Here is a 44,212-nt window from a genome sequence, read left to right as displayed (position 1 = left end):
ATGGGGGAGAGGGGGGGTTATCCCTTCTTCTGCCGTTCCAGCAGGTCGGGGCGCAGACGGCGGGTGCGCTCATAGCTCTGCTCTATCTCCCAGTCCTTGATTTTGGCTTCGTTGCCGCTGAGCAGGATGTCGGGCACACGCCAGCCTTTGTATTCTGCCGGCCGTGTATAGATAGGCGCTGAGAGCATGTCGTCCTGGAAACAGTCCGACAGAGCGCTCTGCTCGTCGCCCACCACGCCCGGCACGATGCGTACCACGGCATCCGAGATGATGGCAGCAGCCAGTTCGCCACCGGTGAGCACGTAGTCGCCCACCGAGATTTCGCGGGTGATGAGGTGGTCGCGCACGCGCTGGTCTATACCCTTGTAGTGGCCACACAGGATGATGAGGTTCTGCTTGAGCGACAGGTCGTTGGCCACATGCTGGTCAAATTGCTCGCCGTCGGGGGTGGTAAAGATTACCTCGTCATAGTCTCTCTCGGCCTTGAGGGCGCTGATGCAGCGGTCTATGGGCTCTATCTGCATCACCATGCCGGCAAAACCGCCGTAGGGATAGTCGTCCACGCGGCGCCATTTGTCCTTGGTGTAGTCGCGCAGATTGTGCAGATGTATCTCAGCCAGTCCCTTCTTCTGGGCACGTGCCAGGATAGATTCGTGAACAAAGCCCTCGAGCATTTCGGGCAGAACGGTAATGATATCTATTCTCATAGTGTCTATTTCTCTGAATTTCATCTACAAAGTTACGACAATTTTGCCAACCATCTCTTATATTTATGCTCTTTTTCGTACCTTTGCACTATCTTTGGACTATTTTTATAAACATGTATCATATGAAACAGAGATTACTTATGCTTGCAGCCTTCACCGTGGCTGCCGTTTCTGGCTTCGCACAGAATGTCCAGTTGCATTATGATTTGGGTCGCTCGCTTTACAATGACCTTTCCGAGCGTCAGAGTGTAACCACCACTATCGAGTTGTTCAAGCCCGACCGTTGGGGTAGCACCTATTTCTTCACCGACCTCGATTATGAGAGCGACGGAGTGATGGGCGCTTATTGGGAGATTAGCCGCGAGTTCAACCTTTCTGCCAACAAGCAGTGGGCTGCCCATGTAGAGTACGACGGTGGTGTAAGCACCGGCCGTATGGACAACAGTTATTATGGCAACCGTTTCCAGCAGGCGGCTCTCCTTGGTGGTGCGTGGAACTGGCATAGTGCCGACTTCTCCCGCACATTCTCGCTGCAGGCTATGTATAAGTATTATTTCAAGAATGCTCACAAAGACATGCGTGCTTTCAACAGTTTCCAGGCTACAGCAGTTTGGGGCATCAATTTTGCCAAGGGTCTTTGCACCTTCAGCGGTTTTGCCGACCTCTGGTATGACCAGAGCGTGCGGGGTCACTACATTTTCCTGAGCGAACCCCAGTTCTGGGTTAACTTGGACAAGCTCAAGGGATGGGATGATGTCCATCTGAGTCTTGGTAGTGAGGTCGAGCTGTCCAACAACTTCGTGTGGAACAATCGGGGTGAGAACAATAAGTTCTATGCCATCCCCACGGTGGCAGCCAAGTGGACTTTCTAAACTTGGAGACCATATACAGAGAGCGGCTGACGGGTTATATGCCTGTCAGCCGCTCTCTTTTGCTTCATGCAGTGTCTATCCGAAACGCTCGACGAACTCGTCTTCACTGATAATGGGGATGCCCAGCTCCTGGGCTTTCTTGTTCTTGCCCGACTGAGAGGTTACATCGTTGTTGATGAGGTAGTGGGTCGAGCGACTTACGCTACCTGTAACCTTGCCGCCTTGACTCTCGATATAGGCCTTGAGCTCGTTGCGGTTTTTGTAGTGGTGCACATCGCCGGTCACTACGAATGTCATTCCCTCGCAACGGGCGCCGGCTGGCGCGGTGGCATCTGCCTCGATTTCTATCTCGGCGAGCAGACGGGTCACCATCCTGCTGTGCGTGGGATTGTGGAACCACTCCACTACAGCAGCCGATTTCTCGGGGCCTATGCCGTCGATGTGGGCAAAGTGTTCAGGGTTGTCGGTCTGAGAGGACTCGGCTACCAACTCTTCGAAGGTGTATGCGGCGAGTAGACGCTTGCACACGTCGGTGCCGCATAGAGGTATGCTCAGAGCGTATAGCAACTGGCGCGCCTTGATCGTGCGTGCTTTCTCTATGCTGCGCAACAGGTTGCTTACTGACTTGCGCCCGAAGCCTTCCATCATCGACAGCTCCAGCGCATGCTCGTCCATGTGGTAGAGGTCGGCATATTCGCTCACCCAACCCAGGTTGATGAACTTGGCGATGGTCTGTTCGCTCAGTCCGTCGATGTTGGCACCAGCCTTGGAGACAAACCGTGCAAACTTGCGCAGCTGTTTGGCGGCGCAGTCGGCATTGGTACAGTGCAGCGTGCGTGTGCCGCTTGCACTCTCGGTCACCTCGGTGGGTGCGCCGCATACGGGGCAGGTGGCGGGGATGTCGAGTGTGCCCACGGTCTGTATCACCTCTATCACCTTGGGGATAATCTTGTTGGCCTTGATTACCGATAGGGTAGTGCCGGGGCCGCCTATGCCCAGGCGTTCGCACTCGCTGATGTTGCAGAGCGAGGCGCGCTTCACGGTGGTGCCCTCGAGGCTTACGGGAGTGAAGACCGCCACGGGCGAGATGGTCGATGCCGCGCACGACCACTCGATGTGGTCCAGCTGGGCCTGCGCACTCTCGTCCTGCCACTTGAAGGCGTAGCCGGCGCGGGTGGCGTGGTGCCCCGTGACCGAACCGGTAGAGGCATAGACCGTGTCGTCATAGACGATTACCAGGCCGTCTACCGGGAAGGGGCATTCTCCGCTGGTGACCTTGTGGGTCCAGCCATCGATGCTGTGGTCTATGTTGTCGAGGGTGGGCGTGGCTATCAGCTCGCGCTCCACGGTGGTGAAGCCCAATCGGTCCAACAGCACCATGCGGTCGCCCCACGAACCGACAGCCTCGTCGGTATAGACCAGCGTAAAGGCTATCCACTGGATGTGGCGGCGGCTTACCTCGTTGATGTCTTTCAGCGTGAGCGAGCCCGAAGCCAGGTTGCGGGGGTTGGCATACTCTTCGTCGCTCTCCATATTGAATATCTCAAAGTCCTTGTAGGATATTACCGCCTCGCCACGTATCACGAGGTGGCCCTGATGGTCTATGTGCTGGGGGATGCCGCTGATGGCTGGCGCCAGGTGGGTGATGTTGGTGCCGGTATGACCGTTGCCGCGCGTCACGACCTTGCTGAGCAGTCCCTCGTCGTAGGTCACCACGAGGGTGAGGCCGTCGAGTTTCCACGACATCCAGATGGGGCGCTCCTCGGCCCACTTCACCAGGTCGGCAGGACTCTTGGTCTTGGCGAGCGACAGGGCGGCAAACTCATGGTCTTCCTTCTTGCCGGCGATGTTGTCTTCTGACACCTTGGCAGTGGGCGAGCCGTCGAGCGTGATGCCCGTGAGCGTCTCCATAGCCTTGAGCCGGTCGAAGAGAGCATCCCATTCGTAGTCGGTCATCAGCTCTTCCTTGCCATTATAGTAGGCTGCAGACGCCGCATTGAGCTGTTCTATCCACTGGCGCATCTGTGCCACGCGGCTGTCAGTATTCTGTTCCATAGTTTTACCTTATTTATATATATAGTAGCTTCCGTCGGTACCGTCGCAGTAGTCGCGCGCCAGCTGGAGAATGTACTCGGCATTGGCGCGCACGTCGGCCTCGCAACCGTCATACCCGTTGATGAGCACCACGAGGTGGGTGGTGTTGTCGTCTATCTTGGTGCGCTCGTTGTCGGAGGTGGGAGTGCCCACGCCACCCACGGCGTCGCGATAGACGGGCAGACCCTCGATGTTGATGGTGCCGCGGCCAATGCCCTCGTAAGGTTCGCCGGCACGGCCCACACCCAGGGTGAGCGTGTCGCCCTCAAACTTGTCGGCGTCGAAACCGCCAATGCTGTAGCCATAGCGTATGCTCGCCAGATTGACAAGGTCTACCAGCGTATTGATTTGGTAGAGCTGCTTGCCTTGGAGGATTCGGCGGATGAGGGCTTCGGCAGCAGGACGGTAGCGCGACGGGTCTTTGCCGCAGGCGCGGTAGACCTGTCGGGTGGCTGCTATGCCCGAAATGTCTTTGAGCGTCTCTGTCGTCAGGGTCTGCCTGAACTCCTGGCCCAGTCGGTCTATCTCGCCCCAGAGTCCTGCTGAGTATGGGCTGTTGTGTACGTATATCTCTACATGTGCTCCCACAAACTCGGGGCACACGCTTTCTATCTTGTCAGATACTATTATGCGCATGGTGATACTGTTGGTTACTATGTTGCGAAATTACGAAAAAAATAAGACATAGATGTAATTTGTCGGCAAAAACTTGGCGACATCCCTATGAAGCGGCGCTATCATGGCAGTTGTTGCCAAAGCGCAGGAGCATGAAACGATGTGGAGGACAGTGCCCCACGAAATCATCGGAATATCCCGATTTCTGCCCGAGATGCAGTGGAAACTGATTGCGAACTGCGAAACGGTAAAATCGAAGTGTGAAATGAAGAAATCATGGTTGGAAATCCTGAAATCAAACCACGCAATTATTTTTAAGTTCATCAGCATGGTTTTCATTCCGCCGACTATCGGTCAGAAGATGCCCCCACGGGAGACCACGTGGGTGAAAAAGGTGGCGTGAATGGCGGCCGATGCAGGCTCGATGTGCTTACAAATCGTAAGTGAAAGGATAAAGTTTGAAAAAAAACGAAGAAAAATGTTTGGAGAATGTGATTATTTATTATATTTGCAGCAATTAATCAATTAAAAACCAATATAATCATGAAAATCGGTATTCCAAAAGAAATCAAGAACAACGAGAACCGAGTGGGTATGACCCCCGACGGCGTGGCCGAACTGGTAAAACACGGGCACGAAGTGTTTGTACAACATACAGCCGGCGATGGCAGTGGCTTTGCCGATGCGGCGTACGAGAAGGTGGGTGCCAAGATACTGCCCACCATCGAAGCGGTGTATGATGTGGCTGAAATGATTATAAAAGTCAAAGAGCCCATCAAGCCCGAATATCCTCTGCTGAAGCATGGACAGTTGGTATTCACCTATTTCCACCTGGCTTGCGATTTGGAATTGACCGAGGCCATGGTCAAGAGCGGTGCGGTGTGTCTGGCCTACGAGACGGTGCAGACAGCAGACAAAAGGTTGCCTCTGCTGGTTCCGATGAGCGAGGTGGCAGGCCGCATGGCGTCAATCAACGGTGCCTACTATCTGCAGAAGACCAAGGGCGGAAAGGGCAAGCTGATGAGTGGTGTGCCCGGCGTGAAGCCCGCCAAGGTGCTGGTACTCGGCGGCGGCATCGTGGGTGAAGCGGCTGCGCGCATGGCTGCTGGAATGGGGGCAGAGGTGTATATCACAGACATCAGTCTGCCTCGTCTGCGCCAGTTGGATGCCGAACTGCCCGCCAATGTGCATACGCTATACTCGACCGAGCACAATATACGCAAGGAGTTGAAGGATGTAGATATCGTAGTAGGTTCGGTACTGGTGCCGGGCGACAAGGCTCCGCACCTCATCACCCGCGATATGCTGAAGGAGATGGAACCCGGAACGGTGCTGGTGGATGTGGCGATAGACCAGGGCGGCTGCTTTGAGACTTCGCATCCCACAACACACAGCGACCCCGTATATGAGGTGGATGGCATCGTACACTATGCCGTGGCAAATATTCCCGGTGCAGTGCCCAACACGTCGACCGCCGCTCTGACCAATGCTACGCTGAAGTATGCCTTGGCTCTGGCAGACAAGGGTTGGAAGAAAGCATGTCGTGAAGACGCGGCTCTGTATAAAGGCCTGAATGTGGTAGAGGGCAAGATAACCTTCAAGGCTGTGGCCGATGTATGGGGTATGCCTTATGAACCGGCTCAGGTAGATTAACTCCTAATGGGTGGCTTGCCACCAAGCAGTCATAGATTTCCGGCCCGCTACGTAACTGTTGGTAGTAGGGTCGGAAATTGTTATTCCGCAGAACGTGGTGACGGGGATGGTGCTTATGCCGCCATTGAACCCGCTCAGGTCGGTATACACGGCATTGGTGTGGGTGTGGTAGGGCACAAGTCGCTTGACCAGATAGTCAAACTGGCTGCGGTCATTGGCATCGCAGAGGTCATCGATGTAGCTCTTCATGTCAAAGAAAATGGTCTGTGCCATACCGTCGAGTTTCTGCAGACGGTCGATATGGGTGGCATCAAAGGTGTAACGGCCGTTGATGTCTTTCATCCACGCAGCCATAGCGTCCATCTGTCGGCAGTCTATCACCGAGAGCGTGCCGTAGGGATAGGTGTGCTGGGTGTAATAGGTATGAAACTCGTTGACAATGGACTGATAATCGGGGCTGGTGGCAGCCAGGTGGCGCCAGATGCGGTAGTAAGGCAGTCCGTCGGCCATAATCTCTGAGGTGGAGGCGATGATATGGTCGGTGGCGTCCTTTAGGTCGTATGCCACTTCGACTCCCGCCATGTAGCAGTCGTCGAAGGCGATGAACTGAAGGGGCATGGCTGCTCTCTTGATGCCTTCGGCAAGGTCGGAGAGCTCGGTCTGAAACTTGGCGTCGATTCCGCCAAACGAGCGGCTACGGTAATAGTCCTTGACACCGCTTGGAATCCATCCGTTGCCATGGCATCCGATGACCATGGCATATCGGGGAGCCGGGGCGGCGGTCTTGACATCGCCTAAGAGTGCAGCTATGCCCGAGGCACTGGTGTAGTCGTAGGCATTGTAACGCTTGAGCGTGTCGCGGACGCACTGGTTGCCCTGATACCTGATTTCTACCAATGCAGAGTAGGTAGGCGACTGCGAGATGAAAGTGAGCAGGCGCGTATTGCCCATCCCGCCCTGTTGGCGGATGGCCCTTTCTATATTCTCAATGTTGTTGATAAAGTACGAATATAGATTGCGCTGGTAGGGAGGTTGGCCAGTAGACGACCAAGGAAGGTAAAGAAAAAGCGTTTTCTGGGTCTCTGGCGGTGTCGGAGCATTGTCGTCGCTACAAGAGGTAAACAACAGGGTCACGAAACACACACACAAACCGAGAAAACGCTTCATAATGATTAAGTATTTAATGAGTTCTATTTCTTTCTGAGCTCAGCAATCGACTCCTGGAGTGCTGCAATCTTCTCGAGCGAGTCGCTCTCCTTCTTGCGCTCCATGGCTACGACAGCCTCGGGGGCATTGGCGACGAACTTCTCGTTGGCGAGCTTCTTGCGGATACCCATGAGGAAGCCTTCGAGGTGCTTGAGCTGTGCCTCGGCCTTGGCTATCTCGGCCTCGACGTCGATGAGGTCGCCCAGAGGTACGGCAAACTCGTGAGTGCCCACCATAAAGGCGCTGGCGCTGGCATCCTTGTCGCTCACTACGTCGATGCTGCTGAGGTTGGCCATCTTGGTGATGACGGCGTTGTAGGCAGCGAAGGCGTTGGTGCCGATGGCCTGCAGAGCCAACTGCTCCTTGGGCGCAATGTTCTTCTGGTTGCGTACCATGCGCACGCCGCTTACTATCTGCTTCACCTCCTCAATCTGCGAGATGAGGGTAAGTTCGGCCTCGGTGGGAGCGGAAACCTTCAGCGCGTCGCGCATGATGCTCTCGCCATCCTTGCGGTCGTAGATGTGCTGCCACAGCTCCTCGGTGATAAACGGCATGAAGGGGTGCAGCATCTTGAGCAGTGTCTCGAAGAAGCGCAGTGTCTTGTCGTAAGTGGCGCGGTCGATGGGCTGGGCTTCGCCATTGATGTAGGCGGGCTTGACCATCTCGAGGTACCAGCTGGAAAACTCATCCCAGAACAGGCGGTAGACAGCCATCAATGCCTCGGAGATGCGGTACTTGCGGAAGAGGTCGTCGACCTCCTCGTTGGTCTGCTTGAGCTTGGCGTCGAACCACTCGGTGGCTATGCGGCTTGCCTCGGGCTGCTCGCCGTCGGCAACGGTCCATCCCTGAACCAGACGGAAGGCATTCCAAATCTTGTTGTTGAAGTTGCGGCCCTGCTCGCACAGGCTCTCATCGAAGAGGATGTCGTTGCCGGCGGGGGCGGAGAGCATCATGCCCATGCGCACGCCATCGGCGCCGAACTTCTCGATAAGTTCGATGGGGTCGGGAGAGTTGCCGAGACTCTTGGACATCTTTCGGCCCAGCTTGTCGCGTACGATACCGGTGAAGTAGACGTTCTTGAACGGTATCTTGCCGGTGTACTCCTCGCCAGCCATAATCATGCGGGCTACCCAGAAGAAGATAATGTCTGGTCCGGTAACCAGGTCGCTGGTGGGGTAGTAATAATTGAGTTCCTCGTTGCCTGGGTTGTTGATGCCATCAAAGAGGGAGATGGGCCACAACCATGAGGAGAACCATGTATCGAGTGCATCTTCGTCCTGTTTGAGGTCATCAGCGGTCAGAGCGGCATTGCCGGTCTTTGCCTGAGCCATCTTCAGCGCCTCGTCGGCGGTCTCGGCTACCACGAAGTCTTCTTCGCCGTCGCCATAGAAGTAGGCGGGTATGCGGTGACCCCACCACAACTGGCGCGAAATGCACCAATCCTGGATGTTGTCGAGCCAGTTCTTGTATGTAGTCTTGTATTTGGCGGGGTAGAAGTTCATCTCGCCGTCCATAACGGGAGGTAGGGCGATGTCAGCGAAGTGCTGCATGCGAAGGAACCACTGTAAGGAGAGGCGTGGCTCTATCGCCGTGTCGGGGTTTCGCTCTGAATAGCCCACCTTATTATTATAGTCTTCGATGCGTTCCATAAGTCCGGCGGCCTGAAGGTCCTTTGTAATCTGGCGACGACAGTCAAAACGGTCCATGCCGACATACAGCGGAGACGCCGCGGAAATGGTGGCGTCGGCATTGAAGATATCGATGGTCTCGAGATGGTGTGTCTTGCCCAGCATATTGTCGTTGGTGTCGTGTGCAGGGGTAACCTTCAGACATCCTGTACCAAACTCTATGTCTACATAGCGGTCCTCGATGACGGGGATGACACGTCCCACGAGTGGTACGATAACCTTCTTGCCTCTAAGCCATTGGTTCTTGGGGTCTTTGGGGTTGATACACATCGCGGTGTCGCCCATGATGGTCTCAGGGCGCGTGGTGGCTACCACTGCATAGTAACCCTTCTCGTCCTTATGGATGACATTGCCTTCGGCTGCTTGGTCAATATCCGAGCAATCACAGTCAGGAGCAATGTAATATTTAAGATTATAGAGCTTGGACTGCTCATCCTTGTAGATAACCTCCTCATTGCTGAGTGCAGTCTGGGCCTTGGGGTCCCAGTTTACCATGCGCAGTCCGCGGTAGATAAGTCCCTTGTTGTAGAGGTCAACAAAAACTTTGATGACGCTTTGAGAGCGCTTCTCATCCATGGTGAATGCGGTGCGGTCCCAATCGCATGATGCACCCAAACGGCGTAGCTGCTTGAGGATAATGCCACCATGTTCGTTGGTCCAGTCCCAAGCATGCTTCAGGAATTCATCGCGGGTGAGGTCATGCTTCTTAATACCTTGTTCAGCAAGTCTCTTCACCACCTTGGCTTCAGTCGCTATCGAGGCGTGGTCGGTTCCGGGTACCCAACAAGCATTCTTGCCTTCCATGCGGGCGCGTCGCACCAGAATATCCTGGATGGTGTTGTTGAGCATGTGACCCATGTGTAACACGCCAGTTACATTGGGAGGTGGGATGACAATGGTGTATGGTTCTCTTCCGTCTGGCTTGCTGCTGAAGAGTTTGTTGTCAAGCCAGTACTTGTACCATTTCGACTCCACTTCACGTGGGTCGTACTTACTTGCTAATTCCATATTTTTCGGATTAATAATAACATGTTAAAAAAATCATTGCAAAGTTACAAGAATTTATTGAAATTTACTTACTTTTGCATAGAAAAAATATAACAATGAATACGAGAGAAGCTAAAATAGAAGCCTTTGGCCACCTGCTTGATGTCCAGGAGCGCCTTCGCAAAGAGTGTCCCTGGGACCGCAAGCAGACGTTTCAGAGTCTGCGTCCCAATACCATTGAAGAAACCTTCGAGCTTGCTGACGCATTGATGAACAATGATATGCATAATGTGAAAAAGGAGCTCGGTGATGTCATGGAGCATGTGCTGTTCTATGCCATTCTTGGAGACGAATCCGGCCAATTTGACATCGCTGATGTCTGCAACCAAGAGGCCCGCAAGCTGATGTTCCGTCATCCATTTATAGATTGGACGGGATGGCGGGATGATCCGAAGACGGACTCGGGCGACATGCCGCACAACAGCGAGGAGGTGGAGCAGACTTGGGAACAAATCAAACAAAAGGAAAAGGACGGCAACAAGACCGTGCTTTCCGGTGTGCCAGCCTCGCTGCCTTCGCTCATCAAAGCCTACCGCATCCAGGACAAGGCCCGCAATGTGGGCTTTGACTGGCAGAAACGTGAAGATGTTTGGGATAAGGTGCGGGAAGAACTCAACGAGCTTGAGGTTGAACTCGCCAAGGACGACGCTATCAACTCTGAAAAGGAACTTGGTGATTTCCTCTTCAGCGTCATCAATGCCGCTCGTCTCTATCATCTCAATCCCGACAACGCGCTCGAGCAGACCAACCAGAAGTTCATCCGCCGCTTTGGCTACGTAGAGCAGAAGGCCAAAGAGGCTGGAAAAGAGCTTAAAGATATGACTCTCGGGGAGATGGATGACCTCTGGAATGAAGCTAAGTGTCAGGAACGCAAGAATGATAACCAATACAATGAGAATGATAACCAATAAAAGATATACAATGAAGAAGGTATGTTTTATCTTGACCATTGGAGTCGTAATGATGATGATGGGATGCGGAGGACAGAAGAACGCGGACAATAATGCCGACGCGGATAGCGTGGAGGTTATGGAGACGCCGGATTCTACGGTCTATGGAGTGTGCGGAAGTGGCACGTCGATGCATTCTCTTGAATTGGTGACCGACGAGGGCGACACCATAACCTATATGTTGGATGCCGACGATGTGGAGATGACCGTCAAAGGCGGAATGTTGGTCGGCGACCGCATGGCAGTTGTCGGCTTCAAGAATAGTGATGGAGAGATGCAAGCCTCGCAGGCCATCAACATCACCACGTTGCTCGGCAGATGGACCAGCATTGACAAGAACTTTGAAATACAGGAAGGTGGAACAGTGGCATCGGCAGTCAAAGCCGAAAGCAACCCTTGGACGGCGTGGAAGATATGCAATTGCAAGCTCATTCTCAATCGTGACACCTTTGGCATTGACGTTCTGGGAGCCGACAGCCTATATCTCGAAAATCATCAGGGCATCTACGCCTTCAAGCGCCAACCTGTGAATAGTAACGATTAACGTTTTGGAATCATTCAAGGTACATATACTCGGGTGTGGCAGTGCGCTGCCCACGCTGCGCCACAATGCATCGGCGCAGGTGGTAGAGCTGCGCGACAAGATGTTCATGATAGACTGCGGAGAGGGCACCCAGATACAGCTCCGTCGTTCGCGCGTGAGTTTCTCGCGCATTGGCCACGTTTTTATTTCCCATCTGCATGGCGACCATTGCTTCGGGCTTATCGGGATGATATCCACATTCGGCATGTTGGGGCGTACAGCACCGCTGCATGTCCATGCTCCGGCGGAGTTGCAACCCATCCTGGAGGTGGAGATGCAAGCTTACTGTCAGGGACTTGAATATAAGGTCGAGTTCCATGCGATTGATACCGCGGCGACTACCGTTATCTATGAAGACCGTAGCCTCACGGTGACTACCATTCCCCTTGAGCATCGTATGCCTTGTTGCGGTTTCCTTTTTTGTGAGAAACCGACACTCCCGCACATACGTCGGGACATGATAGACTTCTATCATATCCCCGTATGTCATATCGCCAACATCAAGAACGGCGCAGACTGGACGACCGAGGATGGCTCTGTAGTCCCCAATTCGCGCCTTACTTTCCCTGCAGACCCACCTCGCAGCTATGCTTACTGTAGTGACACGCGCTATATGCCCAAGTTGCATAAGCTCGTGGAAGGCGCTACCGTGCTTTATCATGAGAGTACCTACGACAAAGCCTGCGCCGACCGCGCCAAGCTCTACTACCACAGCACATCGGAGCAAGCCGCAAAGGTAGCGCGGGCCGCCGGAGTCGGCAAGTTGGTCTTGGGACATTTCAGTGCCCGCTATGAGAACGAGCAGACTATCCTCGACGAGGCCGTTGCCATCTTCCCCAACACCGTCTTGGCCAATGAAGGCATGGTGATAGATGTTAAATAGTTTTAATGACGCTCATTTTGTTCGTGCAAATGATGGATAGTGTGCGATAAATTACCTATTTTTGCATTGAAATACAATATTGAAAGGCTTATGATAAAAAATATACTCGTATCTGTTTTTGCTTTGTTCGTCGCCTTTGCCATGCCGTCGTCGGCGATGGCCAACCCAGGCATAGAGATTGTGGAGACCGATTTCCAGCAGATTTCTATATCTTACGCCAACTCCATCCTGCGTGTTACCGGTGCTGAGGGAGAGGTCCTTCAAATCTACAACGTGGCTGGAGTAAGAGTGATGAACGTCAAAGTAGAAGGTGAAGACAAGCGCTTTGAACTCAGCTTGCCCAAGGGTTGCTATATCGTAAAGGTGGGCAAGTGTGTTCGCAAAATCTCTGTCAAGTAGTCCGTGTCGAGCCTCCTGAAACTATTCTTTATTGCGGTTGCCGCCTTTTCGCTTGTCACCTGTAGCGAAAAGGATGTCAATCCCAACCGCGACCTTACCTTGGATGATTTTTCCACGATGCGTGTGTCTGACTATGTGGTCAGCCTGTCGCGTCTCAAGCAGCATTTGGACCGCCAAGTGCGCGATGACCGAGATACGGTCGCTTCCGATTATTTTCTTCGCAATTATTACCAGCAGGGTGGACGCCTCCTTTGGGTAGACCGTCAGGGCGTCGACCGCCGGGCTGACACTCTCTTGGCCTATCTGCGTCATGTCGACAAGATTGGCTTCAGTCCCAATCGTTTTCGTGTGTCCCAGATAGAGGCCGACCTCCATCGTATGCGCCACCTGCAGTTTGACACGCTCCACACAGCCAGTCGTGTCGTGGCTCGGCTGGAGTACAATCTTACCAAGTCATATCTGCGCTATGTGACGGGCCAACGCTTCGGTTATGTCAACCCCCGCGTGCTTCTCAACCGCATTGACCTCGTCGACACGGCGCGTATAAGCCTCGGCTATCGCACCCTTTTTGATGTTGGGATGGACACCCCTAACCGTGCGTTCTACCAGCGCGCTCTCGCCAAGGTCGAGGCCGACAGCGTAGCCGTCTTCCTGCACGATGTCCAGCCCGTCGACTCTCTGTATCGGCGGTTTGCGCAGATGCTGCAGACCACTCCGCCGCAGACGCCAGCCTACTCGCGGATAATGGCCAATATGGAGCGCCGCCGCTGGCGCACCCACCGACATCCCCAGACTTGCCCCAAATATGTGATGGTCAATGTGCCGGCATTTATGCTGACCGCTGTCGACGGCGAGACCACCATGCAGATGCGTGTAGGACTGGGAGCCGTGTCTACCAAGACCCCTCTGCTCGTCAGCGATATTTCCCGTATGGACCTCAACCCTCAATGGATTATCCCGAGGAGCATTATCCGCAACAGCGTGGTACGCCACATCGGCGACAGTGCCTATTTCGCCCGCAACCATTACATTGTGCGCGAGCGCAGTACGGGTAAGACCGTCTCCTGGCCACATTTCACATCAGAAATGCTGCTTTCGTCCGCCTATTCGGTTGTGCAGAAAGGTGGCGAGGGCAATTCCTTGGGGCGTATAGTATTCCGTTTCCCCAATTCTTTCTCCGTTTATCTCCACGACACTTCATCCCGCGGATTTTTCAGACGTGCTGTGCGCGCAGTCTCTCATGGTTGCGTGCGAGTTGAGCGCCCCTACGACCTGGCTGTCTTCCTTCTCGCCGACAAAGCCCCGTCGGTCAAAGCCAAGATACAGTATTCGATGACAGCCATGCTGGCCCGCGACGGCGAAGCCCAAGCTGATACGCTCAAGCGCCGTATGGTTATCCGTTCCAAGAGCCTCGACCCGGTAGTGCCGTTGTTCATTACCTATTACACCCTCTATCCCGACCCCCAGGGTCATATGTGTGAGTATGCCGACATCTATGGTTATGATGCCGTAATCAACCGATATCTGAACAATTACCGATGACAGTCGACGACAACACACTTCTGAAGATGCTCGCGTCGCCCGAGACCAAGCGCAAGGCATTCGGGCTCATCGTCAGCCAGTATAGCGAGATGCTGTATTGGAAGATACGACACTTTGTGCTCTATCACGACGACGCCGACGATGTGATGCAGAATGTGCTGATGAAGGCGTGGATGAATATCGACAGGTTCAAGGCCGATTCCAAGATTTCCACATGGCTCTACAGTATTGCCGTCAACGAGTCGCTCGACTTTCTGCGCCGCAAGAAGAACGTGGCCGACGCCGATGCCGACCTCTACGCCGCCCGGCACCTGATGGCTGACGAGTATTTCGACGGCGACGCCACCGAGGCCCTCTTGCAGGAAGCCATTGCCCAACTTCCCGACATGCAGCGCACGGTTTTCCTGCTCCGCTATTACGATGAGATGAAATACTCAGAGATGAGCAAGATGCTCGAGCGTACCGAGGGCGCTCTAAAGGCCAATTACCACATTGCAGCCCAGAAAGTTTTGGATTATATTAAGCAGCGTGATTAAACTATTCGAAGATACAATCGTCAAACGTATAAAGTGAATGAATATGAGCGAAATCAATCTTAATGACATGCAGTCTGGTCACCACCGCAATCCTTTTACGGTGCCTGAAGGATATTTCGACCATTTTGCCGATGACTTTATGGCCCGTCTTGATGACCAGCCTGCCGTTGTCCATCATTCATGGTGGCACCGTTACCGTTATTATGTGGCTTCAGCAGCCTGTCTGGCAGGCCTGTTGCTTACATCTACTGTCTATCTGGCCCATACGCAGCATCAGCAGACCAAGGCTCTTGCCGAGCAGCATGCCATCGATGCTTCTATCGACGAGATGGCCGACTATGCCATGTACGACAAGGGCGATATGTATGCTTCGCTGTCTGAGTATTAATGTATATATAATAAGGTATAGCATGAAAAGAATACTGATAATGTCCATCACTCTGCTGCTCGTTGTCGTGGCGGCTGCCACAGAGCACGATTTCAACCCCCGACGATTTCAGGCGGATATGGAGACTTTCATTGTCAAGGAAGCAGATCTCACGCCTGCCCAGATAGATAAGTTCCTGCCTCTTTTCCGTGAGATGCAGACCAAGCAGCGTGCCCTCTTCGATGAGATGCGCCAGTATCGCCGCATGGCCGATTTCGGCGACGACAACGCCTGTGCCCGCGCCATCCATCGCATGGACAACATCGATGTGCAGATACGCCGCATCCAGCAGCAGTATCACCGCAAGTTTCTGGCTGTTCTGCCTGGCCGCGTGGTGATGAAGATTCTTCGTGCCGAAGACTGCTTCCATCGTCAGGCTTTCCGCCGTGCAGCCCGCTGTCCTCGTGCCCCGAGAGAGAAATAGCCCCATCCGTTTATAGAGAGACGGGAAGAATGTTGCAGATGATTGTTGCCGACATTCTTCCCGTCTTTTTTGTGTCTATTCTTCGCCCAGATAGTTTCTTAGGGCAGCCGTCATGTTGCGCAGTTGTGCCACTCGGGCTTTGTAGTCAGGGCTTCCCGCCCGTTCATAGTACGCCAGTGCGCTCTCAAGATAGTCCTTTGCCACCCGCATATCGTGCAGATTGATGTAGCAGAAGCCTAAGCGGTAGAGCGCGTCGGCCTTCTCGTTGCCGTGGCGCATCAGGGTGGTGGCTTCGTAGTAGGCTATGGCGCGCTGCCATTGCTCCTGCTTGAACAGACATTCGCCGCAGAGCCAGTTGTAGAGCCCCAACTCCTGGGGCGAGAAGGCTCTGAGCTGCGGGATGGTCGCCTCCAGATAGTCTGCTGCCTTGGTGTATTGGCCTTCGTAGTAATAGCACACGCCGAGAAATGCCCTAAAGCGCGGATTGATGGTATATACGCTGTCGAGCCGTGCCAGGATGAGCATGCACTCATGATACTTGGCCGTCTGAAAATACTCTATGGCTCGCCCCAGCTGCTCCTTGTCGGCCTGCTGGGCGTGCAGAGGCAGCGTGGCAGCCACGAGTATGGCTATCGTAGTCAGCGTATGGCGCAGCGGCATGGCTTATTCGGTGTAGAAATTGATGAGTCTGACGAGCGCCTGACGGCAAGCCTTGCAGAACTCGGGGTTCTCGTTGGTGCGCATGCGGCAGTCGGGATAGGCGCGATACACGCCCTTGAGGCTGTAGCCCGCTCCCTCGTAGAAACCGGCCTGGCTGTCGGTGCCTATCAGGTTCTCCCACTTGTTGCGGAAGTCCACCTTGGTCGTGATGTTAGGTTCCCATGGCTCCACATCGTGAGGATACATGGGGATGTCTTCAAAGTCGTAGGCGTATTCATCGGCAAGACCGGCAAAACTGTGGCCGAACTCATGGACCACCACTGGGCGGAACTTGGGATGGTGGGTCATGGCGAGGTTGTACGAGTTGAGTATGCCGCCGCCACCATACTGGTCGGTATTCACCAGCACGATGATGTGCTCATACGGAGTGCCAGCCAGCACGTCGTGCAGCGTCTTCAGCCTGAGTGTGGTCAGATAGCGCGAGCTGTAGAATGTGTCGAAGTGGGAGCCCAGCACCGTGTTCTTCCATTCGCCTGTTGCCGGCGACGATGTGCCGCTCTCTGCCGAGACGGCCTTCACTGCCACCACGTTGAACCTGTCGCGCATGCTCTTGAAGGGTTCGTGGGCAAAGATGGCATCCATCGCTGTGTGGGCGTCGGCTACGAACGTCTCCATCTCGCCCTCGGTGTAGCCCTCGGCCACGAAGGCTATGTGGATGCAGCGTGTGGTGTCGCGGGCTTGCCATAGGGTGGTGTAGGGCGTAGGCTTCTTGCCGATGCGACGTATCAGGATGTCGCTGGGCACCACCGTGTGGGTGTAGCTTGCGATGACCTCCTGGCGGTTGTTGCGCAGGTCTATTGTCACCTCTACCGTGTCTTTGGGCATGGGCATCAGAAACACGTTCTCAAACGAGCGTGCCGCGCCCTCTGCCTCGGGATAGCTGAGCCATTCCTGGAAGAGCGTGGAGAACGAGTTGCGATAGATGGCGGTGCGGGTCTTGTGGTCGCGCACGGTCAGTTGGCCGTTTCCTTGTACCGGCAGTTCGGCCAGTCGCTGTCGTTTGCCATACCATCGGGGGCTCACGTTGAGCTGGTCGAGAGCGATGTGTTGCTGCCGGGCGTTGCCCTCGAAGATGTAGTCGAGCCGCAGCGTGCTGTCGGTGAAATACTTGTCAAAGTCTTGTGCCGTGGCCGTCGCACACAGTGCCAGGGCGAGCAGAGTCGTCATTATATGCTTCATATCCATTGTCTTATTCGTGTTTCCAAGCCGTGATGTATAGCCCCACGCTTATCACTACCGCAGCCAGACCAGCCAGCAGCAGCGAGTTCTTGATCCAGGGGTTGGTTATGACATAGGCTGCCACAAAGCAGACCATGCCCGTCACGAGGGCGTAAGGCGCCCCTTTGCCTATTCGGGTGAAATCTATCTTTTTCATTATTGCAAAGGTAGTGCAAACCGATAGGAGAACAAAATAAAATCATTTATTTTTTATCATGATGGTCATCAAATTGATTGCAGAGTGGGAAATGGAGATTTCAAACTCGGAATTATCCAAATCGCGGCGTGCAACCACTATTTCCAACCACGAATTAATCTTGGCGGCCATCGATGGTACAATCGGCGTCGTCAGAAGAAATTTAGGTTAATGTGTGTTAAATCGGTTGATAAATCGCGTGTTTCCGCGTTTATAGAGTAGCATAGCGAAAATCATGATGAGCGAAAAGGAGTTTACCGATATGGCCGCAGAATTGCGCGTGTCAGCCGTCCGTTCGGCTGCCGCTGCCGGCATCGGTGTCGAGGGCGCAGAAGATGTGGCCCAAGACATAATGCTGAGGCTGTGGACGCTGCGCGACAATATCTCCTCCGCCCGTCATGCCCGTGGACTGGCTGTGGTGGCTGCCCGCAACAGGGCGCTCGACATGCTGCGCCAATCTCACACGGTATCGCTGACGACGGGAGTGGCTGTTGTCCAGCCCTCGGCGGCTGCCGATGTCGCTATCGAGGCCGAGGAGACCGATGCATGGCTGCAGCGCAGACTCCAGGCTCTGCCGCCCATGCAGCATCAGGTGTTGCGGCTGCGACAGATAGAACTGAAGAACAATGCAGAGATAGCTGCCATACTCGGCATCAAGCCGGCCTCGGTGGCCACGCTGCTCTCAAAGGCACGCAGACAGCTGCTCGCCGATATCAGAAAACGTAATCAACGTACATAAATATAACAATGTATAACGAAAAGCAAATCAGACAACTCCTCACGAGGTTTATGGAAGGCCAGACCACGGTGGAAGAGGAGCAGGAGATAGCCCGGTGGTTTGACGCCCGTCGCGAGGAGGCTCCCGACTTGGAAGACTATCGGCAGATGTTTGCCTACTTTGATGCCGGCATGCCCGAAGAGGATGTGGCTGTCACTCCCGTGGCAGCGGGCAGGTCGCCGTCTGTGGCCAGGAGCATCGCCCTCAGGGTGGCTATGATTGCCGCCGCCTGTGTGGCCGTGGCTGTGGTCATGACGCTCGCTCTCAGCCCGTCGTCGCCGTCGGCAGACAGTGTACAGATAGCAGCTGTTCCCGTAGACACGGTCTCGGGTGCCGCTGTCCCTGCACCCTCAGTCCCCAAGGCAGACAGTGTGAAGAGCGAGAAGCCCAAGGCGCGCCGTTATCATAAATATATGTACACGCCGGCGCCTCCGCACCCCCTGTATGCCGAGGCGCGCCGAAAGGAGTTCGTCGACTCTCTCTCCGACGCCATCGATGCTTTTGTGGCACAATGCGTGGAAGAGGCGCAGCGCGACGATGAGCAGCTCTACCAGCAGGCTATGATGGAGGGAGCTAACCGCGAAAACGCCATCGTCAATGAAGCCTTGGCTTTGCTCGAAGAAGAAGTTTATTAAAATATAAAGGAGAAAACTGAATATGAAGAAAATCAAGCGTTTTATCTTGTTGGCAGTGCTCGCAGCCATGGCGGCTGTCGCCTCTACTGCCTCGCCCAAGCAGCCTATTGATGTAGCATTTGCGCAGCTGGCTCAGACCCTCATAGACATGGGTGCCATCACCAATAGCGAGGCCCAGGAGTATGAAGGCGGTTATCACAAGTTCTACAACTTTGTCATCGACAAGGAGCAAAGAAAGCTGGTCGATGACTTCGAGGCCAAGACTATGCGGCCCAATGTGGCTCTGGCTTACATGTCTAATTTCCGCAAGGCCGGTACGATAGCCAAGTCCAATAATATAGGTTATGGCAAGGACAACGCCCTGAGCTATAGGCTGGGCGTGTATATCGACCGCAACTACGATGTCCTCTACCTGCGCGACCCGCTGAACAAGGAAAAACGTTATGTCTATGCTTTGGTGTGGTGGATGTCTGGGAAAAAGATGAATGGTTCGCTGCTGAAGTTCTATAACATTGACCCGGTGGTGCAGCGAGAGAAGGCATCGAAGCAGACCGAAGGCCGCAGAGTGCTACGCACCGAGAGCGACAGCATCTTGATGGTAGATGGTAGCGGAAAGCGGGTCTACTCCAATCTGGATATCGCCAACAAGGCCACCAAGTTTACCTCTTCCAGTCTGTTGACGGCTGTAACATCGGTATGTTCGGCCTATACGTCGCTCGCCTTTTCAGATGGCGCAGCAAAGGATGTGGAATACCGCCAGATACTGGCCAACCGACTGGTAACCCTGTGCAATCTGGGTCGCAAGACGTTTGATGCCAACGACAAGAAGGCTTGCATCAAGCTGGTAGAAGGCGTGCGTCGTTGCGAGTCGGATGTGGTCAACAGCACGCTGCTCGACGCTGCGCTCACGCTGCTCAAAAACTGATTATAGAAATCTCTCTCAACTCAGAAAGTCCTCCGGCAACTGTCAACGATGGTTGCCAGGAGGACTTGTCTGATTAAAAAAATAATGAAATAATCCTCGAAATGTTTGTCAGTCAGGAAAAAAAGCAGTACCTTTGCACCGCATTTTGAGGCAGTGGGTTTCGGCTCGGCTGTCGATAGTGCGCAAATATTAATCATTTATTAATTTATAAACAGTATGAATCAATACGAAACCGTTTTCATTTTGACTCCCGTTTTGTCTGATGAACAGATGAAGGAAACGGTCGCTAAATTCAAGAAACTGCTCACTGATAAAGGCGCAGAGATTCTGAACGAGGAGACCTGGGGACTGAAGAAAATGGCTTATGCTATTCAGAAGAAATCTACAGGCTTCTACTGCCTGTTGGAATTCAAGGCTGAGCCAACTATCGTTAACTCTCTCGAGACTGGCTATCGCCGCGACGAGAAGGTTATCCGTTACATGACCGTTAAACTTGACAAGTATGCTGCTCAGTACGCCGAAAAGCGTCGCGCAAAACTTGGTAAAAAAGAGGAGGCTTAATCATGGCAGAGCAGAACAATTCAGAAGTACGTTACTTGACAGCTCCTTCTATCGATGTAAAGAAGAAGAAGTATTGCCGCTTCAAGAAGAGCGGTATTAAGTATATCGACTACAAAGATCCTGAGTTCCTGAAGAAGTTCCTGAACGAACAGGGTAAGATTCTTCCCCGTCGTATTACTGGCACATCTCTGAAGTATCAGCGTCGTGTGGCCCAGGCTGTAAAGCGTGCGCGCCAGATAGCATTACTTCCTTATGTAACTGACTTGATGAAATAAAAAGGAGGAAGCACAATGGAGATTATTTTGAAAGAAGATATCATCGGTCTTGGATACAAGAACGATATTGTGAACGTTAAGAGTGGTTACGGTCGTAACTATCTTATCCCCACAGGCAAGGGTGTTATCGCTTCGCCCAGCGCCAAGAAGGTACTCGCTGAGAACCTTAAGCAGCAGGCTCACAAGCTGGCTGCCCTCAAGGCTGAGGCTGAGAAGAAGGCTGAGGCTCTCAATGGTGTAGAGCTGGTAATCGAAGCTAAGGTTTCTGCAACTGGTGTAACTTACGGTTCGGTAGGCGCTGCTGCTGTAGTAGAGGCTCTCGCTAAGAAGGGTTTCGACATCGACCGCAAGATTGTTACCATGCACGATGCCAAGAAGGTTGGCGACTACGAGGCTACCGTTCACTTCCACAAGGAGGTAGAGGTAAAGGTTCCTGTTAAGGTCGTTGCCGAGAACGCTCCCGTGGAGGCCGTTGAGGCTCCCGTTGAGGAGGCTCCTGTTGCTGAGGCTGCTGCCGAGGCTCCCGCAGCTGAATAAGTTTGCGCTGTAAAGCAAATCTCAATAGAAATCCTAACTGCAATTGCGTGGTTAGGATTTTTTTTGTGCCATAATGTATGGCGGTGCCTCGCGCGTACATAAAAATAAATGTGATTTATTTTGTATTGCGCTCGGTTTTCACTAACTTTGCACTAAAGTAATAAGTATTAAGTAATAAGATAATAATGAAAGCATTTGTATTCCCCGGACAGGGTTCACAGTTTGTCGGCATGGGCAAGGAGCTCTACGACAATAATCCATTGGCAAAAGAATTGTTTGACAAGGCCGACGAAATCCTCGGCTTCAAAATCACTGATATCATGTTTGCAGGCACCGACGAGCAGTTGAAGCAGACTAATGTTACCCAGCCTGCTGTATTCCTGCACAGTGTAATCTCTGCTCTCTGCCTGGGCGACGAGTTCGCTCCAGCAATGGTTGGCGGTCACTCACTCGGTGAGTTCTCTGCTCTTGTAGCAGTAGGTGCGCTCAGCTTTGAGGATGGTCTGAAACTGGTGGCTGCCCGTGCCAATGCCATGCAGAAGGCTTGCGAGGCTAACCCTGGTACTATGGCTGCCATCATCGGTCTGCCCGATGAGAAGGTTGAGGAAATCTGCGCTGAAGTGTCTACCGATGGTAATGTAGTGGTTGCTGCCAACTACAACTGTCCTGGCCAGCTGGTTATCTCTGGCAATGTAGATGCCATCAATGCCGCCTGTGAGAAGCTGAAGGAAGCCGGTGCCAAGCGAGCTCTGCCCCTGAAGGTTGGTGGCGCTTTCCACTCTCCTCTGATGCAGCCCGCCAAGGACGAACTTGAGGCCGCCATCGAGAAGACTACATTCAATGCGCCCAAGTGCCCCGTTTATCAGAACGTGGACGCCAAGCCCCACACTGAGCCTGAGGTAATCAAGGCCAATCTGATAGCCCAGCTCACCAGTTCGGTTCGCTGGACTGCCAGCGTGCAGGCTATGATTGCCGACGGTGCCGATGACTTCACGGAGTGTGGCCCTGGAAAGGCGCTGCAAGGTATGATAGGTCGTATAGACAAAACCGTGGCTGTGCGCGGTATCGCCTGAACGATATGATAGTTTATCAGATATTTACCAGACTTTTCGGCAATCGTAACACCACTCGTAAAGAGTGGGGTTCGGTTGCCGAAAATGGTTCTGGGAAGATGAATGACATTGATGCGCAGGTGCTGAAGCGCATCAAAGCTATGGGTGTGACCCATGTGTGGTTTACCGGTGTGTTGCGTCATGCCTCGCAGACCGACTACACGGCTTATGGCATTCCGGCTCAGAATGCCGAGGTGGTCAAGGGTCGTGCCGGTTCTCCCTATGCCATTACCGATTATTATGACATTGACCCCGATTTGGCTGTCGACGTCGATAAGCGTATGCAGGAGTGGGAGTGTCTCATCGCAAGGACGCACAAGGCGGGGATGAAGGTAATCATGGACTTCGTGCCCAACCATGTGGCGCGTCAGTACCACTCTGTATGCAAGCCCAAGGGCGTAAGAGATTTGGGTGAAGACGATGATGTCAACATGCACTTTTCCACCCACAACAACTTCTATTACTGCTGGGGGCAGCCGCTTGACTTGGGCGATGTCACCGATAGTCAGACTTATCACGAGGCTCCTGCCCGAGCTACCGGCAATGACCATTTTGACAATCGTCCTGGTCGTAATGACTGGTATGAGACCGTCAAGCTCAATTATGGCGTTGACTATTGTGATGCAGGCGGTCGCTCTGAGCATTTTGACCCCATTCCCGATACGTGGACCAAGATGACAGACATCCTGATGTACTGGGCAGGCAAGGGAGTGGATGGTTTCAGATGTGATATGGCAGAGATGGTTCCCGCAGCGTTCTGGGCTTACGCCACCAAGGTGGTGAAAACGGCTTATCCGCATATCATCTTTATCGGCGAGGTCTACAATCCTTCGCTCTACCGTACTTATATTGGGGCTGGCTTTGACCTCCTATATGATAAGGTGGGCATGTATGACAGTCTGCGTGACATCGTCTGTGGCCGTCGTTGGGCCTCTGACATCACAACGCAATGGCAGCAGACCGACGATATCCGCGACCACATGCTCTATTTCCTGGAAAATCATGACGAGCAGCGTATTGCGAGCGACTTTTTCGCCGGCGAGCCTTGGGCTGCCTATCCCGCCCACATAGTGAGTTGTCTGCTCCACGCCAATCCTTATATGCTCTACGCTGGTCAAGAACTCGGCGAGCGTGGTATGGACAAGGAAGGCTTCAGTGGTCGCGATGGTCGTAGCACTATCTTCGACTATTGGAGCATGGACAGTGTCAACCACGGATACTTCGATATTCGCAAGAAAACACCGTCGGAACGCAAACTGATGGATGCCTACAAGCGCGTGATGCTCATTGCTGAGAAAGAGAAGGCGGCAAGCAGAGGTCTGACCTTTGACCTGATGTATGTTAATGGTCATCTGGCCCAATCTCAATATGCCTTCCTGCGCAAGAAGGATAACGAGCTGCTTCTGGTGGTTGCCAATTTCGCAGCCGAGGCCATCGATACGGGTGTCATTATTCCTTCGCATGCCTTTGAGTATATGGGTATCGCAGAGGGGGATGCCGACGCTGTCGAGTTGTTGAGTGACGGTAAGGCCAAGTTGCATCTTGCGGTCAACGAGGCTGTCAATGTCGCCGTTCCGGCTTATGGTGGAGTAGTATACAAAATCAAACAATAATATCATGGACGAATTGATTCTGAACGAACACAACAAGGAGGAATTCCCGCCTGCCCATACTGCCGAGCATCTGCTCAATCAGCTGATGGTACGTCAGTATGGGTGTGAGCGAAGTCGTAATGCTCACATCGAGCGCAAGAAGAGCAAGATAACCTATCAGCTCGCCAACAAGCCCACCCGAAAGGAAGAGAAGTTCATCGAAGATGAGATGAACCGCCTCATTGATGAGGACATGCCTGTAACTTATGAGTTTGTAGACCGTGACCATATTCCCGAGGGTGTTCATATCGACCGTTTGCCCGAGGATGCGAGCGAAACCATCAGGCTGGTACGCATCGGCGATTACGATGTCTGCCCATGTATCGGCAAGCATGTGCGCTCTACTGGGCAGATTGGCCATTTTACTCTGCTCGGCACCAATTGGGACGAAGAGAAGCGCAGCTTCCGAATAAGATTCAAAATCGTACAATAACTTAATCTATATCCATATGTTGAAACTTAAATCATTACCAGTATTGCTCTTTGTTGCCGCAGGGGCATTGTCCGCTTCGGCTCAAAACGCACAGACTTTGTACCAGGACTTCCAGCATCCCGGTCAGCCTTATCGCCCCCGTGTATGGTGGCATTGGATGAACGGAAACATCACCAAGGACGGTATCTACAAGGACCTCACCTGGATGAAGCGTAGTGGCATTGGTGGCTTTCATGTCTTCGATGCCGGTCTATCAACTCCGCAGGTCGTCGAGAAGCGTTTGCCTTACATGACGCCTGAATGGAAAGACGCCTTCCATTATGCCATTCATCTTGCCGATAGTCTCGGGCTCGAGGCGACTATTGCCAGCGCTCCCGGATGGAGCGAGACTGGCGGCCCATGGGTCAAGGACGAAGACGGAATGAAGAAGCTCGTTTGGCGACAGACCGAGGTCAAAGGCACTGGCAAGGACCTGAAGGTTAAGTTGCCCGGTGGCTTTGATATCACTGGCCCCTATCAGGACTATTGCTATGTCAATCAATCCGTAGCCACAGTCTTCTTGCAGAAGAAGTTCTATCGCGATGTCGCAGTTCTGGCTATGCGCATCCCAGATAACGACAAGTCGATGATGGAGCTTAATCCGACCATCACAACCAGCGGTGGCACAGTTACTGCCGAGCAGCTGGGCAACGACAGTATCTCTGACTATTCTATCATCCAAGCCGAGAAGGACGGCAAGGCATGGGTGCTGATTGATTTTCATCAGCCACAACTCGTGCGGTCAGTGACATGGTCGGTATTGAAGATAGAAGAAAGAGTGGAGAACTGCGCTGCGAGTCTCTTCAGCAGCATGGACGGAAAGACATTCACCAAGGTGGTCGACCTGAGTTATCAGGGAGGCTTCGAGCGTGTGGAGGATATTCCTCAGACCACAGCCCGTTATTTTAAGATGGTATTCACCAGTACGGAGAAGAACAATCCCGCTACCGGATTCCGTCTTTCTTCACTTAAATTGTCACCCGTAGTACGCGTAAATCTCCTTTCAGACAAGTCGGCATCTTCTTTCTATCGTTATGGAACGTCTGTCAAGACTCCTGCCACTACCGATGTTGTCAACACGGCAGATGTTGTCGATGTTACCTCTTTTGTCAAGGACGGCGTGCTTACCTGGAAAGCTCCCAAGGGCCGTTGGCGTATCATGCGATTCGGCTACGGACTCACAGGAAAGATCAACCATCCCGCTTCGCCTGAAGCTACCGGTCTCGAGGTTGACAAGATAGACCCCGTGGCTATCCGCGATTACTATAAGAATTATCTCCAGACTTATGTCGATGCCAGCAAGGGACTGATGGGCAACCGTGGCATTACCTACTTGCTCAATGACAGTTACGAAGCTGGTGCCCAGACGTGGACAGGTAAGATGGTGGAAGAGTTCAAGGCCCGCCGTGGCTACGACTTGCTCCCCTGGCTTCCCGCGCTGGCAGGTATCGTTGTCAACAGTGCTGAGGAAACCGAGCGCTTCCTCTTCGACTGGCGTACCACTATCGGCGACATGATGACAGAGTGCCACTACGACCAGCTCACTGACATCCTCAAGCCCTACGGCCTGAAGCGATATACGGAGAGTCATGAGGCGTGGCGCGCCAACGCTACCGACGGCATGGACTGCAAGCGCAGCGCCGATATACCTATGTCTGCTATCTGGATGCGTTACAAGCAGGGACTCGTAACCGTCCCCCAGCACGAGAGTGATATCCGAGAGTCTGCTTCTGTTGCCCATATCTATGGACAGAACGTAGCTGCAGCAGAGTCGTTTACATCCGATGGCTTCCGCGATGGTGCCTTCGTGTATACCCCCGCTGTCCTCAAACCCACCGCCGATGCCGCTATGGCCAGCGGATTGAACCTCTTCGTCATCCACACCTCTCCCCACCAGCCTGTTGATGATAAGGTGCCGGGCATTGGCCTTGGTCTTTGGGGCCAGTGGTTCGACCGCAATGAGACTTGGGCAAGCCAGGCCGGCGCATGGACCGACTACCTCGCCCGCAGCTGTTATCTCTTGCGTCAAGGTAAGTTTGTCGCCGACGTAGCTTACTATTACGGTGAGGATTCCAATGTTACAGCCCGCTACCAGACCCGTATGCCAAAGTTCCCCAATACCTACAACTATGACTTCGTGAGTCCGTCGATAGTTAAGGATGTCCTCAAGGTTGACAATGGTCAGCTGGTAACCGCCACAGGTATGCGCTATCGCGTATTGTGGCTTGACAATGTGAGCATGATATCCATCAAGATGCTGCGCCGCATCAAGCAGCTGGCTGATGCCGGTGTGACCATTGCCGGCGACAAGCCCAAGATCCTCGTGGGACTCGATGGAACTGTCGAAGAGTTTGACAGCCTGGTAAAGGATATCTGGGGCTCTGGCCGCAAGAATGTTACTACCGGAGTGTCTATCGGCAAGGTGCTTGCAAACACTGGAGTCGCTCCCGATGTCACCTTCTCTGACGCCAAGGCCAACATCAAGTTTGTACACCGTCGTCTGAACGATGGCGAGATTTACTGGATAGCCAACCAGACCAAGCAGGCGCGCAAGTTCACTGCCTCCTTCAATGTCACAGGTAAGAAGCCACAGCTGTGGCATGCCGATACCGGCGCCAAGGAAGATGTGAGCTACGAAATGGTCGACGGCCGCACCCGCGTAACCCTCGACATGCCCGCCTATGATGCAGTCTTTGTGGTGTTTGTTGACGATACCGACGTTCCTGCTGTCACTCTCGCCGATCGCACCCGCACTGCTTTTGCCGAGTTCGCCCAGCCATGGACCGTCAACTTCCAGGCTCATCGCGGAGCTCCATCACAGATTGCTCTGGATAGCTTGGCATCGCTTACAGAGTCATCCGAGCAGGGAGTTAAGTACTTTTCAGGTGTTGCAACTTATACCAACACCTTCAAGGTAGCCAAGAAATCACTCAAGAAGAAAGCTCCCTCACGCATACTGCTTGACCTGGGCGAGGTCAAGGACTTGGCCGAAGTTACCGTCAATGGTCAGCCCGTGGGCGTGGTATGGCATGCACCTTATATAATAGATATCACCGCTGCCGTCAAGGCTGGTGACAACAAGGCCGAGATTGCTGTAGTCAATCCATGGCACAACCGCATGGTAGGAGATATGCAGCCCGGCGCCGAGACTGTCACCTATTACCCCATCAAGTATTACAAGGCCGACGAGCCTCTCCTCAAGTCAGGCTTGATAGGTCCTGCCCGCATTGTCGGTGAAAGATAAACGCAAGAAGCTACTCTTCGTCAGTCCGAAGGGTAGCTTCTCACAGATTACTACAAGAAAGAGCCTCCCACTTTGCTGTGAGAGGCTCTTTCTTATTTGGTTTCGATTTCTTCCTTCATGTCGATAAACTGCTTCTTTGTATCGTAGAATTCGTATTGTAAGAAAGCAAGTTTCTGCGACGCTATTACATGTACGCCAAAGCCGTACTTTAGCTGCCATTTTCGCTTGAGTGATACCAGTCCTTGGTTGATATATGCCTCAACGTATGGATGTACATGTAGATAGAACTTCTTGATGCCAATCTTGTTGACCAGTCGGTCAATCTTTCTTTCGAGAATGTCAGTAAACAGGATGCTCGACTTGATTTTGCCTGTACCGTTACAGGTGGGGCAGGCCTCTTCGACGTTGACGTCCATGGCTGGCCTAACCCTCTGACGGGTTATCTGCATCAGTCCAAACTTGCTAAGAGGCAGGATGTTGTGTCTGGCTCTGTCCTTTTGCATGTTCTTGCACATACGTTCATAGAGCATCTGCCGGTCTTCGGCGAGGTTCATGTCGATGAAGTCTACGACGATGATACCACCCATGTCCCTTAGTCTGAGTTGGCGTGCCAGTTCGTCGGCAGCGCCAAGATTGGTTTCCAGTGCATTCTGTTCCTGTCCGTTTTCCGATTTAGAACGGTTTCCACTGTTCACGTCAACCACGTGCATTGCCTCTGTGTGCTCGATTATCATGTAGGCACCATGGCGGTAGTTGACCGTTTTGCCGAAACTCGACTTAATCTGTTTGGTTACGTTGAAGTTGTCGAAAATTGGAACTTTACCCGTATAGAGTTTTACGATGTGCGCTTTTTCAGGGGCTATAAGCGACACGTAGTCTTTTACTTCCTGATAAACATCTTCGTCGTTGATGTAGATGTTCTCATAACTTGGGTTGAACAGGTCTCGCAGAAGCGCTACGGCACGGCTGGTTTCTTCAAACACAAGTTGGGGTCTTTTCTGTGTCTTTTGCACCTTTGTTATGGCGTCCTCCCAGCGCTTGGTAAGCACCTTCAGCTCAGTATCCAGTTCAGCCACTCTCTTACCTTCGGCTACCGTTCTCACAATAACTCCACAGTTTTTCGGCTTAATGCTATGTATAAGCTGCTTGAGTCTTGCTCTCTCTTCTCCCGACTTTATTTTGGAAGATACCGAGACCTTATCGCCGAATGGCATAAGCACAAGATATCGTCCGGCAAAAGAGATTTCGCCTGTCAGTCGCGGACCTTTGGTAGAAATGGGTTCTTTTACAATTTGCACCAGCACCTCATCGCCCACTTTGAGCGCAGTCTGTACGCTGCCGTCTTTAGGGATATCGGGCAGACGTGATGCTTTGGCAAAAGGGTAAAGTTTTTTCCGGTCACTCTGTACCTGTCTGAGATATTTCTCGTACGAGTTGAATTGGCTTCCTAAGTCAAGATAATGAAGAAAGGCATCGCGTTCGTAGCCTACATCCACAAAGCTGGCGTTGAGACCAGGCATCAGCTTTTTGACTTTTGCTATGTAGATGTTGCCCACAGAGAAAGAGGCCGAGCGGGGCTCGTTCTGATACTCCACGAGGTTCTTGTCCTCGAGCAGAGCTATCGAGATTTCTTTCTGACGGACGTCAATGATTACTTCGCTTGTCATACTATCTTCACTTATTGCTTAAAAAAATGGGGGCATGTCGCACGACACGCCCCATTAGTCTTTTTGATTAGGCTATAGAGCAATACAATGATTACTTGCTCTTATGTCTGTTCTTGCGTAATCTCTTTTTACGCTTGTGAGTAGCCATCTTGTGGCCCTTCTTCTTTTTACCGTTTGGCATAATTCTTTTAATTTAAATGGTTATGTTTTTGCGTTGTATGCTTAGTTGTTCTTCATCTTCTCCACGAACTCCTTGGCAGGCTTGAAGCTGGGGTAGTCATGTGCGGGGATGATTACAGTAGTATTCTTCTGTATGTTGCGAGCTGTCTTCTCTGCACGACGCTTGATGATGAAGTTACCGAAACCACGCAGTGAGATGTGCTCTCTCTTGAGCAGGCTTTCCTTTACAGTCTCCATGAGACTTTCCACTACAATGGCTACTTCCTTCTTTGAGATGCCAGTATTCTCTGAAATCTTGTTTACAATTTCTGTCTTTGTCATTGCTGTTTTTATTGTTATTTATATGAATATTTTGACTATGTTTGTTTTTGTGGGTGCAAATATAATAGTTTTTTGTGTGATATGAAAAGATTATCACTCTTTTTTGCGTTTTTGGGGGATATTTTGCCGTATAAGTGGCTCATTTGTAGGTTATTGAAGGGCGAAAAGAGGCTTTTAGGCACCTTTTTGCATGTCTCCATCGTTACTTTCTTGTCACTCGCTTTTCCCCTTGTTTAGACTGCGATTGCCGGAGGTATCGATGGCGTTGCCCCAGATGCTTTTTTACTTATTATTAACTAAAGTTGTTTGGTGGGAATTATGCTTTCTGCTAACTTTGTCTTTTCTAAGTAATATTATATACCATATTAGAATTATGAGAAGACTATTTTTCGTTGCCTCCATCCTCTTGGTATGGATGGGAGGCATTACCGGATGCAAGATGGCTGGCTCTGCCAATGGTTCCGACTCTTTGGCGGTTGACAGTTTCAAGTATGCCTTTGCCGACAGTATGCTCCACTGCAATATTGTGGCCGATGTGCCCCAGGGCGATGACTCCCTCGCTGTCGGAGTGCGCGCTTATGTCAATGCCCAGCTCGACTCGCTTTCCAGTGTTCATGCTTTTGACGCCTCGCGTTCAGCCGGATACGGCGGAGACCTTACCGATGGCCAGGCGCTGGTCGATTTCTATGGCAAGCTCAATGTTGACTCGATGCGCGCCATGCAGTCGCCCGATGGCGGAGCCCCCGAGTTCCAGTGTTCTTACGATGTGGCTATTCGCCTTGCCGCCCAGAACGAGCGTTATGTCACCTATAGCGTAGACCAGTATGTGTATGGCGGTGGCGCCCATGGTTCTGCCGTGTCCTACTGTGTCAACATCCTCAAGTCTTCGGGCCGTGTGCTCGGCGCAACTGTCGATGCCGCTCAGCTTGAAGCCATCCAGCCTCTGCTGCTTCACGGTGTGACCACCTACATCAACGCCCAGGGACAGAAAATTACCGAGGACGAAGCCCTGAAGCTCCTCTTCATCGACAAGGGCATCATCCCGTTGCCCGCCCATGCTCCCTATCTTGCTGCCGACGGTCTCCACTTCGTCTATCAGCAGTATGAGATTGGCCCTTATGCTATGGGCATGGTTTCGTTTACATTGCCTTACGACAAAGTAAAGCCTTACATGACTGCCGAGGCACTCCAGCTTCTTGAGGCTGGTGCCGCCGACGCTGCTAAGTAAGTATAATATAATAAGGTGTAAAAACAATGGCACGCTGTTCGTCCTGACAGAACAGCGTGCCATTTTCATTTTCCGGCAGTTTGTCTAATCCGCTCGTCTTCTTTTAGATGCTGGGCCAGCAGAGCTTCATCTACATAGTAGAGCTTGACCGTGAGCGGGTGCGGATAGTTGTAGAAGAAGGTATCGGTTGTGTAGTACCACTCGATGCTACTCACCTTGTCGCTTTCCATGAGTACCTTCTGGAAGTGGGCCACCCTTGTGCTCGGGGGTAGGGTGATGGCGGTCTTTCCCGACGTCATCCGGCATACCGCCACCAGATTCCACTTCATGCGCACCACCTTGGTCACCTCTCTTTTCATCTTTGTGCTTATGGTGATGTGGCGCCCGAACTCCTTGTTGATTTTTTCCATCACCGCCTTGAATACAGGCCCGTGCGAGCTTGTGTCCTTCAGTTGTTCATGCCATATATGCAGATGTATCATCTCGTGCAGCATGATGTCTTCTGCCTTTCGTTCGTCGATGTCATACTTCACGTTGAGCTTCATCTTGTACATAGCCACGTAGCCCTGCTTGTCGCGCTTGAGCGTACGGTGCATCTGACCCATATACGAGTTTACGTTGACCAGCCAGAAAGCCGGGCGAGGCAGGCGGTCGTTGAAGATTGTCTTATTGAAATGAGCAAAGCGCTCTCTTGCAAATTCCAGCGTATATCTCATGTCTCTGTTATTCTTGGACCGAGTTCCCTCAGTTCCGATTACGTAGATGCAAAAATACTCATCTTTTCCCTTACCGCCAAGCATAGCTTTGTTCTTTTGCGTTATTTTTTTGTTCTTCCCGCGGTCCGGAGTAAAAGAAAAGTGGTAATTTTGCTCTCGATTATGGAGCGCAAGATTATACACATCGACATGGACGCCTTCTTTGCCTCGGTAGAGCAGCGCGACGATGCCTCACTCCGTGGCAAGCCCATTGCCGTGGGCTTCGACGGCGAGCGCGGCGTGGTGAGTACTGCCAGCTACGAGGCACGCCGCTATGGCGTTCACTCTGCCCAGTCGATGGTTGTCGCCCACCGCCTTTGTCCCGAGCTCATCGTGGTGCCATGCCGGCACGACTACTATGCCCAGGTGTCGGCACAGATACATGCCATCTTTGCCGACTATACCGACCTCATCGAGCCCATATCGCTCGACGAGGCATTTCTCGATGTCACCCACAACAAGCGCCACATGGATATGGCGGTCGAGATAGCCCGCGAAATCAAGCAGCGCATTGCCGACGAGCTCCATCTCACTGCCTCGGCAGGCGTGTCCTACAACAAGTTTCTCGCCAAGATAGCCAGCGACTTCCGCAAGCCCGACGGACTCTGCGTCATCCATCCCACGCGTGCCCTCGACTTCATCGCCTCGCTGCGGGTCGAGCAGTTCTGGGGCGTGGGGCCCAAGACCGCCGAGCGCATGCACCGCATAGGCGTCTTTACTGGCGAGCAGCTGCGCGAGGTGTCGCGCCATCATCTCTGCGAGGTCTTTGGCAAGATGGGCAACATCTATTACGACTTTGCCCGTGGCATCGACCTCCGCCCGGTTGTGGCTGACTATGTGCGCAAGTCGGTTGGCTGCGAGCAGACCTATCTGCGCGACATCAGCCAGCGCTCTGTAGTCATCATCGAGCTCTACCACCTTGTCGTCGAGCTTGTAGCCCGCCTTGCCGACGCCCGCTTCGAGGGCCGCACGCTTACCCTCAAGGTCAAGTATGCCGACTTTACCCAAATCAGCAAGCGCATTACCACCAACCATACACTGTCTACCAAAGCCTCCATATTGCCGCTGGCCAAGCGGTTGCTGGCACAGGTAAGCTACTCGTCGTCGCGGCCCATACGCCTGCTGGGGCTGTCGGTCTCCAATCCGCTCGCCGACGATGGTTTGCGCCAGAGCCAATGGGTCGAAGGCGACCTCCCGTTTGAGGAATGGTGACCCTACGCGCCAGTGGCTGACGATGGCACCCCTTTTACCTTGTTTCCACCCATGCCCGATGTTGACAGCAAGCCGGCGGATGACATATTCCGTTCACGCATCAGAGCCGACTTGTCCGCTGCCGCTTAATCTTATGTTGCAAACCGTGAAATGGAGAAATCAAGGCGTGAAAACATTAATTCGCGCTTCGCAATAGTCATTTCATGCTTTGAAACTCCTCTCGACATCATCTCTGCGGTTTTCGGTCGGTGCGGGCAGATGTTGGGGGTGCTGGCGATGATGGCGCGCACCATCGCCAGGTTCTATGAGCCGACTCCTGAAAGCCCGGCATCCAAGACCGCGCCCGCGACTCCTATCCCGCCCAGCTGGAGCGCATGCTCGGTCCTGGCTATGTCCGTCGGGACCTATATATTAATGTATCGCGCGTGGGTAACTCTCTCGTCGTGCGCTTTGACTATGCCGACGGACTCTCCACGGCCGACGGCAAGGCCCCGTCGACATTTGAGATAGCCGAGGAAGAAGGCCTGTATCATCCTGCCAAAGCCGTCATTGCCGGATGCACTGTCGTTCTGACGTCGCCGGAGGTGAAGAATCCCCGCCTCGTACGCTATGGCTGGCAGCCATTCACACGTGCCAATCTCGTCAACGGCGCCTCGTTGCCCGCTTCTACCTTCAGAGGCGAAGTGGGCGCGCACGACTGACGGGCGAGGGAAAACAGAAATATCTTGTTTATGCTCAATTCTTTTCTGCCGATATATGAAAAAATATCTCAGAATTGTTGTAATTTTGCAGCGTAAATAGATATTAGTTCAGGTTAATATGAAAAAATTGTCATTTCTTGTTGTCCTCGTCATGATATCGCTTTCGGCGCTGGCACAGACCACGGTCAAGCTGCCCGCCCCAGACAAGCAGGTGGCGATGACGCTCTACGAGGCTTTGCAGACGCGCCACTCGGTGCGCAGTTATCAGAATAAGGATGTAGACAATGCCACGCTGGCTCAGGTGTTATGGGCGGCGTGTGGCTACAGTCGCGAGGCGGAGAAGAAGATAACCGCCGCTTCGGCGCTCAACCGTCAGGACATTGAAGTATACGTGATTAAGGCTGCTGGCGCTTACCGCTACGATGTCGAAAGTAATGCTCTGGTACAGCTCTCGGGCAAGGACCTGCGCCGCGAGGTGGCTGCCGGGCAGCAGTCGGTTGCTTCGGCTCCCGTCATGCTTGTGCTCGCCAGCAACCAAGGCAAGTTCGGCTCCTTGGGCGACGCTCAGGCAGCCCAGCGTCTGGGCACGCTGGATGCAGGATATGTGTCGCAGAACATCTATCTGGCATGTACGGCGCTGAAGTTGGGCACCGTGGCACGCGCCACCATGAATGTAGAGGTGCTCAAGAAGGAACTCGGACTCGGTGCCGACCATCTCTTGCTGCTCAATCATCCGATAGGGTGGGAGGAAAGCAAATAAAAACTAAACGATAAAACCAATAAAGATGAAAAAGACCAAAATAGTATGCTCGATAAGTGACCGCAGGTGTGAGGTAGACTTCCTGCGCAAGTTGTTTTTTGCCGGTATGAACGTGGTGCGTATGAATACCGCCCACGCCACGCCCGACGGAATACGTACCATCATCCGCAACACGCGTGAAGTGTCGCCCCACCTGGCTCTGCTCATTGATACCAAGGGCCCCGAGGTGCGTACCACCAATGTGGAGCAACCCATAACTTACAAGAAGGGTGACGTGGTAAAGATATTCGGTCGCCCCGAGATGGACACCACCCACGACATCGTCAACGTGTCGTATACCGATTTCACCAAGTGTGTGGGCAAGGGTGCACATATCCTCTTCGACGACGGACTGTTGGATATGCTCGTCATGGAGCAAGTGGGGCCGATGCTCGTGGCCCAGGTGCAGAACGACGGTGTGCTGGGCGCTCACAAGAGTGTGAATGTGCCTGGTGTACACATCGATCTGCCCGCGCTCACGGAAAAGGACAAGAAGAACATCAACCTCGCCATCGACGAGGATATAGACTTCATCGCCCACTCGTTTGTGCGTAGTGCCGACGACGTGATGGCGGTGCAGAAGATGCTTGACGAGCGTGGCAGCGACATCAAGATTATCTCCAAGATAGAGAACCAGGAGGGCGTGGACAATATCGATGAAATCATCGACGCATCGTATGGTATCATGATTGCCCGCGGCGACTTGGGAATCGAAGTGCCTCTCGAGCAGATACCCGGTATACAGCGTACAATCATGCACAAGTGTGAGCAGAAGAAGAAACCCGTGATTGTGGCTACACAGATGTTGCACACCATGATTGACAACCCGCGCCCCACGCGCGCCGAGGTGACCGACATAGCCAATGCCATCTACTCGCGCACGGATGCGCTGATGCTCAGTGGTGAGACGGCGTCGGGCAAGTATCCTCTGGAGGCTGTACAGACCATGGCTGCCATCGCCGAACAGGCTGAGCAGGACCGCATGAACAGTGACGACTTTGACATCCCATTGAGTTCGACCTGCTCGCAGCGTGAATTCCTGGCCCATACAGCCATCGAATCGACCCGCAAGTTGGGCGTTGCCGGTATCATCGCCGCCAGCGAGAGCGGACAGACTGCGCGCGACATTGCCGCCTTCCGCGGTCCTACTCCCGTGCTCGCCATCTGCTACAACAACGAAAAGACCATGCGCTGGCTCAACCTCAGTTATGGCGTAATACCCATTTATCAGAAGAAACACTTGAGCTCGCTCTTCCTGTTTGTGGCTGCGCTGCGTATGCTGTTGCAGAAAGGCTATATCAAAAAAGATGACAAGATAGCTTACCTCGGTGGTAGTATCGGCGGACGTGGCGGCGCCACCTTCCTGGAGATAAACCGCGTAAGCCAGGTATTCGACAAGTCTTACGAATTCCACTTGCCTGACTGATAAGTGTAGAAGAAAACGATGGAATATAAAAACGAGGGGGATATTGACAGTCATGTCGATATCCCCCTCGTCTTCAGTTATTTCTTGTGTCGTCGGAATCTTGGTATCAAGGACTTGCCGCTGAACTTGCGGTACAGTTTCCATCCCAGGAGCGCTGCGTCAAACATTCCGATGCCCGTGCTCATGAGCCGTTGCAATCGCTTTGACGGTGTCTCATATCTCGGCGCTTCCTCCTTGGCAAAGAGCGTCTGCCAGAGGTCGGCTATCTTGTCTTCGCTGGCGTCAATCTCCTTGGCAAGAGCCTCGCGACGGGCCTGAATGTCTTCAAGCGAATTGTAAGTGTTCTCGTTGTTGACCATAGCTTATTTCTCCATTAATATACTTGCCAATAATCTGACCAGCGGGCGCTCTATCCACCTCTTGCGGTTGGCCACGCACAGCAACAGTATGATGAAATAGGTTGCAGCCACGGTGCCAAAGGCAAGCGCGTGACCCATAAGTGGGGCAAGCGCATAGGCCACGGCGAAGGAGAAGTAGATAAGGGTGAGCATGAGGAGTATGGCTATAATCACGCTGATGGTGGCAATCGTAAGGATACGCACCACCTTGTCAACGAGATTGAGCTTGATGTACTCTCCACGCAGCCCGATGTACTGCTTGATGGCTTCAACCAGCTGACCTATGGTCTCGATGTTTTTGTCGTTGGAGAACATCTGCAGAGGTCATTAATCCAATGCGTCTTCGGCAGCATCCTTGATGTCATCAACAAGGTCAGCAACCTGCTTGCGACTCAATTTGATGTCATGCTTGTTGCAGAAGTCGTCAACTGCGTCAGATATCTTCTTACGTGTGTCCTCACCTTTCTCAGGAGCCATGATGAGACCCAGTGCTGCTCCAGCAAGGGCGCCTCCGAGGAATGCTCCAATGTAACCTAATGCTTTCATATCGTTACTCTTTATAAGTTAATAATTCTCTTTGTCGGCAAATTGTCTGCCGATATCTGTCGCAAATGTAAGAAAAGAAAATAGATTGACCATAAAAAGTTAGTCATTTTTTGTTAAAACGCTTGGAATTCTCATATTTAACAAACTTTATGCACGAATGCACCCTCCCTTTGCGATATATTTTGTAATTTCGCAAACAAAAGTGAACATAAATAATCAAACAATATCTTAACAGACAATGAAGAAAAGTATAGTAATGTGCGCAGGCGTTTGTGCCGCTCTCGTGCTGGCCAGCTGCGGTTCAAGTAAGGATAGTGCTTTCAAGAAAGCATACGACAAGGCTAAGGCCCAGGAGCAGGTGGCTACCCAGCCAGAGACTCCCGCTCCAGTAGTGGCTCCCATCGTGGAGAAACCTGCCACCCAGTCTACCGTAATCGACAATGTGGACAACGCCAACGTTCGCACAGAGGATGTAACCCTCGTAAGCGGCGCCGGTTTGCAGAACTTCAGCGTAGTTGTAGGTTCGTTCTCTCTCAAGGCCAATGCCGAGGGTCTGCAGAGCACTCTGAAGGCTGCTGGATATGATGCACAGATTGTGCTCAACTCTGCCCGTGGCATGTATCGCGTGGTTGCCAGCACTCATGCAGACAAGGCTGCTGCCGTACAGAGCCGCAATCAGTTCCGCGCAGGCAACTATCCTGACGCTTGGTTACTTTTCAAGAAGTAAAGGTTAATGCGTGTTCTTTCTATAGACTATGGTAAGAAGCGCACAGGAATAGCAGTGACCGACCCCTTGCAGATAATTGCAAACGGGTTGGCCACTGTTTCTACATCCCAGCTTTTCGATTTTCTGAACGACTACATTGCTCGCGAGCAGGTGGAGCGTATCGTGATAGGCAAGCCCGTCCAACCCAATGGAGAGCCCAGTGAGAATCTTGCGAGGGTAGATCAGTTTGTCAATCGTTGGCGCAAGGCTCACCCGGAATTGCCCATCGAGTATTATGATGAGCGTTTCACTTCCGTCTTGGCCCATCGCGCCTTGATAGATAGTGGTGTAGGTAAGAAAACGCGTAGAGAAAACAAGGGACTGGTTGACGAAATCAGCGCAACCATCATTCTTCAGGACTGGATGGGTTCTAAGAAGTTTTGATACATACCAACATACAGTTTATGATATTACCTATTTATATATATGGCCAGCCTGTACTGAGAAAGGTGGCCGAGGATATCACCCCCGATTACCCCAATCTGTCGGAAATCATCGCCAATATGTATGAGACCCTCGATGCTGCAGAGGGCATTGGTCTCGCGGCTCCTCAGATAGGCATGGCTATCCGTCTGGTGGTCATCGACCTCGATGTGCTCAAAGAAGATTTGCCCGAGTATGCCGGCTTCCGTCATGTGTTCATCAATCCGCATATTGTGGAAATCGACGAAGACTCCAAGAAGGAAACCATGGAAGAAGGATGCCTCAGTATTCCGGGTATCCATGAGTCTGTGGCTCGCCACACACGCATTCATGTCACCTACCTTGACGAGAATATGGCTGAGCATGACGAATGGGTCGAGGGATATCTTGCCCGCGTGATGCAGCATGAGTTTGACCATCTGGAGGGTACCATGTTTGTAGACCGCCTTACTCCCCTGCGCAAGCAGTTGATACGCAGTAAGCTCAAACAGCTTACTCAGGGAAAATATCGTTGCAGTTACCGCACGAAACCGGTAAGACGATAACTTGTAAAGGTTGTCCATGGCTGTTCCGCATGGGCGACTGAATGAATGGGAACAACAAACAGCTATAGGATAATGAAGAGTATAATATCACAGGATAACCCGAAGCGAACAGTCTCTAACGCCAGTATGCGCATGAAGGCGTGGATTACATCTGCGATAGTGCTCTTCATTGTCTTTTTTGTTCCGGGCAAGGCCATTGCCCAGTATAATACCAACAGGCTTATGCTTAGTGGAGAGATAGCTCTGCACTATGAGGACTACGTGCTCTCCATACAGTATTTCAATCAGGTTATCGTACTCAAACCTTACCTCTATCGCCCCTGGCAGTATCGTGGTATCGCCAAGTTCTACCTTGAGGACTATAGCGGTGCTGAGTATGACGTGACCCAAGCCCTCAAACTCAATCCCTACATTGACGGACTGTACGATTTGCGTGCCATTGCCTACGTGCGTCAGGATAAATACAAGGAAGCCATTGACGATTACACCCATGCTATCCGCCTCAATCCCGACCAGCGTAACTATTGGTTCAACCGAGCCCTCTGCCAGATGAATCTCAAGGAGTATGCCAAGGCCCATAATGACCTTGACACCATCATAAGCAAGTGGTCGGGCTTCGCCAATGCTTATTCGCTCAATGCGGAGATATGTCTGCAAGAGAAGGACACTGTGACGGCCGCCAAGTGGCTGGACAAGAGTCTGGAGATAGACCCCTATGACGGCAACGCATGGACCACGCGAGCGTTTATATCCCTTGCCCGCAAGGAGTGGAAGGACGCTGACAAGTTCTTGAGCAAGGCCATCCACCTCAAGCCCAAGGTTGTGTCCAACTATGTCAACCGTGCCTTGGCGCGATACAATTACAACAACCTGAGAGGTGCTATGGAAGATTATGACCGTGCTATAGACTTTGATCCCAATAACTTCCTGGCACATTATAACCGTGGACAGCTGCGTATGCAGTTGGGTGACGACAACCGGGCTATTGCCGACTTCGATTATGTCATCCATATGGAGCCCGAGAATTATCTTGCCATCTTCAATCGTGCCCTTCTGCATGACCGCACGGGAGACCTGAAATCTGCCATCCGTGACTACAGCACCGTAATCAGTCAGTTCCCCAATTTCTGGACTGGCCTGTCTTATCGTGCAAAGGCTTACCGCCGTCTGGGCATGACCGCCAAGGCCGAAATGGATGAATTCCGTATTCTGAAGGCTCAGATGGACAAGCATCTGGGCATCCAGCCACGCTGGAGCAAGAACAAGAGACGCGAGATGCGTAAGCGTAGTGAGATAGACCCTGAGAAGTACAATCGTATGGTGGTGGCCGACGAGAACGTGGCCAACCAGGAGTACAAGAGTGCGTTCAGAGGAAAGGTGCAGAACCGCTCGGTAGAGGTGGAGTTCATGCCTATGTACACCCTCTCGTTCTTCAAGTATAATAATGGCGTCACCTCTTATCAGGCGTTCGACCGCGATGTAGAGAAGTTCAATGCCCTTCAGACCAAGAGCAAGATTGACTATAAACTCTACGTGACCTGCAATCCTCCTCAGCTCACCGAAGGTCAGTCGCAGGCATTCTTCCAACTTGCAGACTCACTTTCGTCATTCATAGAGAAGGCTCCCCACGTTACAGATGTCAAGCGTCAACTGATGATGCGTGCTGTGGTGTATGGCGTCGTACAGGATTTTGATGCCGCCATCAACGACCTGACCGTCCTTGTCCATACCGATTCTCTCTCGACGATGGCCTACTGGCAGCGAGCCGTTTGCCAGCATCTTGTCAATGAGTTTGACCGCACCCATGGTGTCCAGACCTCCGACGCCCCCGCTCGTGTGATGCGAGTGCGTACCGACCTTGACCGCGCCATCGCCCTCGCGCCTCAGAATGCCTACCTATATTATAATAGAGGTAATCTGCACGCCTCCAATGGTGAATATTCCAACGCCATCGATGACTACACGCGCGCTCTTCAGATAGATGCTTATCTTGCCGAGGCTTATTACAATCGTGGCTTGGCCTATGTCAAGAATGGTAAGAAGGCCGACGGTATTCGCGACCTGAGCCGTGCTGGCGAACTGGGCATCTATGATGCTTATAGCGTAATCAAGCAGATTAGCAATGACAAATAAACTCTTCCCAATGGTGTCGATTGGGTGAAAAAGTACTTGAGAGAGGTGATTTTTATGCTTTTTGTAAAAATTACCTCTCTTTTCTTATCTTATGTCGTAACAAAGTAGTACTTTTGCAACGATTAAAATAAAACTAATTTGTATTATGGTTAAAATCACATTTCCTGATGGCTCCGTGCGTGAATACGAGAGCGGAGTTACAGGGTTACAAATCGCCGAGAGCATTTCACCGGCTCTCGCTCGCAACGTTGTATCTTGCGGTATCAATGGTGAAACTGTAGAGTTAAACCGTCCCATCACTGCCGATTCTACCATCGCGCTTTACAAGTTTGAGGACGAAGAGGGTAAGCACACCTTCTGGCACACCTCTGCCCACTTGCTCGCCGAGGCGCTACAAGAGCTCTATCCCGGCATCCAGTTCGGCTTCGGCCCTGCCGTAGAGAATGGCTTCTTCTATGACGTTATGCCCGCTGAGGGTCAGGTGATTTCAGAGAACGACTTCCCCAAGATTGAGGAAAAGATGCGCGAGCTGGCCAAGAAGAACGAGGCCGTTGTGCGCCGTGAAGTGTCTAAGGCCGAAGCGCTCAAGGAGTTCAAGGCCGATGGTCAGAACTACAAGTGCGAGCACATTGAGCAGGACCTCGAGGATGGTACCATCACCACTTATACCCAGGGCAACTTTACCGACCTTTGCCGTGGTCCGCACCTTCTCTCTACAGGTGAAATCAAGGCAGTCAAGATTACCAGTGTGGCTGGTGCTTTCTGGCGTGGTGACGCCAAGCGCGAGCAGATGACACGTATCTATGGCATATCATTCCCCAAGAAGAAGATGCTTGATGAGTATCTCGTTATGCTTGAAGAGGCCAAGAAGCGCGACCACCGCAAGATTGGTAAGGAGATGGAGCTCTTCTTCTTCTCCGACCGTGTGGGCAAGGGACTTCCCATGTGGCTCCCCAAGGGTACCGACCTGCGTCTGCGCTTGCAGGATATGCTCCGCAAGATACAGAAACGCTTCGGCTATCAGGAGGTTATCACTCCCCACATTGGTTCCAAGAATCTTTATGTGACCTCTGGACACTACGCTCATTATGGTAAGGACAGCTTCCAGCCTATCCACACTCCCGAGGAGGATGAAGAGTACATGCTCAAGCCTATGAACTGTCCTCATCACTGTGAGGTTTTTGCCAGCAAACCACGCTCTTACAAGGACTTGCCACTGCGTATAGCTGAGTTCGGTACCGTTTATCGTTATGAGAAGAGCGGTGAGTTGCATGGACTTACCCGTGTACGCTCGTTTACTCAGGACGATGCCCATATCTTCTGCCGTCCCGACCAGGTCAAAGGCGAGTTCCTGCGCGTGATGGATATCATCCAGGCCGTGTTCGAAATTTTCCAGTTTGATAACTTCGAGGCCCAGATTAGTCTCCGTGACCCTAACGACAAGGAGAAGTACATTGGCTCTGACGAAGTTTGGGAAGAGAGTGAAACCGCTATCAAGGAGGCTTGCGCCGAGAAGGGCCTTGATGCCAAGATTGAGTATGGCGAGGCTGCGTTCTATGGTCCTAAGCTCGACTTCATGGTCAAGGATGCCATCGGCCGCCGTTGGCAGCTGGGCACTATCCAGGTCGACTATAACCTGCCCGCCCGCTTCAAGCTCGAATACACAGCCGAGGACAACACCAAGAAGGTGCCCGTGATGGTTCACCGCGCTCCTTTCGGTTCGCTCGAGCGCTTTACCGCTGTGCTCATTGAGCATACAGCAGGTCACTTCCCACTCTGGCTTACTCCTGACCAGGTGGCTATCCTGCCCATCTCAGAGAAGTACAATGACTATGCACGCAAGGTGAGCAAGTATTTTGCCAGCCAGGGTGTGCGCGCCGTCATCGACGACCGCAACGAGAAGATTGGCCGTAAGATTCGCGACACCGAGTTGAAGCGTACTCCTTATATGGTCATCGTTGGCGAGAAAGAGATGGAGGAAGGTCTTGTAAGTATGCGTAAGCAGGGTGGTGGCGAGCAGGCTACCATGTCTATGGAAGACTTTGCCAAGCGCATCAATGACGAGGTGGCAGTCCAGTTGAAGGCTACCGAAATCGAGCCTCAAGACTAAGACTTAGAAGTCAATTTTAGCATAGAGCAGCATTGCGGTGTCTATCCGCGGTGCTGCTTTTTTTGAAGAATTGATGCGTCTGGGACGAAAAGGCATTACCTCCGTGCGCCTTTTGGGGTCAATTATAGCACCTTTGGATAAAAAAGATGAAAATTTAATTTGATATTTAACGATTATTTTGTACCTTTGCAGCCGCTAATTATAAGATAGTTGAATGAAAAATGACAAAATGAAGAATCAGTACCGCGTGAACGAACAGATTCATGTCCGGGAAGTTCGTGTGGTAAGTGAGGATGGTTCCGAGGTGATGCCTACTCGTAAAGCGATGGATTTGGCTCGTCAGCAAGGCGTCGATCTCGTCGAAATATCACCCAATGCCCAGCCTCCTGTTTGTCGTCTCATCGACTACTCTAAGTTCCTCTATCAGCAGAAGAAGCGTCAGAAGGAAATGAAGCAGAAGCAGGTGAAGGTCGAGGTTAAGGAAATACGCTTCGGACCCCAGACCGATGAGCACGACTATCAGTTCAAGCTCAAGCATGCCCAGGAGTTCCTGCTCGAAGGCAACAAGGTGCGCGCTTATGTATTCTTCCGTGGACGCTCAATCCTCTTCAAGGAGCAGGGAGAAGTTCTTCTCCTCCGTTTTGCCAACGACCTGGAAGAGTATGGCAAGGTAGAGTCGATGCCCGCACTTGAGGGAAAGAAGATGTTCCTCTATTTGGCACCCAAGAAGGCCGGTGTGGCAAAGAAGAGCCAGCAGAAGCGCGACCGCGAGGCAGAGGAAGCCAAGGGCAGTGCCAGTGGAGTGGCCGAAGTAGAGGAAGCACCCAAGGACGGTGGCCTTTTCGGCAACGCCAAGAATGGTGCCGAGGCTCTGCAGAAGCTACAGCGCGATTAAGACAAGAACATAGTGTGCGTAACGTCTTGGTATATACGTTACCACCTATATTATAAATAATAACAATTAAACAATTAACAAAAATGCCAAAAGTTAAGACAAATTCCGGCGCAAAGAAGAGATTCACATTCACCGGTACTGGTAAGATTAAGAGAC

The 44,212-nt window shown here is 52.4% G+C and carries 46 protein-coding genes and 1 pseudogene (1 of these 47 running past the window's edge); 33 read left to right on the top strand and 14 right to left on the bottom strand.

The genetic code is table 11. From position 1 onward, the window contains the following. Positions 1-17 precede the first annotated feature (17 nt). A complete protein-coding gene (trmD, locus tag CIK95_RS12610; protein ID WP_022310288.1) occupies positions 18-707 on the bottom strand; it encodes a tRNA (guanosine(37)-N1)-methyltransferase TrmD in 690 nt (229 codons plus the stop codon). Positions 708-829: 122 nt separating this feature from the next. On the opposite strand from trmD, the gene CIK95_RS12605 reads away from it, so the two are divergent. After that, the gene (locus tag CIK95_RS12605; RefSeq protein WP_094467175.1) at positions 830-1,579 is read left to right on the top strand and encodes a DUF5020 family protein; all 750 of its coding nucleotides are present in this window, start codon (positions 830-832) and stop codon (positions 1,577-1,579) included. A 75-nt stretch (positions 1,580-1,654) separates the two neighbouring features. Here CIK95_RS12605 and ligA read toward each other — a convergent pair whose 3' ends face one another. Continuing rightward, positions 1,655-3,634, bottom strand: a complete 1,980-nt coding sequence (gene ligA, locus CIK95_RS12600; protein ID WP_254046473.1) for an NAD-dependent DNA ligase LigA — start codon at positions 3,632-3,634, stop codon at positions 1,655-1,657. A gap of 9 nt (positions 3,635-3,643) precedes the next feature. After that, positions 3,644-4,309: a B3/4 domain-containing protein gene (locus CIK95_RS12595; protein WP_094467165.1), complete on the bottom strand. Its 666-nt coding sequence runs from the start codon at positions 4,307-4,309 to the stop codon at positions 3,644-3,646. Between the two features lie 103 nt (positions 4,310-4,412). On the opposite strand from CIK95_RS12595, the gene CIK95_RS12590 reads away from it, so the two are divergent. Continuing rightward, positions 4,413-4,691 (top strand): hypothetical protein, encoded by a 279-nt coding sequence (locus CIK95_RS12590; protein WP_094467164.1) that lies wholly within the window; start codon positions 4,413-4,415, stop codon positions 4,689-4,691. Between the two features lie 140 nt (positions 4,692-4,831). Then, positions 4,832-5,941: an alanine dehydrogenase gene (gene ald / locus CIK95_RS12585; protein ID WP_094386206.1), complete on the top strand. Its 1,110-nt coding sequence runs from the start codon at positions 4,832-4,834 to the stop codon at positions 5,939-5,941. Between the two features lie 3 nt (positions 5,942-5,944). Here the strand turns inward: ald and CIK95_RS12580 are convergent, their stop codons facing one another. Together CIK95_RS12580 and CIK95_RS12575 are read right to left on the bottom strand one after the other, a co-directional pair. Then, complete coding sequence (locus CIK95_RS12580) at positions 5,945-7,108, bottom strand: clostripain-related cysteine peptidase (protein WP_094467163.1); 1,164 nt, start codon at positions 7,106-7,108, stop codon at positions 5,945-5,947. Between the two features lie 23 nt (positions 7,109-7,131). Continuing rightward, positions 7,132-9,843 carry a valine--tRNA ligase gene (locus CIK95_RS12575; protein ID WP_094386202.1) on the bottom strand — a complete coding sequence of 904 codons (2,712 nt, stop codon included), beginning with the start codon at positions 9,841-9,843 and terminating at the stop codon, positions 7,132-7,134. A gap of 95 nt (positions 9,844-9,938) precedes the next feature. On the opposite strand from CIK95_RS12575, the gene mazG reads away from it, so the two are divergent. The 8 genes from mazG (at position 9,939) to CIK95_RS12535 (ending at position 15,626) form a co-directional block, all read left to right on the top strand. Next, positions 9,939-10,793 (top strand): nucleoside triphosphate pyrophosphohydrolase, encoded by an 855-nt coding sequence (mazG, locus tag CIK95_RS12570; RefSeq protein ID WP_094467162.1) that lies wholly within the window; start codon positions 9,939-9,941, stop codon positions 10,791-10,793. A 10-nt stretch (positions 10,794-10,803) separates the two neighbouring features. After that, positions 10,804-11,376 (top strand): hypothetical protein, encoded by a 573-nt coding sequence (locus CIK95_RS12565; protein WP_094467161.1) that lies wholly within the window; start codon positions 10,804-10,806, stop codon positions 11,374-11,376. A gap of 4 nt (positions 11,377-11,380) precedes the next feature. After that, entirely contained in the window at positions 11,381-12,298 is a 918-nt protein-coding gene (locus CIK95_RS12560) for a ribonuclease Z (protein WP_094467160.1), read from the top strand. Between the two features lie 90 nt (positions 12,299-12,388). After that, positions 12,389-12,697 (top strand): T9SS type A sorting domain-containing protein, encoded by a 309-nt coding sequence (locus CIK95_RS12555; protein ID WP_022310298.1) that lies wholly within the window; start codon positions 12,389-12,391, stop codon positions 12,695-12,697. A gap of 3 nt (positions 12,698-12,700) precedes the next feature. Beyond that, positions 12,701-14,239 (top strand): L,D-transpeptidase family protein, encoded by a 1,539-nt coding sequence (locus tag CIK95_RS12550; RefSeq protein ID WP_254046472.1) that lies wholly within the window; start codon positions 12,701-12,703, stop codon positions 14,237-14,239. Next, on the top strand, positions 14,236-14,775 hold the full coding sequence (locus CIK95_RS12545) for an RNA polymerase sigma factor (protein ID WP_094467159.1): 540 nt from the start codon (positions 14,236-14,238) through the stop codon (positions 14,773-14,775). The genes CIK95_RS12550 and CIK95_RS12545 overlap by 4 nt, the downstream gene beginning before the upstream one ends. A 43-nt stretch (positions 14,776-14,818) precedes the next feature. Beyond that, positions 14,819-15,163 (top strand): hypothetical protein, encoded by a 345-nt coding sequence (locus CIK95_RS12540; protein ID WP_144007837.1) that lies wholly within the window; start codon positions 14,819-14,821, stop codon positions 15,161-15,163. A 22-nt stretch (positions 15,164-15,185) separates the two neighbouring features. After that, positions 15,186-15,626, top strand: a complete 441-nt coding sequence (locus CIK95_RS12535) for a hypothetical protein (protein ID WP_144007836.1) — start codon at positions 15,186-15,188, stop codon at positions 15,624-15,626. Positions 15,627-15,701: 75 nt separating this feature from the next. On the opposite strand, the gene CIK95_RS12530 is transcribed toward CIK95_RS12535, so the two are convergent. The 3 genes from CIK95_RS12530 to CIK95_RS12520 are packed head-to-tail and all read right to left on the bottom strand — an operon-like array spanning position 15,702 to position 17,721. Further along, the gene (locus CIK95_RS12530; protein WP_022310303.1) at positions 15,702-16,286 is read right to left on the bottom strand and encodes a lipopolysaccharide assembly protein LapB; all 585 of its coding nucleotides are present in this window, start codon (positions 16,284-16,286) and stop codon (positions 15,702-15,704) included. A 3-nt stretch (positions 16,287-16,289) separates the two neighbouring features. Further along, on the bottom strand, positions 16,290-17,525 hold the full coding sequence (locus CIK95_RS12525; RefSeq protein WP_094467172.1) for a M64 family metallopeptidase: 1,236 nt from the start codon (positions 17,523-17,525) through the stop codon (positions 16,290-16,292). A 10-nt stretch (positions 17,526-17,535) separates the two neighbouring features. Continuing rightward, positions 17,536-17,721 (bottom strand): hypothetical protein, encoded by a 186-nt coding sequence (locus CIK95_RS12520; RefSeq protein WP_022310305.1) that lies wholly within the window; start codon positions 17,719-17,721, stop codon positions 17,536-17,538. A gap of 58 nt (positions 17,722-17,779) precedes the next feature. On the opposite strand from CIK95_RS12520, the gene CIK95_RS13255 reads away from it, so the two are divergent. The 10 genes and pseudogenes from CIK95_RS13255 to CIK95_RS12470 all read left to right on the top strand — a co-directional run bounded on the left by CIK95_RS13255 (position 17,780) and on the right by CIK95_RS12470 (position 27,951). Then, positions 17,780-17,932, top strand: a complete 153-nt coding sequence (locus CIK95_RS13255) for a hypothetical protein (protein ID WP_158214727.1) — start codon at positions 17,780-17,782, stop codon at positions 17,930-17,932. Between the two features lie 63 nt (positions 17,933-17,995). Further along, the gene (locus CIK95_RS12515; protein WP_094467157.1) at positions 17,996-18,499 is read left to right on the top strand and encodes an RNA polymerase sigma factor; all 504 of its coding nucleotides are present in this window, start codon (positions 17,996-17,998) and stop codon (positions 18,497-18,499) included. A gap of 8 nt (positions 18,500-18,507) precedes the next feature. Next, positions 18,508-19,173, top strand: coding sequence for a hypothetical protein (locus CIK95_RS12510; protein WP_144007835.1), 666 nt, complete (start codon positions 18,508-18,510; stop codon positions 19,171-19,173). Positions 19,174-19,195: 22 nt separating this feature from the next. Further along, a complete protein-coding gene (locus CIK95_RS12505) occupies positions 19,196-20,098 on the top strand; it encodes a hypothetical protein (RefSeq protein ID WP_094467155.1) in 903 nt (300 codons plus the stop codon). 216 nt (positions 20,099-20,314) lie between these two features. After that, positions 20,315-20,659 carry a 30S ribosomal protein S6 gene (rpsF, locus tag CIK95_RS12500; protein ID WP_022310308.1) on the top strand — a complete coding sequence of 115 codons (345 nt, stop codon included), beginning with the start codon at positions 20,315-20,317 and terminating at the stop codon, positions 20,657-20,659. Between the two features lie 2 nt (positions 20,660-20,661). Continuing rightward, positions 20,662-20,934, top strand: coding sequence for a 30S ribosomal protein S18 (gene rpsR / locus CIK95_RS12495; RefSeq protein ID WP_094388205.1), 273 nt, complete (start codon positions 20,662-20,664; stop codon positions 20,932-20,934). A 15-nt stretch (positions 20,935-20,949) separates the two neighbouring features. Continuing rightward, on the top strand, positions 20,950-21,471 hold the full coding sequence (gene rplI / locus CIK95_RS12490) for a 50S ribosomal protein L9 (RefSeq protein ID WP_094386181.1): 522 nt from the start codon (positions 20,950-20,952) through the stop codon (positions 21,469-21,471). Positions 21,472-21,656: 185 nt separating this feature from the next. Then, entirely contained in the window at positions 21,657-22,544 is an 888-nt protein-coding gene (gene fabD, locus CIK95_RS12485; RefSeq protein WP_022311167.1) for an ACP S-malonyltransferase, read from the top strand. A 5-nt stretch (positions 22,545-22,549) separates the two neighbouring features. Beyond that, a pseudogene (locus CIK95_RS12480) lies at positions 22,550-24,668 on the top strand (alpha-amylase family glycosyl hydrolase). A 16-nt stretch (positions 24,669-24,684) separates the two neighbouring features. Further along, positions 24,685-27,951, top strand: coding sequence for a glycosyl hydrolase (locus CIK95_RS12470; RefSeq protein WP_094467152.1), 3,267 nt, complete (start codon positions 24,685-24,687; stop codon positions 27,949-27,951). 92 nt (positions 27,952-28,043) lie between these two features. On the opposite strand, the gene CIK95_RS12465 is transcribed toward CIK95_RS12470, so the two are convergent. Continuing rightward, positions 28,044-29,618, bottom strand: coding sequence for an Rne/Rng family ribonuclease (locus CIK95_RS12465; RefSeq protein ID WP_022311163.1), 1,575 nt, complete (start codon positions 29,616-29,618; stop codon positions 28,044-28,046). Positions 29,619-29,840: 222 nt separating this feature from the next. Further along, entirely contained in the window at positions 29,841-30,119 is a 279-nt protein-coding gene (locus CIK95_RS12460; RefSeq protein ID WP_022311162.1) for an HU family DNA-binding protein, read from the bottom strand. 373 nt (positions 30,120-30,492) lie between these two features. Between CIK95_RS12460 and CIK95_RS12455 the strand changes: the two genes are divergently transcribed. After that, positions 30,493-31,347, top strand: coding sequence for a DUF3298 and DUF4163 domain-containing protein (locus CIK95_RS12455; protein WP_158215142.1), 855 nt, complete (start codon positions 30,493-30,495; stop codon positions 31,345-31,347). Positions 31,348-31,412: 65 nt separating this feature from the next. Here CIK95_RS12455 and CIK95_RS12450 read toward each other — a convergent pair whose 3' ends face one another. Then, positions 31,413-32,063, bottom strand: a complete 651-nt coding sequence (locus CIK95_RS12450; RefSeq protein ID WP_158215141.1) for a SprT-like domain-containing protein — start codon at positions 32,061-32,063, stop codon at positions 31,413-31,415. A 162-nt stretch (positions 32,064-32,225) separates the two neighbouring features. On the opposite strand from CIK95_RS12450, the gene dinB reads away from it, so the two are divergent. From dinB to pyk, 4 genes are all read left to right on the top strand, one after another. Further along, positions 32,226-33,314: a DNA polymerase IV gene (gene dinB, locus CIK95_RS12445; RefSeq protein WP_094467149.1), complete on the top strand. Its 1,089-nt coding sequence runs from the start codon at positions 32,226-32,228 to the stop codon at positions 33,312-33,314. A gap of 425 nt (positions 33,315-33,739) precedes the next feature. Then, a complete protein-coding gene (locus CIK95_RS12440; protein ID WP_094467148.1) occupies positions 33,740-34,015 on the top strand; it encodes a hypothetical protein in 276 nt (91 codons plus the stop codon). Between the two features lie 118 nt (positions 34,016-34,133). Further along, positions 34,134-34,775 (top strand): SagB/ThcOx family dehydrogenase, encoded by a 642-nt coding sequence (locus CIK95_RS12435; protein ID WP_094422248.1) that lies wholly within the window; start codon positions 34,134-34,136, stop codon positions 34,773-34,775. Positions 34,776-34,800: 25 nt separating this feature from the next. Beyond that, positions 34,801-36,240 carry a pyruvate kinase gene (gene pyk / locus CIK95_RS12430; RefSeq protein ID WP_022311155.1) on the top strand — a complete coding sequence of 480 codons (1,440 nt, stop codon included), beginning with the start codon at positions 34,801-34,803 and terminating at the stop codon, positions 36,238-36,240. Positions 36,241-36,317: 77 nt separating this feature from the next. On the opposite strand, the gene CIK95_RS12425 is transcribed toward pyk, so the two are convergent. From CIK95_RS12425 to CIK95_RS12415, 3 genes are read right to left on the bottom strand one after another with little or no spacing between them, the layout of a single operon-like run. Then, positions 36,318-36,599, bottom strand: a complete 282-nt coding sequence (locus CIK95_RS12425) for a hypothetical protein (protein ID WP_022311154.1) — start codon at positions 36,597-36,599, stop codon at positions 36,318-36,320. Positions 36,600-36,602: 3 nt separating this feature from the next. Then, positions 36,603-36,953: a phage holin family protein gene (locus CIK95_RS12420; protein ID WP_022311153.1), complete on the bottom strand. Its 351-nt coding sequence runs from the start codon at positions 36,951-36,953 to the stop codon at positions 36,603-36,605. Between the two features lie 12 nt (positions 36,954-36,965). Further along, positions 36,966-37,184, bottom strand: a complete 219-nt coding sequence (locus tag CIK95_RS12415) for a YtxH domain-containing protein (protein WP_022311152.1) — start codon at positions 37,182-37,184, stop codon at positions 36,966-36,968. 238 nt (positions 37,185-37,422) lie between these two features. Between CIK95_RS12415 and CIK95_RS12410 the strand changes: the two genes are divergently transcribed. From CIK95_RS12410 to rpmI, 7 genes are all read left to right on the top strand, one after another. Further along, on the top strand, positions 37,423-37,911 hold the full coding sequence (locus CIK95_RS12410; protein ID WP_022311151.1) for an SPOR domain-containing protein: 489 nt from the start codon (positions 37,423-37,425) through the stop codon (positions 37,909-37,911). A 6-nt stretch (positions 37,912-37,917) separates the two neighbouring features. Then, positions 37,918-38,334 carry a Holliday junction resolvase RuvX gene (gene ruvX, locus CIK95_RS12405; RefSeq protein ID WP_094467147.1) on the top strand — a complete coding sequence of 139 codons (417 nt, stop codon included), beginning with the start codon at positions 37,918-37,920 and terminating at the stop codon, positions 38,332-38,334. A 20-nt stretch (positions 38,335-38,354) separates the two neighbouring features. Continuing rightward, entirely contained in the window at positions 38,355-38,918 is a 564-nt protein-coding gene (gene def / locus CIK95_RS12400; RefSeq protein ID WP_094386236.1) for a peptide deformylase, read from the top strand. 132 nt (positions 38,919-39,050) lie between these two features. Further along, entirely contained in the window at positions 39,051-41,051 is a 2,001-nt protein-coding gene (locus CIK95_RS12395; protein WP_094467171.1) for a tetratricopeptide repeat protein, read from the top strand. 145 nt (positions 41,052-41,196) lie between these two features. Beyond that, positions 41,197-43,161 carry a threonine--tRNA ligase gene (thrS, locus tag CIK95_RS12390; protein WP_022311147.1) on the top strand — a complete coding sequence of 655 codons (1,965 nt, stop codon included), beginning with the start codon at positions 41,197-41,199 and terminating at the stop codon, positions 43,159-43,161. A gap of 214 nt (positions 43,162-43,375) precedes the next feature. Beyond that, positions 43,376-44,056 carry a translation initiation factor IF-3 gene (infC, locus tag CIK95_RS12385; RefSeq protein ID WP_094422242.1) on the top strand — a complete coding sequence of 227 codons (681 nt, stop codon included), beginning with the start codon at positions 43,376-43,378 and terminating at the stop codon, positions 44,054-44,056. Between the two features lie 83 nt (positions 44,057-44,139). Further along, on the top strand, positions 44,140-44,212 hold the beginning of the coding sequence (gene rpmI / locus CIK95_RS12380) for a 50S ribosomal protein L35 (RefSeq protein WP_022311145.1). It continues 125 nt past the right edge of the window; the window shows 73 of its 198 coding nt (coding positions 1-73); its start codon is at positions 44,140-44,142; its stop codon lies beyond the right edge, outside the window.

It is taken from the genome of Prevotella sp. P5-108, assembly GCF_002251385.1.
Classification (GTDB): domain Bacteria; phylum Bacteroidota; class Bacteroidia; order Bacteroidales; family Bacteroidaceae; genus Prevotella.
This window is presented reverse-complemented; position numbering and strand designations above follow the sequence as displayed.

Excerpts from the sequence above, each read along its gene's own strand:
- trmD (WP_022310288.1), bottom strand. The coding sequence starts at position 707 with ATGAGAATAGATATCATTACCGTTCTGCCCGAAATGCTCGAGGGCTTT.
- CIK95_RS12605 (WP_094467175.1), top strand. The coding sequence starts at position 830 with ATGAAACAGAGATTACTTATGCTTGCAGCCTTCACCGTGGCTGCCGTT.
- ligA (WP_254046473.1), bottom strand. The coding sequence starts at position 3,634 with ATGGAACAGAATACTGACAGCCGCGTGGCACAGATGCGCCAGTGGATA.
- CIK95_RS12595 (WP_094467165.1), bottom strand. The coding sequence starts at position 4,309 with ATGCGCATAATAGTATCTGACAAGATAGAAAGCGTGTGCCCCGAGTTT.
- CIK95_RS12590 (WP_094467164.1), top strand. The coding sequence starts at position 4,413 with ATGGCAGTTGTTGCCAAAGCGCAGGAGCATGAAACGATGTGGAGGACA.
- ald (WP_094386206.1), top strand. The coding sequence starts at position 4,832 with ATGAAAATCGGTATTCCAAAAGAAATCAAGAACAACGAGAACCGAGTG.
- CIK95_RS12580 (WP_094467163.1), bottom strand. The coding sequence starts at position 7,108 with ATGAAGCGTTTTCTCGGTTTGTGTGTGTGTTTCGTGACCCTGTTGTTT.
- CIK95_RS12575 (WP_094386202.1), bottom strand. The coding sequence starts at position 9,843 with ATGGAATTAGCAAGTAAGTACGACCCACGTGAAGTGGAGTCGAAATGG.
- mazG (WP_094467162.1), top strand. The coding sequence starts at position 9,939 with ATGAATACGAGAGAAGCTAAAATAGAAGCCTTTGGCCACCTGCTTGAT.
- CIK95_RS12565 (WP_094467161.1), top strand. The coding sequence starts at position 10,804 with ATGAAGAAGGTATGTTTTATCTTGACCATTGGAGTCGTAATGATGATG.
- CIK95_RS12555 (WP_022310298.1), top strand. The coding sequence starts at position 12,389 with ATGATAAAAAATATACTCGTATCTGTTTTTGCTTTGTTCGTCGCCTTT.
- CIK95_RS12545 (WP_094467159.1), top strand. The coding sequence starts at position 14,236 with ATGACAGTCGACGACAACACACTTCTGAAGATGCTCGCGTCGCCCGAG.
- CIK95_RS12540 (WP_144007837.1), top strand. The coding sequence starts at position 14,819 with ATGAGCGAAATCAATCTTAATGACATGCAGTCTGGTCACCACCGCAAT.
- CIK95_RS12535 (WP_144007836.1), top strand. The coding sequence starts at position 15,186 with ATGAAAAGAATACTGATAATGTCCATCACTCTGCTGCTCGTTGTCGTG.
- CIK95_RS12530 (WP_022310303.1), bottom strand. The coding sequence starts at position 16,286 with ATGCCGCTGCGCCATACGCTGACTACGATAGCCATACTCGTGGCTGCC.
- CIK95_RS12525 (WP_094467172.1), bottom strand. The coding sequence starts at position 17,525 with ATGAAGCATATAATGACGACTCTGCTCGCCCTGGCACTGTGTGCGACG.
- CIK95_RS12520 (WP_022310305.1), bottom strand. The coding sequence starts at position 17,721 with ATGAAAAAGATAGATTTCACCCGAATAGGCAAAGGGGCGCCTTACGCC.
- CIK95_RS13255 (WP_158214727.1), top strand. The coding sequence starts at position 17,780 with ATGATGGTCATCAAATTGATTGCAGAGTGGGAAATGGAGATTTCAAAC.
- CIK95_RS12515 (WP_094467157.1), top strand. The coding sequence starts at position 17,996 with ATGATGAGCGAAAAGGAGTTTACCGATATGGCCGCAGAATTGCGCGTG.
- CIK95_RS12510 (WP_144007835.1), top strand. The coding sequence starts at position 18,508 with ATGTATAACGAAAAGCAAATCAGACAACTCCTCACGAGGTTTATGGAA.
- CIK95_RS12505 (WP_094467155.1), top strand. The coding sequence starts at position 19,196 with ATGAAGAAAATCAAGCGTTTTATCTTGTTGGCAGTGCTCGCAGCCATG.
- rpsF (WP_022310308.1), top strand. The coding sequence starts at position 20,315 with ATGAATCAATACGAAACCGTTTTCATTTTGACTCCCGTTTTGTCTGAT.
- rpsR (WP_094388205.1), top strand. The coding sequence starts at position 20,662 with ATGGCAGAGCAGAACAATTCAGAAGTACGTTACTTGACAGCTCCTTCT.
- rplI (WP_094386181.1), top strand. The coding sequence starts at position 20,950 with ATGGAGATTATTTTGAAAGAAGATATCATCGGTCTTGGATACAAGAAC.
- fabD (WP_022311167.1), top strand. The coding sequence starts at position 21,657 with ATGAAAGCATTTGTATTCCCCGGACAGGGTTCACAGTTTGTCGGCATG.
- CIK95_RS12470 (WP_094467152.1), top strand. The coding sequence starts at position 24,685 with ATGTTGAAACTTAAATCATTACCAGTATTGCTCTTTGTTGCCGCAGGG.
- CIK95_RS12465 (WP_022311163.1), bottom strand. The coding sequence starts at position 29,618 with ATGACAAGCGAAGTAATCATTGACGTCCGTCAGAAAGAAATCTCGATA.
- CIK95_RS12460 (WP_022311162.1), bottom strand. The coding sequence starts at position 30,119 with ATGACAAAGACAGAAATTGTAAACAAGATTTCAGAGAATACTGGCATC.
- CIK95_RS12455 (WP_158215142.1), top strand. The coding sequence starts at position 30,493 with ATGAGAAGACTATTTTTCGTTGCCTCCATCCTCTTGGTATGGATGGGA.
- CIK95_RS12450 (WP_158215141.1), bottom strand. The coding sequence starts at position 32,063 with ATGAGATATACGCTGGAATTTGCAAGAGAGCGCTTTGCTCATTTCAAT.
- dinB (WP_094467149.1), top strand. The coding sequence starts at position 32,226 with ATGGAGCGCAAGATTATACACATCGACATGGACGCCTTCTTTGCCTCG.
- CIK95_RS12435 (WP_094422248.1), top strand. The coding sequence starts at position 34,134 with ATGAAAAAATTGTCATTTCTTGTTGTCCTCGTCATGATATCGCTTTCG.
- pyk (WP_022311155.1), top strand. The coding sequence starts at position 34,801 with ATGAAAAAGACCAAAATAGTATGCTCGATAAGTGACCGCAGGTGTGAG.
- CIK95_RS12425 (WP_022311154.1), bottom strand. The coding sequence starts at position 36,599 with ATGGTCAACAACGAGAACACTTACAATTCGCTTGAAGACATTCAGGCC.
- CIK95_RS12420 (WP_022311153.1), bottom strand. The coding sequence starts at position 36,953 with ATGTTCTCCAACGACAAAAACATCGAGACCATAGGTCAGCTGGTTGAA.
- CIK95_RS12415 (WP_022311152.1), bottom strand. The coding sequence starts at position 37,184 with ATGAAAGCATTAGGTTACATTGGAGCATTCCTCGGAGGCGCCCTTGCT.
- CIK95_RS12410 (WP_022311151.1), top strand. The coding sequence starts at position 37,423 with ATGAAGAAAAGTATAGTAATGTGCGCAGGCGTTTGTGCCGCTCTCGTG.
- ruvX (WP_094467147.1), top strand. The coding sequence starts at position 37,918 with ATGCGTGTTCTTTCTATAGACTATGGTAAGAAGCGCACAGGAATAGCA.
- def (WP_094386236.1), top strand. The coding sequence starts at position 38,355 with ATGATATTACCTATTTATATATATGGCCAGCCTGTACTGAGAAAGGTG.
- CIK95_RS12395 (WP_094467171.1), top strand. The coding sequence starts at position 39,051 with ATGAAGGCGTGGATTACATCTGCGATAGTGCTCTTCATTGTCTTTTTT.
- thrS (WP_022311147.1), top strand. The coding sequence starts at position 41,197 with ATGGTTAAAATCACATTTCCTGATGGCTCCGTGCGTGAATACGAGAGC.
- infC (WP_094422242.1), top strand. The coding sequence starts at position 43,376 with ATGAAAAATGACAAAATGAAGAATCAGTACCGCGTGAACGAACAGATT.